Below are 43,760 nucleotides of genomic sequence, written 5' to 3'. Positions count from 1 at the left end.
CATCCTCATGGTCGCCGGCTGGTACGCCTGCCGCACCCGCATCCGCGAAATCGCCGAAACCCGCGACGGCTACACCGGAATGTCCCCGGTCATCGCCAACGCTCCGGCTGAGACCTTCAAGAAGTAACCGCCTGCAACGTCCGACGGCGGCGCCTGGGTTCTGGAACCTACCAGCCCAGGTGCCGCCGTCGGGGTTTAACGGTGGAGTTCTCCGGTCACTTGACCGGCTTGACCACCATCGCCGATCCGCCGCCGCGCCTGACGGGCTCAGCGGCTGCGAGCACGCGCCCGTCCTCCAGGAACTCGATCGCCGTGGCCGCGCCGATTTCCGACGCGGACGAGAACGAGTCGCCGGACGGGGTGAACTCATGCCCGAAGCGCGAGGTCAAGGCAGCGCCGTACTTGTCGATGAAGGCCGGTTCCGCGGTGACCTTCGCGGTGTTCCGCTGCGCGGCGCGGGGAGCGGCGATGGCGTCCGGGATGCTCATGCCCAGGTCGATGCGGTTCACCAGCGTCTGCAGCACGGTGGTGATGATGGTGGAACCGCCCGGAGAGCCCAGGGCCAGGAACGGCTTGCCGTCCTCCAGCAGGATGGTGGGCGACATGGACGACCGCGGGCGCTTGCCGGGCTCGATCCGGTTCGGGTCCGTGGCCTTGTACTCCGTGGAGAAGTCGGTCAGCTCGTTGTTCAGCAGGAACCCGCGGCCGGGCACAACAATGCCGGATCCACCGGTCTGTTCGATGGTGAGCGTGTATTCGACCACGTTGCCCCACTTGTCGGAGACCGTCATGTTGGTGGTGGAGATGTTCTCCGTGTCCTTCTCCTCCGGGAGGGCGGCGGGATCGACCGGGCAGGCGCCGTCATACGACTTCACGTTGCCGGCCGCGACCGGCTTGGTGGCCGCATGGTTGGGATCGAGTTCGCAGGCGCGCTCCTTGCCGAAGATGGGATCTGTCAGGGCCTTCGTGGGAACATCCACGAACGCGGGGTCGCCCACGTACGCTGCCCGGTCCGCGAAGGCCAGGGCGCTGGCCGCCAGGTAGTGGTGAAGGACGGCCGGCTTGTCCTTCTTCAGGGCCGGCAGGTTGAACACGTCCAGGATGTTCAGGGACTCACCCACGGTGGTGCCGCCGCTGCTGGAGGGCGCCATGCCGTAGACGTCGTAACCGCGGTAGTCCACGTGGGTGGGGGCCTGGTCCAGGGCCTTGTAGTTGGCGAGGTCCTTCGTGGTCATGGAACCCACGGGAACGGGCAGTGTGGTGTCCGGGGACTTGGGCGGTTGCTGGACGGTCTTGGCGATCTCTTCGGCGAGGGGGCCGGTGTAGAAAGCGTCCATGCCTTCCTTGGCCAGCAGCTCGTAGGTTTCGGCAAGGTCAGGGTTCTTGAAGACCGAGCCCACTTCCGGGAGTTGGCCGCCCGGAAGGTACAGGTCCTTGGTGGAGGTGAAGGCTGCGAACCGGACCTGGTTGTCCTTGGTCTGGCTGCGGAAGGTATCGTCCACCACGAACCCGCGTTCGGCAACCTCAATGGCAGGTTCCAGCGCCTTCTTCAGGCTGAACTTGCCCCACCGTTCCAATGCCCGCTCCCACGTGGCGGGCGTTCCCGGAACGCCTACCGAGACGCCGCTGGTGACCAGTTCCGGGGTGAAGTTGTACGGCTTGCCGGTGGCGGGATCGATGAAGGCGTCGTGCTTGATGCCGGCGGGCGCGGTCTCCCGGCCGTCGATGGTGCTGACCTTCCCGGACTTCGCGTCGTAGTACACAAAGTAGCCGCCGCCACCGATGCCCGCACTGTACGGCTCGGTCACCCCCAGGGTTGCTGCGGCGGCGACGGCGGCATCCACCGCGTTGCCACCGTGGCTCAGGACGTCGATGGCCGCCGCCGAGGCTTCCGGGTCCACTGTGCTGACCGCACCGCCGTACCCGGTGGCAGTGGGGTCCTTGTCGGTGTGTCGTTCATCAGCCTCATGCTGGTTTGTGGCAAAAGCCGGGCTGATGGCCCCGGTGGTCACGCTCACCGCCAGCGCGGCGGTTACAGCTGCGAGCCGGCGTCCGAAATGTGGCATGGTGGCTCCTAAATGGGGTTCGAGTGATGTGGGCCACGCTACCCTTCAGGTGGGGCACACTCAACGGCCAGCGGTACCCTCCGCGGGAAGGGGTAGACCATGCCAGGATCCAAGCTTGCAGTGGTGGGAGCGGGAAGCGTCGGCACCTCGTTGGCGTACGCCGCCCTGATCCGCGGTTCTGCCAGCAACATCGCCTTGTTCGACGTCAATGCGGCCAAGGCCGAGGCCGAAGCGCTGGACCTCGCCCACGGCAGCCAGTTCGCGGCAGCCTCGGCCTCGGTCACGGGCGGCGGGGACATCGCCGTGACGGAGGGGGCCGACGTCGTCGTCATCACGGCAGGTGCCAAGCAGAACCCCGGCCAAAGCCGCCTGGACCTGGCCGGGACCAACGTCCGCATCCTCGAACAGCTGATGCCGCAACTGCTCGAACGGGCCCCCGGCGCCGTCTACGTGCTGGTGACCAACCCCTGCGACGTCCTCACCGTGGCCGCGCAGCGCATCTCCGGGCTCCCCACCGAACGGATCTTCTCCTCCGGCACCGTCCTGGACACCTCCCGGCTGCGCTGGCTGCTGGCCCGCCGTGCGGGGGTGTCCGTGGCCAGTGTCCACGCCAGCATGGTGGGCGAGCACGGCGACACCGAGTTCCCGCTGTGGTCCGGCGCCACGATCGGCCCCATCCCGATCCGCGACTGGACCGCCGGCGGCGAACGGATCTTCACGCCCGGCTACCTCACGGACACGGCCCGGGAAGTCACCCAGGCCGCGTACAAGGTGATCGCGGGCAAGGGTGCCACCAACTACGCCATCGGCCTCTCCGGCGCCCGGATCGTGGAGGCGCTGCTCCGTGATGACAACGCCGTCCTGCCGGTTTCCACGGTGCTGTCCGGGCAGTACGGGATTTCCGGGGTGGCCCTGTCCCTGCCCAGCATCGTGGGCCGAGGCGGGGTGCACCGGGTCCTGGAGACGCCCATGGACGCCGGGGAACTCGCCGCCCTGCAGCATTCCGCCGACACCCTGCGGAACACGATGGGCACGCTGGGGCTGTAACCGGCCGCGTCATGCAACGCCCCTGCAACCCCTGCCGGGGGCCGGTTCACATATGCTCACCAACAGAAAGCTGTGCCGGCTCAACGAGGAACCAACAGGAGTAACGCATGACCACTTGGCGGATCAGGGACTTCCATTCAGCCGACCTGGACGGGATCCTGCACCTGTGGGAGACCCTCAAGGCGAACAACGTCGAACCCGTCTACGCCCTTTCCGAGGTGCTCGCCTCCTGCGAGAAGGACCACGCGGTGGTGGCGGTGCTGGGCGAGCAGGTGGTGGGTGCCGCCGTCGGCCGCGCTGCGCACGACCAGGGCTGGATCGTCTTCCTGGCCACCCTCCCCGAGTACCGGGGCCGCGGGATCGGCACGTCGCTGCTGGCCGCCGTCGAAAACCGCATGGCACCGCACGGGCTGAACAAGCTTTCGGCCCTGATGCCGGAGTCCGAAACACGGGTGGAGGCGTTCCTGGGCCGGGGGTTCGCACTGAAGAAGAACCTGCGGTACTTCGAGCGCACCATCCCCGTCCAGCGGCAGGAGCTCGGCGCGCTGGGCCAGCTGGGCGGCCGGGTCCTGGCCCGCGACCTGTGGGAGAACGTGGCCGGGATGCGCCGGGAAAAGGAACTGCTCGAACGCAGGCTGGTGCTTCCCCTCGCCGAGGCCGACCTTGCCGACGAGTTCGGCGTGGTGCCGCCGCGCGCCGTCGTGCTCTTCGGCCCGCCCGGGACCGGCAAGACCACCTTCGCCAAGGCGATCGCCTCCCGGCTTGAATGGCCGTTCGTTGAGGTGTTCCCGTCCCGCTTGGCCGCCGATCCCCAGGGCCTGGCCGGTGCGCTGCGCGAAACCTTCCTGGAGATCGCCGAACTGGAACACGCGGTGGTGTTCATCGACGAGGTGGAAGAGATCGCGGCCCAGCGCGCCGGGGATCCGCCGTCGCCGCTGCAGGGCGTCACCAACGAACTGCTGAAGATCATCCCGGCGTTCCGCGAACAGCCCGGCAGGCTGCTGGTGTGCGCCACGAACTTCATCCGCGCCTTGGATTCGGCGTTCCTGCGCCACGGCCGGTTCGACTACGTCATCCCGATCGGCCTGCCGGACCGGCAGGCGCGGGAGGCGATGTGGCAGCGCTTCATTCCGGCCGCGGTGGTGGATGAGGTGGATGTGGAGCTGCTGGTGGAACGCACGGAGGGCTTTTCGCCCGCGGACATTGAGTACGCCGCCCGCAGCGCCTCCCAGCGTGCGCTGGAGAAGGCAGTGTACGACGACGGCGGGCTGGCGTCAGGGGGCGAGGTGTCCGTCCGGGAGGCGGTGCGGAAGGGTCCTTCCACCCAGGATTACCTGGATGCGATCCGCGACACCCGGACCACCGTCAGCGCCGAAGTGCACCAGGACTTCCTCGAGGACATCGACGCCCTGGGCCGCGTCTGACCTTCCGCGGGCAGCACCGGCCCGGAACCGTTCGCGGCCTATTGTTTTCCGTACTTCCGATGGACGGCCTGCTTGCTGACTCCCAGACAGAGGGCGATGGCTTCCCACGACAGCCCGGCATGCCGGGCATTGCGGACCAGCGTGGCCTCGGCCCTGCTGACCTCCTTCTGCAGTTCCGCGACGGCGTACAGCGCTTCCGCCGGGCCCTTGCCGTCCATCGATCCAACCAGCGTCTTCATCCGGTCCACCTCCATGGCGTCAACATTAGTTGACGCCATGGACCACGTCAACGTTTGTTGACGCCCGGCGGATCCCAGATCCACGGTTGCCGCGGCAGCCGGGCCGGGTCGAATGCCGGCAGGGCGTCCGCCAGGGTTCCGGCGGGCAGCCCGAGGGACGCAAGCAGCCGGTCCCGGACCGCCTCCACCGGCACGCCCGCGCCTGCGAGGTCCGTGAGCGTGACCGCGCCGTCGCGCTTGGCCAGCCGCGCGCCGTCGTGGTTGACCACCAGGGGAACATGCGCATACTCCGGAACCGGAACATGCAGCAGGGATGCCAGGTAGGCCTGCCGCGGCGTGGACGGGAGGAGGTCATCGCCGCGGACCACCTGGTCTATGCCCTGTGCGGCATCATCGACCACCACGGCAAGGTTGTAGGCAGTGACGCCGTCGTTCCGCCGCAGCACGAAGTCGTCCACCACACCGGTGAACGGGCCGAGGAGGGCGTCGTGCACCGTAAACCCGTGGACGTCGGCGCGCAGGCGAAGGGCTGCCGGCCTCATGGAACGCTTGAATTCCAGTTCTGCAGGGTCAAGGTTGCGGCACGTTCCGGGGTAGGCGCCCTGGGGCGCATGCGGGGCCGACGCCGCCTCCTGGATCTCACGCCGGGTGCAGAAGCACTCGTAGGTGAGTCCGGCCTCTTCCAGCCGCGTGATCGCGGCCGCGTAGAGCCCGCCGCGGTCCGTCTGCCGGACCGGCCCGCCGTCCCAGGTCACGCCGATGGCCCGCAGGTCGCGAAGCTGCCCGGCTTCCGCCCCTTCGCGGGCGCGGTCCAGGTCCTCGACCCGGAGCAGGAAGGCCCGGCCGGTGGAGCGAGCGAAGAGCCACGCCAGCATGGCGGTGCGCAGGTTCCCGACGTGCAGCTCCCCGGAGGGACTGGGGGCGAAGCGGCCGGCAGGGGTCATTCCTCCACCTTAGGCGGAACAACACAAGGGCCCCTCAGCTACCGATGACTTCCGTCAAATTCCGACGTCGGTAGTTCAGGGGCCCTTGCCATGTGGTGTGGCATGACGATGCGTGAACAAGAGTCAACCAGCGGCGCCTCCTTGCGGGAGGGGGATGCAGCGTCCGGGTGGTGTACCGGAAGGCCTGTAGCCGGCGGGGAAGGCGGTGGCCCTTCCCGGTTGCCAACATTTGAGCAGGGTTACTACAGTTGGTGCAACCGGCCGGGCTTGGACTGGTCAGTTTGACTATTCCATGCCGCTTTCTTCGACGGGGACTGATCACTTTGCAGACACTGGACGCAACGGACAAGCGGATCCTCCGGGCCTTGGATGAGGACCCGCGGGTTCCCATCATGGTGCTGGCGCAGCGGCTGGGGCTGGCCCGCGGGACCGTCCAGTCACGGCTGGAACGGATGACGGCGGCCGGAGCGCTGCGGCCGAACAGCAGCAGGGTCCTTCCCGCGGCGCTGGGCCGCGGCGTGGCGGCCTCCGTGAGCGCGGAGCTGGACCAAAGCCACCTCAACGAGGCTATTGCCGCGCTCCGGGAAATCCCCGAAGTCCTGGAATGCCATGCGCCGGCCGGTGACACGGACCTGCTGATCCGGGTGGTGGCCACCAGCCCCGACAACCTCTACCGGGTTTCCGAAGAGATCCGGCTGTGCCCGGGGATCGTGCGGACGTCCACCAGCATGTTCCTGCGCGAGGTAATCCCCTACCGGACCACGGGGCTGCTCCGCGACCAGGCGGACTGACAGGGCTGGGCAGCTCTCCCCATCGCCGATGCCGGCCGCCCCCGCTAGGCTGGCACGGGAGATCCTAACGGGGGGAAGCACATGGCGGGGAATTTTTACGGCAGCGACGTGGCCCAGCTCCGGCAGCTCGCCAAGGAACTGGCCGGCAGCGCCAACCGGCTGAACGCCTTGGGACAGCAGCTCAGCAGCAGCATCAGTTCGGGGCTGTGGAAAGGGCGCGACGCCGACAGGTTCCGCAGCGAGTGGACCTCATCGCACGCCAAGCTGCTCAGGTCGGCCACGGCCGGACTGGAGACGGCGTCCAAGGCGCTGCTGGCGAACGCGGACGAGCAGGAGAAGGCCAGCACCGGAAGTGCCGGCGGCGGAACAGGCGGGCACGGCACGGGCGGACCGGATTCCAGTGGCTCCGGCGGCACGGCCCAGGACCTCACCGACACCCTGGCCGCCATGACCCCGGCTGAACGCCTCCAGTACCTGCAGAGCGACGCGTTCAAACAGTGGGCACTTGACCACCCCGACGCCGCCAAGGCCGCCATGGATGCAGCAGCCGACTCCGGCCTGATCGATAAGAAATCCCGGGTGTACGCGGATTTCCTGGGCTCCTACTGGAACAACCAGGCTATGCAGGAGATGGGCATCGACCTCTCGGACTGGGACACCGCCAAGGGCACCGAATACAACTGGGACACCATCCGCAGCGTGTACGACTTCTACGGCCAGGCCTACCTTGCCAACCCGGACCTGCAGTGGGCGGGCATGGCCAACATGATCGGTCCGTCGTTCGCCGGCGGCTTCAAGGACATGGCCATGCTCCGGGACCTGGCCCAGCAGATCGTGGACAACCCTGCCTCGGACATCCCCCTCCCGGCTTTGGACCAGCTGGAGCAGCTCGCCGGCATGACCGACCAGGAGATCCGCTACTACGAAACCCGCATGCTGGACATGAACAAGGAAATCTTCCTTGACCAGGCGCGCCAGCACCAGGCGTACCTGACCGGCGGCATCGACGAGATCAACCGGCTCCGCGACTCCGGCGCCATCGATCCGGACACCGCGCGGGCATGGGCCGACATCGACTCGGGAGACCCCGCCCGCGTCCAGGAGGGCAACACCGTACTGCTGTACCGGGAGCAGAACGACATCATCGCCGACGACTACGACGCCATGCGCAGCCACCCCGGCGGCGAAGCCGTCACCTACATGGTGACGCTCGCCGGCGAGCCCTCCATCCCCGGTGCAAAGAGCTACCCGGAGGTGTTCCCGTACAGCTTCAGCGTCGAAAGCCCGGGGCCGGAGAACATCCCCTTCACCTCCTGGGACAACCCGGCGCAGTTCCGCACCGATTTCACTACTGGATTCCCGGATGGCAACATCGCCAACGCGGACCAGCGCTGGGAACTGATCCGGCAGGATACGCTGCCGGCCTACCAGCACCTGCTGGCCACCGATCCGGACCGCGCCGCGCAGATCATCGGCTCGGACTTTGACGGCCGGGTGGACCAGTACCGGCCCACCAACAACATTCCGCAGATCATGGACCGGTTCCTCGACGGGTTCGACGCGGAGGTCCACCAGTGAGCGCACCACGCAGCACGGCCGCCATTGCCGTCCTGGCAGCGCTTGCCCTGGGCGCGTGCACGCCTGCCGCCCCCACGCCCGCCACCCCGACCCCAGCCACCCCACCTTCCGCAGGGAGCACCGTGAAAACTTCCGAATTTTCCACCCTTGACGCCGCCGGCGTGGACGCCATCCGGGACAGCATGGCCGCACGGCTGGACATGAGGTCCGGCACGCTGCAGAAGGCGGCCGTCAGGCTGACCGATGACAGTTTCGGCCCCGAAATCAACACGCGGGACGCCGGGAAGATCTCGTTGACCATCGCCGGCCCGTCCGGTGAGATCCATGGCGAAACGGACCGGATCCGGTTCAACACCACGCAGTCGCGTCCGGACTTCCGGGAGGTGACCTACTTCCTGACGGCCGGGTCGCTGGAGGAGTACGTCGGCCTCATCCGGGACGGCGTGGCAAAGTACGGCATCGACGCAGCGTCGGCCGAGGGATGGATCAGCAGCGTCCAGGGCGACCCCGGCACGAAGAGCGACTTCTCCATCACCTCCGGAACCAGCACGGGGCTTGAGGTGAACTACGACCTCCGGTACGACGGCAGCAAGGAAACCCAGGTGATCATTGTGCACGTCCACCCGCTGGCGTAACCGCCCTGCGGTGCCTGCGGCGCCCCTGCAGCGAACCTAGACCGGCGGCCCGGCGTTGGACTTCAGGTTCTTCATCACCAGCGTGGACGTCAACCGCTCCACCCCGGGCAGCGACGTCAGCTCGGTATCGTAAAACCGCTGGTACGCCGGCAGGTCGGCGGCAATGACCTTCAGGAGGTAGTCGGGCGAACCGAACAGCCGCTGCGCCTCGACGATGTTCGGGTTGCCCGCCACCCGGTCCTCGAAGATCTCCATCGTGGGTCGGTCCACCTGCCGGAGCGTGACGAAAACGATGGCTTCGAAGCCGAGGCCGATGGCGCCCGGATCGACGTCCGCCCGGTATCCCCGGATGACGCCCGACTGTTCCAGGTCACGCAGCCGGCGGTGGCATGGTGCCACGGTCAGGCCCACCTTGGCGGCCAGCGCGGTGGCAGTCATCCTGCCGTCCTCCTGCAGGTGCCGCAAAATACTTCTGTCAATTGCATCTATCACGCAATAAACATACTGCTCCGCCCGTGAGGCGGGCGAAAACTGGACAGCACTTTTGGCCGGATTCTCCCTATGGTTGCTCCTGTAACGGACGTAGACAGGAGAATCGCATGAATCCGGAGCTGTTCCTGGCCTTTATCGTGGTGGCTGCCGCCCTGGCCTGCACCCCCGGAGTCGACTGGGCCTACACCATTGCGGCCGGGCTCCGGCAGCGCAGCTTCGTGCCCGCCGTGGCCGGGCTCTGCGGCGGCTATGTCCTGCATACGGTGCTGCTGGTGGCGGGGCTGGCGGCCCTGCTGTCGGGGATGCCGGGCGTCCTGGCCTGGATCACGCTGGCCGGCGCGGGCTACCTGCTGTGGCTCGGCGTCGGTACGCTGCGGACCTGGCGCGAAGCCAGTTTCAGCGCGGCGGCGGCTGCCGGGGCGGGAACCCAGGTGCGGACCTTCCTGCAGGGCATGGGTACCAGCGGCATCAACCCCAAGGGGCTGCTCTTCTACGTGGCGCTCATTCCGCAGTTCGTCAGCGCCGATGCGGCCCTCCCCGTTCCCGTGCAGTCCGGCCTGCTGGGCCTGACCTTCGTGGCACTGGCCGGCCTGGTCTACACGGTGGTGGCGCTGCTCTCCCGGAGCCTGCTGCAGAGCCGGCCGGGCGCTGCCCGGGTGGTGACACTCGCCAGCGGCGTCATCATGGTGGCCCTGGGCGCGGTGCTGCTGGGTGAGCAGCTGGTGCCGCTGCTGGGCGCGCTGATCTAGCCGTCGCTGAGCTTCTTCCAGTCCTGCTCCCAGATCCGGCGCATCTCCTCGTCCTTGCGGATGGGCGACGGCGCTTCGAGCTCCCGCTGCGGTTCCGGGTCCTCCCGCCGGCGTCCCCAGTCACGCGGGTTCAGCGACCGGCGGCTGGACTCGAGCACCAGCAGCGCGCGGTCCGTCAGGGCGTCGTTGCGGAGGGCGAGGTGTGTCTTACGGCGGCGCAGCACCTCGGCGAGGGCCTGGTGCGCCGTGTCGAGCCGGCCTTCCCTGCGCAGGGCGCGGGCGCGGACCAGCAGCAGGGCGGCGGAAAGGTCATCGGCGTTCAGCAGCCCTTCCGTCCAGTCGATCACCGTCCTGCTGCGGCCCAAGGTGAGCGCCAGGGAACAGCGCGCCAGTGCCATGGGGAGCGACGGCGGCAACCCGCCCAGTGCCTCCAGCGCCGCTTCCGTGCGCCCGGTTTCGCGCAGCGAGTGGGCAAGTGCCAGGAACACGGATTCCTCACTGAAGAGCACCGGGATTTCCACCCGCTCCGCCAGCTCAATGCGCGTAACGATCCGGGTGAGGTAGGTGGAGGAGTAGCGGTTGGCGTCCTCGTCGTTCCGCGTGGTGAGCCCGCGCTGCAGGAGTTCAGAAGCGCGCAGGTAGCCCCCGTGCTTGTACACGAGCAGCCCGGCCATGAGGTAGCAGAGCCCGGCCCAGCCGGGATAGGCGCGCGCCAGGGTGATCAGCCGCTCGGGTTCGCGGCTGGTGAAGACGGCCTCGTGGACGGCTTTGGCCGGCTTGGGCAGGAGCCGCTTGAGCCGCGGCACTTCGCCGTCGATGGACAGCAGCGCCGGATTGCGGCCACCCAGCACCCCCGTCAGCAGGCCGCCCACTCCGCCGGCAAGGTCGTGGACCGGCGTGCGCAGCCGGGCCGGCCCGAACGGCGTGAGGTCCCGGCTGTCCCAAAAGATCGGTGCGGTGTCCCCGGGGGTCATCACTCCATGCTAGCGGGGACGCCGGCTCACTTCCGAGCCATGAACCATTCGGTGAAATTCCTTGCCCGGCCGGACGCATCGAAGCGGATGACCCACAGGTTGTCGTAGGTGGGCTGGCCGCCCGAATAGGTGGTGGTGCCCTGGACAAAGGCGGTGTCGCCGTCGGCCCCGAGCAGCTCCCAGCTGAAGGTCCAGTCGGCGGGCTCATCGCGGGCCGCCAGCCAGCCTGCGACTATTCCGTCCTGGCCCATCCACGGATCGGGGTCGTGCGGCCGCGTTTCGTAGAGCGCGTCCGCGGTGAACAGGGCGCGGATGTCGCCGGGGTCGTTGCTGGTCCAGGCCGCCTGGTATTTTTCCATCCACGCATCGACAAGGTCACGGGCTGCAGGCTGGGTCATACTGCGGTTTTACCCGCGCGGAACCGCCGGCGCAACGGGTTCAGCCGTTGGCTGCAGCTATCCACACGCCGATGACCCAGGTGCTCGCCGCCAGGCAGGCCAGCCCGAACTCGGCGAGCATGCCCACGCCGGTGGCTTTCAGGGCCGCCCAGCTGGACCGCGCCGGGGTCGAAAGATTCCTTGTGCGGAGGAATTCGCTGGCCAGCAGGCCGGCGGCAAAGCCGGCAAAGAGCCCCACCACCGGGATGACGAACATTCCCACCGCCCCTGCCGCGAGGGCCACCGCGATGCTGCGGCTGGGAATCGCGTGCTGCCTGAGTTTCCTGCCGGTGAGGACGGCACTGGCCGCCATGCCCGCGGCCACGAAGACCATGGCCACCGCGAAAACCACCCATCCTGCTGTCCCGGCCCCGCCCCAGATCGCCCACGCCAGCAGGCTGACACCGATCAGGACGCTTCCCGGCAGGACGGGAATGATGGTGCCCGCCACGCCCACCAGGATTGCCAGGCCGCACAGGATGGTCACCACGGTCTCGGAGCTCATGGCCCCAGTCTAGGGGCACGGTTTTGAGGCCCTGCCTTGGGGGGAACGCACGACGCCGGCGCCGCCTTTTCGAGAAAGGTGGCGCCGGCGTCGTGGTTGTGGACCGGTGGCAGCTACTGCGCTTCGACCGCCGCGGCAACCGCGGCGGTGACAGCCGGGGCAACCCGCGGATCCAGCGGGCTGGGCACGATGTAGTCGGCGGCAAGGTCCTCGGCTGCCAGGTCGGCGATGGCCTTGGCGGCGGCCAGCTTCATGGCCGGGGTGATCCGGCGGGCCCCGGCGTCGAGCGCCCCGCGGAAGATGCCGGGGAACGCCAGGACGTTGTTGATCTGGTTGGGGAAGTCGCTGCGGCCGGTGGCCACGACGGCGGCGTACTTAACGGCAACCTCGGGCAGGACTTCGGGGTCCGGGTTGGACAGGGCGAACACGATGGCGTCCTGGTTCATCAGGGCCAGGTGTGCCTCATCGAGCTTGGAGGAGGAGACGCCGATGAAGACGTCGGCTCCGGCCAGCGCCTCGGCAGGTCCGCCGGTGACGCCGCGCGGGTTGCTGCGGCCGGCGATGTCGGCCTTCTTGCTGGTGGCGTCGGCCGCGAGGTCGGGGCGGCCGCTGTTGATGACACCACGGGAATCGAGCAGGACGACGTCGCCGATGCCGGCGGCCAGCAGGATTTCGGCGACGGCGATGCCGGCGGCGCCTGCACCGGAAACGACGACCTTAAGGCCTTCGAGCCCGCGGCCGGTCACCTTGGCGGCGTTGGTCAGCGCGGCAAGGGCCACGACGGCGGTACCGTGCTGGTCGTCGTGCATGACGGGGCAGTCGAGCGCTTCGATCAGCTTTTCCTCAAGCTCGAAGCAGCGGGGGGCGGAGATGTCTTCGAGGTTGACGGCACCGAAGCTGGGGCGCAGCCGGACCAGGGTCTCCACGATCTCATCCACGTCCGTGGTGTTCAGGACCAGCGGGATGGAGTCGAGGTCGCCGAAGGTCTTGAAGAGCGCGGACTTGCCTTCCATGACGGGCAGCGAGGCGCTGGGTCCGATGTTGCCCAGGCCCAGGACGGCGGTGCCGTCGCTGACCACGACCACCAGGCGCTCGGCCCACGTCAGGGTGCGGGCGAGTTCGGGCTTGTTATGGATGGCGCGGCTGACTTCGGCAACACCCGGCGTGTAGGCGATGGACAGGTCGCGCTTGTTGGACAGCGGAACGGTGGTGCCAACGAAAAGCTTGCCGCCCTGGTGGGCGCCGAAGATCTCGTCTTCGGTCAGCGCGGTTGCGGCGGAATTGTCGGTGGTGATTGCGTCAATGGACACGTCGTTGTCTCCTGGTGCTCGCCGTGGGCGCACGGCTTCGTGGGGCCGGGACCCGGACGGGCCCGGCATGGGAACTGGTGCGACAGGAAACCCATGGGTGGCGGGTCCGTGGGAACGCCGGGGATGTTCACTCCCTGCTGCTCCGATGGGTCCATGCTAGGCAAGCCCGGGCGGCGCGCTTGACCGCAAACGACGCACAAGCACGGTGACAAAACGATTATCCAGCAAACATAGTGATGCAGGTCACGGCATTATGGCCGATTTAATAGCTGATTGGTCTAGGCCGGTTACGCGCTTTTGGTGAGTGTTAACCCGGATTCCGCCTCCGGGGAGAGCCGTGCGCACGCTTTTTTGAGGTCTTCCTCCGCCTCGAAGAGGGAAAGCCTGCGGTTCCGGACGGACTGGACCAGACCAGTGACCGTCAAAAGCAGCACGCGCGCCCCCACCTCATCGCCGCTGGCGCCGCAGACGAGTTTTTCGCTGAGCGCGTCGATTTCGCGCAGGAGATCCGTGGTGTCCCGGTCCGGAAGGTAGACGCCACGGCTCAGGCACTGTTCCACTGCCGGCTGCATCACCCGCATGTGGAAGATCTCCATCAGCAGGCCGGACAGGGCCCGGCCACGGAAACGCGCCGACGACCCCGGGGCGCCGCCCTGCAGTTCGTCGAGCTGGTGCCGGTACAGGGCGAGCATCAGGTGGGTGGGCGAGGGAAAGTAGCGGTACAGGGTGCCCAGCGGCACGTCCGCCTTTTCTGCGACAGCGGACAACTCCACCGAATCAAGCCCCTTGCGGGCGAAGCCCGCCGCAGTGTCGAGGATCCGCGCATACCGGAGGCGCTGGCGGGGAGCGGAAGGCCTGGCGGCCATGGGCGGATGATCTGAAAAAGTCTCGGGCATCAGCATTCCGGGGTTGTCTGGTAGGGGCCTGCTGCCTGGAGCGCCCCCATCCATACCGCCCTGCAGTCCGCCTCAACTATACGTCACCACCCGCGGCCGCATCAGTCAGCAGCCTTACCGTTCGAGGGCTGGGCGCGTCAGTCCACGCCCTTGATTTTGACGACGAAAACGGCTCCCAGCAGCCCGATGACGGCCGCGGTGGTGAACAGGGTTCCGTACCCGCCGAATTGCGTCACCGCGAGGAAAGCGAGGCCCGTCGCGAACACTTGCGGCAGCGAAGCGGCCACGTTAATGACCCCCATATCCTTGCCACGGTCCGCGGCCTGCGGGAGCACCTGCGTCAGCAGGGCGAAGTCAACGGCCTGGTACGCGCCGTAACCGACGCCCAGGATGCCGGCCCCAATCAGGGCGCCGGTCCACACGGGGAAAAGCGCCATGGTGAGGCCTGCCATGGCGATCATGGCGGAGGAGGCAATCACGAATGGCTTGCGCTTGCCCACCCGGTCGCTCCACGGCCCCGCGATCACCGCAGTAATCATCACCAACACCGCATAAATGCCGGTAAGGATCAGGACCCCCAGCGCCGGGTTCTCATGCTTGATGACGTCCGTGAGGAAGAAGATCAGGTACACAATGGTCAGCTGGTTGCAGACGTTGACCAGGAAGCGGGTGAGCCACGCCCACGCGAAGTCCGGATGGCGCGCCGGGCTGATCCAGAAGCCGCGGAGGAAACTGCCCCACGAGAACGGCGGGCGCAGCTCCCTGGGCAGCGGCGGGTCGTTCCGGTGGAACAGGTACGGCAGCACGGAGAACAGCAGGGCAGCCGCACACATGGTGTATCCCACCATGAAGTTCCCGGAAACCACCGCCCCGAAGACCGCGCCCAGAAGGATCCCAACCGTCTGGCCCAGGGCCGCCAGTCCCCCCACCCCGCCGCGCTGCAGCACCGGCACGCGGTCCGGAATGGCGGCGGTGATGGCCGCGTAGGCCGCGTTGGCGCCCAGCTGGACCAGGCACCAGAACAGCACCATCAGGGCAACAGCCGTGGCCCCGGACAATGCCAGCAACGCTGCCGTGGCCAGGATGGCACCCGTCAGGACCCAGGGGGAACGCCGGCCAAAACCCGAGGCGGTCCTGTCGGACAGCGCACCGAAGAGCGGATTGGCAACCAGGGATACGGCGGCCCCGCACCCAAGTACGAGGGAGGCAATGGCTTCCTTGTTGGCTTCGTCGATGCCGGTGGCCTGCTGGGCGATAAAGATGTTGATGGGCCCGAAGAACGCGGCATTGATGCCCACGTTGACCAGCACCAGCCCTGTGACCCAGCGCGCGGTGACCTTCTGCGCCGGTTCGGCGAGCGCCGCCGTCGTGGCCCGCGGAAGGTCCGGCGGGACCGGAGTGTTGGACAGGCTCATATCTTGTTCCCCCCGGCAGGTGCTGATGCTGGAAATCAGACTATCGTGGGCCTTGCCCGGCGTCTGTGCCGCATGCGGGCGGGATTTGCCGGTGCGGTACACCGAGGCTCGAAGGAGAACCACATGACTGCTGCTTCCACCCCTGCCGTGAACACCGCGGACCTGTACGACGAGCGCGGCGACGAGCTGGCCTCCGTGGCCCTGCAGTTCCAGTCCCTGGGCGGCCGGACGCACTTCAGCGGGCCGGTGCGGACCATCCGCTGCTTCCAGGACAACGCGCTGGTGAAGTCCACGCTGGCCACCCAGGGCCAGGGCAGCGTGCTGGTGGTGGACGGCGGCGGATCGCTGGGCACAGCCCTGATGGGGGACATGATTGCCGAAAGCGCCGTCGCCAACGGCTGGGCCGGCGTCGTCATCAACGGCGCCATCCGCGACCGCGAGGCCCTCGCGCGGCTGGACCTCGGCGTGAAAGCGCTGGGCAGCAACCCGAAGAAGAGCCTGAAGGCCGGCGCGGGCGAGGTTGACGTGGACGTCGTCATCGACGGCGTGACGTTCCGTCCCGGGGCCACCGTCTGGTGCGACCCGGACGGCATCCTGGTGGAGCCGTAGGAAAAAGTTTGCGGGGAGGGGAATAGAAAGAGCGGGTAAGATAGTTACTGAAAGCAACTATCGCTGCTTAAATCCTTTTCTTCCCCTTGGAGCACCCATGTCCACTGCCCCTGCCGCGCACGGTCCCGGAGAAGCCCTGACGCAACGCCAGATTGTCACCGTCATGGTGGGCCTGATGCTGGGCATGTTCCTGGCATCCCTCGACCAGACGATCGTCTCCACGTCCATCTACACCATCGCCAATGACCTGGACGGGCTATCACTCCAGGCCTGGGCCACCACCGCCTACCTGATTACCTCCACCGTCAGCACACCGCTCTACGGCAAGCTCAGCGACATCTTCGGCCGCCGCCCGCTGTACCTGACGGCCATCGCCATCTTCCTGGCGGGCTCCCTGTACGCCGGTTCGGTGCACTCGATGACTGAGCTGGCGGTGGCCCGCGGCGTGCAGGGCCTGGGCGCCGGCGGCCTGCTGGCCCTGGCGCTGACCATCATCGGCGACATAGTCTCGCTCAAGGACCGTGCCAAGTTCCAGGGCTATTTCATGTCTGTCTTCGGCATTTCCTCGGTGCTGGGCCCGGTGGTGGGCGGCGCCTTCGCCGGCTCGGAGAACATCCTGGGCTTTGACGGCTGGCGCTGGGTGTTCTTCATCAACCTTCCCATCGGCCTTGCAGCCCTGGTGGTGGTGTTCCTGTTCCTGCACCTGCCGGCCAAGCACCTGAAGCAGAAGATCGATTACTGGGGCGCCGCCGCCATCACCGTGGCCATCGTCCCGCTCCTGCTGGTGGCCGAGCAGGGCCGCGCCTGGGGCTGGACGTCCCCGAACTCCTTCCTCTGCTACGGCCTCGGCCTGGTGGGCATCGCCTGGTTCCTGCTCGCCGAGAAGCGCGCCGGCGACTACGCCCTGATCCCCCTGCGTCTCTTCCACAACATCACATTCGGGCTGTCCTCCCTGCTGAACTTCATCATCGGCATCGGCATGTTCGGCGCGATCGCCATGCTTCCCATGTACCTCCAGCTGGTGAAGGGCCTCACCCCCACCGAGGCCGGCCTGATGATGATCACCTTCACCGTGGGCATCCTGTCCGGCTCCATCACCGCGGGCCGCACCATCTCCGCATCCGGCACGTTCCGGATCTTCCCCATCATGGGCACCGGCATCCTCACCGCCGCCGCCGTGGTGATGGGCCTGTCCCTGCAGGTGGACACCGCCCTGTGGGTTCCCGGGCTCATCGCCGTCTTCTTCGGCGTCGGGCTGGGTTTCTGCATGCAGCCGCTCACCCTGGCCATGCAGACCTCGGTTCCGCCGCGCGACATGGGCGTTGGAACGTCCTCCGCCGCGTTCTTCCGTTCCATGGGCGGTGCAGTGGGTACGGCGGTGTTCATCTCCATGCTCTTCAGCCTTGCCGCCAACCGGATCGCGGACGGCATGAAGGCTGCAACGTCGGATCCGGCCTACCTCGCCGTCCTGAAGGATCCCGCCGTGGCGTCGGATCCGGCCAACGCCAAGCTGTACGACTTCTTCAGGAACGGGGCGTCCAACGATTCCCTGAACGACACCAGCTGGCTGCACACGGCCAACAGCACGCTGACCCGGCCCATCACCGAAGGGTTCGCCGGTGCCATCGACACCGTGATGCTCACCGCCGCGGTGCTGACCGGCCTGGCATTCCTCATCAGCTTTGCCCTGCCGCGCAAGAAGCTGACCGACCAGAAACCCTCGCCGGAGGCCGCAGCCGCGGCAGCCCACTAGGAACCCGCTTTCCTTACCGGACACAAACGGGAGGCAGCCTTATGGCTGCCTCCCGTTTCTGCGCCTGCACCCTCGGCGGCCGAGTACGCAAAGTGGAAGCTCGCGCCGTGACGTGCCACACTGTTTAGCGCGTGTGCGCCGGCCCTTCTTGCCGGTACCGCAGCCGACGACGTCCGCACCGCATCCATCAAACCCCCAGACCCAGGGAGAACCATGCCCACTGCACAGGAGCAGACAACCACCGGGATACCGCGGCGGGTGATCTGGCTGGCGCTCGCGGGAGCGGTGGGCGGGTTCCTCTTCGGATTCGATTCGTCCGTGGTCAACGGCGCGGTGGATGCCATGAAGGAGGAATTCGCGCTCTCGGAGGCGGTGACCGGCTTCGCCGTCGCCATCGCGCTGCTGGGCTGCGCGGCGGGCGCGTTCCTCGCCGGCAAGGTGGCTGACCGCCACGGCCGCATCCCCGCCATGAAGCTCGGTGCGCTGCTGTTCCTGCTCAGCGCCCTCGGCACCGGCTTCGCCTTCGGCGTCTGGGACCTCGTGTTCTGGCGCCTCGTGGGAGGTCTGGGCATCGGCCTGGCCTCGGTCATCGCCCCCGCGTACATCTCGGAGATCTCCCCGCGGCAGGTCCGCGGCCGGCTGGCCTCGCTGCAGCAACTGGCCATCACCACGGGTATCTTCGCCGCACTGCTGTCCGACGCGCTCCTGGCCACCTCCGCCGGCGGCGCGGACCAGGCCTTCTGGCTCGGCATTGAATCGTGGCGGTGGATGTTCCTGGCCGCGGCCCTGCCGGCGGTGGCCTACGGCTGGATCGCCTTCACGTTGCCCGAGTCGCCCCGGTTCCTCGTCTTCAAAGGCAAGGAGGAGGAGGCACGGAAGGTCTTCGCCTCCATTGCCCCAGCCGAGGACACCGACCGGCACATCCGCGACATCCAGGACGCCATCGAGGAAGACAAGCTGGCCGGCCAGAAGGGTTCCCTGCGCGGCAGGACTTTCGGGCTCCAGGCTGTGGTGTGGGTGGGCATCATCCTGTCCGTGCTGCAGCAGTTCGTGGGGATCAACGTGATCTTCTACTACTCCACCACCCTGTGGAAGGCCGTGGGGTTCCAGGAAAAGGATTCCCTGGCGATCTCGGTGGCAACCTCCGTCACCAACATCCTGGTCACCCTGGTGGCCATCGCCCTGGTGGACAGGGTAGGCCGCCGGCCCATCCTGCTGGCCGGCTCGGTGGGCATGGCCGTGTCCCTGGGCGCCATGGCCGTGGCGTTCTCCTCCGCCACCGGCTCCGGTGAAAACATCACCCTGCCCGGCGCCTGGGGCCCCGTGGCCCTGGTGGCCGCGAACGTCTTCGTGGTCAGCTTCGGCGCGTCCTGGGGGCCGCTGGTGTGGGTGCTGCTGGGCGAGATCTTCCCGTCCCGGATCCGCGCCCGCGCGTTGGGCCTGGCCGCCGCCGGCCAGTGGGTGGCAAACTTCGTGATCACCCTCAGCTTCCCGGTGATGGCTGCCGGCTCGCTGCCGCTGACGTATGCGATGTACGCCCTGTTCGCCGCCGCGTCCTTCTTCTTCGTGATGTTCAAGGTGCCGGAGACCAACGGCATGTCCCTGGAACAGGCCGAAACCCTGTTCGTCCCCAAGGGCTCCGCGAAGGCCTAGCAACGCCCGCCCCATCGGCTTTCGGGCTAAAACAGCAAACCCTCCCGCACCTGGTGTGCTGGAGGGTTTGCTGTTTCGGCCTGGAAGAAGCGCTACACCACGTGCGGCTCGTGCGCGGAGAGGTACGACCGGCCGCCGAAGGCGATCCCGATGGCGATCAGCATGGCCACGGCACCGGCGAAGAACGGCACCTGCGGTCCGAAGTGCTCGCCCAGCTGTGCGGCCGCGAACGGGGCCAGCGCGCCGCCCATCCAGCGAACGAAGTTGTAGCCGGAGGAGGCGACGGGACGCGGCGAATCCGAGACGCCCATGGCCAGTTCGGTGTAGATGGTGTTGTTGATGCCCAGCAGGGCGCCGGCAGCGATGACCAGGACGACGACGGCGGGCACCGAGTGCCCGGCCGCCAGTCCCAGCCCGGCCAGGTCCAGCAGGAGCAGGAACAGCGTGCCCGTCAGTACCTTGACGGCGCCGAAGCGGGTCTGCAGCGGCGGCGCCACGAAGACGGAGAACACGGCCACGGCCACGCCCCAGCCGAAGAAGACACCGCCGATGCCGTAGGCGTCCATGCCCAGGATGAAGGGGGTGAACGCCAGGATGGTGAAGAAGCCGTAGTTGTAGAACAAGCCGCTGGCCGCCGTCGTCCGCAGCCCCTTGTGCCCCAGCGCCAGGAGGGGATCGCGCAGGCGGACCTTTCGCTCAGGCAACGGGGTCTTCGGCAGCAGGGCGATCAGGGCGATGAAGGCGGCAGCCATCAGGACGGCGGTGCCAAAGAAGGGGGCGCGCCACTGCCAGCCACCCAGGAGGGCGCCCAGGAGCGGGCCCAGCGAGATGCCCAGGCCGAGGGCCGCCTCGTAGAGGATGATGGCGGTGCCGGCGCCGCCGCTGGCCACGCCGACGATCACGGCGAGGGCAGTGGCCACGAACAGGGCGTTGCCCAGTCCCCAGCCAGCCCGGAAGCCTACGAGTTCGCCCACGCTGCCGGACAGGCCGGACAGCGAGGAGAACACGACGATGATGGCCAGGCCGATCAGCAGGGTCCGCTTGCCGCCGATGCGCGACGACACAAACCCGGTGACCAGCATGGCCAGCGCGGTGACCAGGAAGTAGCTGGTGAACAGCAGTGACACCTCGCTGGGGCTGGCATCAAGGTTGGTGGCGATGGCGGGCAGGATGGGATCCACCAGTCCGATGCCCATGAAGGCGAAGACGGCGGCGAGGGCTGTGGCCCACACCGCCTTCGGCTGCTTCAGGAACGAGGCCTTTTCGGCTTGCAGGGTTGTTTCAGGTGCTTGCAGGGTGTCTGCGAGCTGGCCGTCCATGGAGGGTGCTCCTAGTTGTCGGGGAAATCAGTTCCGGGCTGCGTTGATGATCTTCTCGATGACCGGCAGGGCGGCCGCCAGGGCGGACCGGTCCCGGTCCGTGAGCGTACCGAGGAGGCCTGCCATCACTTCGTTGCGGCGCTGGTTCGCGGAGTCGACGGCGGCGCGGCCCTCAGGCGTCAGGACCACCCGGACGGCGCGGGAGTCGGCCGGGTCCGGCTCGCGGCGGGCCAGCCCGGCGCGTTCGAGCTTGATGATCTGTTCGGTGGCGCTGGGGACGCGGACGCCGAGGTTCCGGGCGATTTCGCCCACCCGCTGGCCGTCGCCCAGCAGCATCTTGAGGGTGCTGAGCTGGGCGGCGCTGAGCTCGCCGTCGGCGTCAAGGCGCCGGACGAGGTACACGCTCTGGCGGAGGGCTTCGCGGAACCCGCTGGCGAGCTCCTGCAGTTCTGCATCTTTCATCATTAGGTACCCTAACATTTAGGGGGCCTAACAGTCAATGGGCCGCGCCCGGGCCCGGGCGCACACAAAGGGCGACGCCGGCACTTGCGGAAAGTGCCGGCGTCGCCCTTTGCTGGTACGTCGTGCCTGTTTCGGTTGATGCTGCGCGCGGTCAGGCGGAGGTGCGCGCCAGTTCCGCCTGCCGTTCCTCCACGAGCGTGGCCACGGCGCTGAACAGCGGGTGCTCCGGCTCCAGGCCCGTGATCTTCGCGGTGGCGTCAGCCGGACTGCTGGAGCCCAGGATGGCCGCAAGTTCGGTGGCCTCGGCGTCGGCGGGGTCGTTGAAGCGCAGCGCGGCGGCGATGGCGCCCAGCAGCGCCTCCGGGACGACTCCGCGTTCAGCCAGCTCCGCGGCCGGTCCGATGAAGCGCTCGTGCCGGCCCAGCTTGCGCAGCGGCGCCCTGCCCACCCGGTTGACGGTGTCCGGCAGGTGCGGGTTGGAGAACCGGACCAGGATCTTCTGGACGTAGGCTTCCTGTTCGTCGTTGCTGAAGCCGTGCTTGGCAACGAGGAGCTGCTTGGTTTCCTCCAGCACCGCCCGGACGTCCTCGGCAACGTCCTGGTCCGCCATGGCGTCGGAGATCTTTTCCAGCCCCGCCTCGAACCCGAAGTAGGCGGCCGAGGCGTGGCCCGTGTTGACCGTGAAGAGCTTCCGCTCGATGTACGGGGAAAGGTCGTCCACGAAGGTGGCCCCCGGGATGGCCGGCGCGGCGCCCCCGAACGGTGTGCGGTCGATGACCCACTCGTAGAAGGTTTCCACCGTGACATCCAGGCCCTGGCCGGGCTCCTGGTTGGGCACGATCCGGTCAACGGCGGTGTTGGCGAACACCACCTTGCCGTCAAGGGCCCCGGCGGCGGCGCCCGGCTGGGCTGCCACCTCCTTGGCCAGGATGTCCGTGGCGTTGATGGCGTTCTCGCAGGCCATCACCTGCAGCGGCGCCAGCCCCGGCTCCCGCGCCACGATTCCCCTGGCAATGACGGGGGCCACGAACTTGAGGATGTGCGGCCCCACCGCGGTGGTGACGATGTCCGCCGTCGCGATCTCCGCAACCAGCTCCGCTTCCTGGGCGTTGGAGTTCAGTGCCCGGAAGTTGTCTACCGTCCGCACGGCGGGGTTCTCCCCCACCTCGTGTACGGCGTAGCTGTCCGCCTGGGCCAGCTGGGCGATGAGTCCTTCGGCGACGTCGGCGAACACCACCTCGTAGCCGGCATCATGCAGGAGCAGGCCCACGAAACCGCGGCCGATATTGCCGGCGCCGAAATGTACTGCCTTCACTATGCGTTGACCTTTCCGAAGAGTTCCAGGACTTCGTCCTCCGTGGTGGCAGCCTCCAGCCGGGCGACCTGTTCCTTGTTGGTGAAGACCTTGGCGATGGAGGACAGGATGTGCAGGTGTTCGTTGTTGATGCCCGCGACGCCCACCACGAACTTCACCTCCTTGCCGTTCCAGTCGATGCCCTCGGGGTAGCGGATCACGGACACCGCAGACTTGCGGATGTGGTCCTTGGCGGCGTTGGTGCCGTGCGGGATCGCCAGGAAGCTGCCCATGTACGTGGACACCGAGGCTTCGCGCTCGTGCATGGCGGCGATGTAGCCTTCGTCAACCGCGCCGCGCGCCAGCAGGAGCTGGCCGGCTTCGTCGATGGCGGCGTCCCGGGTGGCGGCCGAGCCGTTCAGGACCACGCTCTCCCGGGCCAGCACCTCACCGCCGGCCGGCGCGGGCGGCGCTGCTGCTGCGGGCGCTGCGTCTACCGGGGCGCCGGCGGCGTGCGCGCCCTGGCTGGTTCCGGCATCGGGCGCGCCTTCGGTGTTGCTTTCACGGACCAGCTCCACGATCTCGTCGTACCGCGGGCTGCTCATGAAGTTGTCCACCGAATAGTGCACCGCGCTGGAGGTGGCCGGCTTGGCGCGCTCGGTCAGGTCCTGGTGCGTGATCACCACGTCGTAGGTGTCGGTGAGGTTGGCGATGGAGGCGTTGGTGACCTTCACGTCCGGGAAGCCGGCCGCCTTGATCTTGTTCCGCAGCACGGAGGCGCCCATGGCGCTGGAGCCCATGCCGGCGTCGCACGCGAAGACGATGTTGCGCACGGGACCGGCCAGGACACCGACGCCGCCGCCCGTGGCGGCACCTGCCCCGCCGCCTGCTCCGGTGAGGGTGGAGGCAACGGAGCTCTTCTTGCCTTTCATCTGCTCCATCCGGGAGGTGGCGTCGCCGAGGTCCACTTCATCGCTGTGCTTGGTGGTGCGCAGGATAAGCGAGGAGACGAGGAAGGACACGGTGGCGGCCAGCACCACGGAGAGGATCACGCCGAAGTAGCTGTCGCGGGAGGTCTGGGCCAGGACGGCGAAGATGGATCCCGGGGCCGCCGGGGCCACCAGGCCGGAGTTGGTGATGGCCAGGGTGGCGATGCCGGTCATGCCGCCGGCGATCGCGCCCAGGATCAGCAGCGGACGCATCAGGACATACGGGAAGTAGATCTCGTGGATGCCGCCGAGGAACTGGATGATCGCGGCACCGGGGGCCGAGGCCTTGGCCGCGCCGCGTCCGAAGAACATGTAGGCGAGCAGGATGCCCAGGCCGGGGCCGGGGTTGGCTTCGAGCAGGAACAGGATGGACTTGCCCTGCTCGAGCGACTGCTGGACGCCCAGCGGGGTGAGCACGCCGTGGTTGATGGCGTTGTTCAGGAACAGGACCTTGGCCGGTTCGATGAAGATGCTGGTCAGCGGCAGGAGGCCGTTCTGGACCAGGAACTGGACAAAATTGCCGGCCGCGGTGCTGAAGGCCGTTACCAGCGGCGAGATTCCGTAGAAGCCGAGCAGGGCCAGCAACGCGCCCCAGATGCCCGCGGAGAAGTTGTTGACCAGCATCTCGAAGCCGGGGCGGATCTTGCCGTCCCAGATCGAGTCGATCTTCTTCATGGTCCAGCCGCCCAGCGGGCCCATGATCATGGCGCCGATGAACATGGGGATGCCGGCACCGACGATCACGCCCATGGTGCCGATGGCCCCCACCACGCCGCCGCGGACGTCGTAGACCATCTTGCCGCCGGTGTAGCCGATCAGCAGGGGCAGCAGGTAGGTGATCATGGGGCCGACGAGGCCGATGTTCGGCTTACCGCCGGTCTCGCCAAAACCACCCAGCTGCGGAACGGGCAGCCAGCCCTTCTCAATGAAGAGGGCGGTGATGATGCCCCAGGCGATGAAGGCGCCGATATTGGGCATGATCATTCCGGACAGGAAGGTCCCGAATTTTTGGACGTGGACCCTGGCGCTGGTGCGGGGCTTTGCAACTGTCTCTGTTGCCATGTGATTTCCTAACCGTCATTCCTGCTGCTCCGCAGGATGGTCCGATAGATACGACGACGTACTGCTGGGTGGAGCGGGTAGTGCTTGGGGTTGCGCCGGTTCAGCCGGGTCGGCCGGGTCAGCCGGCAGGGCTGGTGGAGATCCGGTGCAGCCATTCGAGGAAGAGTTTGAGTTCCGAGCTCGAGAGCTGGTCCGAGTGCGAGGCCTGAAGTGCGGCGTTCAGGGCGATCGCTGCCACCACTACCGAGGATTTCCCGGTGGCCCCGGGCGCCAGGCCGCCGGCCGGCTCGGCGGACACCGCGAAGATCATGGCGTCCCGGGTCATGGTGGACAGTTCAAGGTTCCGCTCGGAGGCGGGCTCCGCAATCAGCATCAGCGTCACGCCCACGTTGGCCGCCAGGATGGACCTGGCCGCTTCCCTGGGCTGGACGTTGAGCTGGCCCGCCGCCGCAGCCTTGTTCAGCATCTCCTCCATCAGTGCCTCGGCATCTGCCACGATGGCCGGCCGGCTTTCCGGACGGATGTTGCCGAACATCACCAGGTACAGTTCCGGCTGGTTCAGCCCGAACTGGACGTGGTTGTCCCACATTCTCCGGATGTCCTCAAGCGGCTGCCCGGAGGGGGCGAAATCCCTTTCGCCCGCGACATATTCTTCAAACCCTGCGGCGACGACGGCGTCGAACAGACCTTCCTTGTCACCGAAGTGGTGGTAGAGCGTGGGCGCCGAAACTCCTGCCAGCTGGGTGATCTGGCGGGTGGAGACGGGGGCTCCGGCGGAATTGGCCAACAATTCCGCGGCTGCACGGAGCAGTCGCATTTTGGCGGGAAGCTGGCCATCCAAACTCATAACCGCTACCCTAGCACCTATAGCATTGCTATATGAACTGAATCACATACAATTTTTTTCAGGCACGTTTCCCGCCCCCGGACGTAGCAGTCCGCCGGCGGTTCCGGCACGGCGCCGGCGATTGGCGGGCCTGGCAAACCGGCAGAGAATGAGGACCTTCAGTGCAGAACTTCCCAGGAGTAGGCGTCAGTCCAGGCCGCGTCATCGGCACCGTGCGGCAGATGCCCAAACCGATCAGCGAACCTGCTGCCGGTGAACAGCTGGCGGCGGGAACCACCGCCGAGGAAGCCACCGCAGCGCTGAAGGCGGCCTCCCAGGCCGTCCATGACGAACTGAAGGCACGCGCCGCTCACGCCACCGGCGACGGCAAGGCAGTCCTGGAGGCCACCGCCCTGATGGCCAAGGACACCATGCTGATCAAGGGTGCGGCCAAGCTCGTTGCCCGCGGGGTGTCCGCGGAACGCGCCATCTGGGAGTCCGGCTCCTCCGTCTCGGAGATGCTGCACAACCTGGGCGGCTACATGGCCGAGCGTGCCACGGACGTCCTGGACGTGCGCGCCCGGATCGTCGCCGAGCTGCGGGGCGTTCCCGCGCCGGGCATCCCGGCCTCGGCCACGCCGTTCATCCTCGTTGCCGACGACCTGGCCCCGGCCGACACTGCGACCCTGGACCCCAACAAGGTCCTGGCACTCGTCACCGCCGGCGGCGGCCCGCAGTCGCACACCGCCATCATCGCCCGCTCCCTGGGCCTGCCCGCCGTCGTCGCCGCCGTGGGCGTGGATGACATTCCGGACGGTACCGAGGTCTTCGTGGACGGCGCGGGCGGCACTGTCACCGCGGAACCGGATGAATCCCTGCGCGCGGCGGCGGAGGCGTGGGCGGCCACGGCCTCGCTGCTGTCCGAATTCACGGGCACGGGCGCGACGGCGGACGGCCACCAGGTGCCCCTGCTCGCCAACGTGGGCGGCGGCAAGGACGCCGAGGCGGCGGCCAAGCTCGGCGCCCAGGGTGTGGGCCTGTTCCGCACCGAGTTCTGCTTCCTGGAACGGGACACCGAGCCCTCCGTGGAAGAGCAGGCCGCAGCCTACAAGAGCGTCTTCGATGCCTTCCCCGGCAAGAAGGTGGTCCTGCGGACGCTGGATGCCGGCGCGGACAAGCCCCTGCCGTTCCTGACCGACTCCACCGAGCCGAACCCCGCGCTCGGCGTGCGCGGGTACCGCACCGATTTCACCACCCCCGGCGTCCTGGACCGGCAGCTGGAGGCCATCGCCCTGGCGGCGAACCAGTCGGAAGCGGACGTCTGGGTCATGGCGCCGATGATCTCCACCGCCGAGGAAGCTGCCCGGTTTGCCTCCATGTGCGCCGATGCCGGGATCAAGACGCCCGGCGTGATGGTGGAGGTCCCGTCCGCAGCGCTCACCGCCGAATCGATCCTGCGCGAGGTGGGCTTCGCCAGCCTGGGCACCAATGACCTGACGCAGTACGCCATGGCCGCCGACCGGCAGCTGGGCCCGCTCGCCAACCTCAACACCCCGTGGCAGCCGGCAGTCCTGCGCCTCGTCGGGCTCACCGTCGAAGGATCGCGCGCCGAAGGCCACAACAAGCCTGTGGGCGTTTGCGGCGAGGCGGCCGCCGATCCCGCCCTCGCCGTCGTCCTGACCGGCCTGGGTGTCACCACGCTGTCCATGACGGCACGCTCACTGGCCGCCGTGGCCGCGGTCCTCAAGACGGTCACGCTCTCCGAAGCCCAGGACCTGGCCAAGCTGGCCCTCTCCGCGCCCAGCGCCACCGAAGCACGCGCCTGGGTCCGGGAGAAGCTGCCGGTCCTGGAGGAGCTGGGCCTCTGACGCCTCGAAAGCCCCCGCGGGCAGGGCCGGCCGGGCCCGGGATAGGCTACGTCCATGGCACTGATAGCCCCCCGAGTCACGGCCGGCCTGCCCGCCGGTGACGCCAGCAGCCTCGCCCGCGCCCTCGCGGACAGCAACGACATCACCGTCTTCGTGGACGGCACGGTCCACCGCCTGCCCGCCCAGGCGAGGGACGCCGTCGTCGATCTCCTGGCCCGGCTCAGCCGCGGCGAGACGGTGACCGTCAGCAGCGTGGAGGAGATGCTCACCACCTCGCAGGCGGCGGAACTGGCCGGCATCTCGCACACGTACCTGAGGAACATGACGGACCGCGGCGAAATCCCGGTGGAATACCGCGGATCCCACCGGCGGATCCGGACGGCTGACATCATGGCATGGCTGGAGACACAGAAGCAGAAACGCGCGGCCGCGGGCCATGCAGACGCCGGCAGCGGCGCGGGGGAATAGTGCGGACGGGATGGACCGGGCGGACCCGGAAGCGGCCGCCGCTAAACTCAGCGGACCTGGAAGCCAACGGGCTGCAGGGAAAGATCCTCTGGACCGGCGGGACGCCAGCGCCGGGCAGCGGCAGTGAAACCGCCGCGCAACCGTCCTTCATCCTGATCCACGGCATCGGCGTTTCCCACCGCTACCTCCGGCGGCTTCACCTCGAGCTGGCCGCCGTGGCCCCCACCTATTCGCTGGACCTGCCCGGCTTCGCCGGGACGCCGCGTCCGGGCCGGCAGCTGTCCGTGGCCGACTACGGCGCGTTCATCGCCCAGGCGTTGAAGGCCAGCGGCATCCGCTCATACATCCTGGTAGGGCACTCCATGGGAGTGCAGTTCGCCATCGAGGCCGCCCTCTACGCTCCGGCCCGGGTGCGGAAACTGGTACTCATGGGGCCGGTGGTGGATGCGCGGCACAGGAGTGTCCGGCGGCAGGCGCTGGCCCTGTTCCTGGACGCCCTGCTCAGGGAGAGCGCAGGCTCCAACTGGATCGTGTTCTCGGACTACTTCCGCTGCGGGCCCCGCTGGTACTTCACGGAGCTGCAGGTCATGATGGACTACCCCACCGGGGAGCGGCTGGCCGGGGTCGACGTGCCCGTTCTGGTCCTCCGGGGAGACCGCGACCAGGTGGCGGGGCCGGACTGGTCGCAACAACTCTCCGACGCGGCTCCACAGGGGTCGTTCGTGGAGATTCCGGGCGCCGGACACGTGGTGCAGCACCTGCGCCCGCGGGAAGTCGCTGATGCCATCGGGGCTTTTGCCGCGGCACGCTCCGTGAAGGGCTGACCTCAGATCCTTGGCCTGCCGGCCCAGCGCCGCATCTTCAGCGCGGCATGGAGCTCCAGCCGGACCATGCCCTTCAGCGGATCCACCCCCAGCAGCTGGCGGATCCGGCCCAGCCTGTTATAGATGCTGCTGCGGTGCAGGTGGAGCTTGGTGGCCACGTTCTGGACTGCGCCGTCGTTGTCATACAGCAGTTCCAGGACGGGAATGAGCTCGTTGTTGCGGTCATGGTCCTCCAGCATCCGGAAGTACACCGAGCCGGAGTCCGCCCATGCCCCCACCCCGCCCCCGGCCGAGGCCAGCAACTGGTACACCCCAATGGAGCGGCAGTCCACCAGTTCACCAAGCTGCGGATCAACGGCGGCCGCCTGGGCCGCCACCCTCGACTGGCGGTAGGCCTCGGAGAGCTGCCGGGTTTTCGCGAACCCCTCGCTGATCCCCAGGATGATCCGGTGCACGGGGCGGCCGGAGCGCTTGGCCAGTTCCAGCTGGTAGTGGACCAGGAGCTGGGCGTGGTTGGCCCGGCCCGTGGAGTCGCGGAACAGCACCACCGAGTGGGTCTCGGTGCCGGCACTGAACAGGGCCGCGTCCATGCCCACCGTGGCCTGGAGGGCCGTGGACCGGTGAATCAGCGTGGACGCGATGGGGTCGGGGCCGCTGGCCCAGCCGTCGGCGTCGAGCACTGTGACCATCTGCCACGGGCCGCGGCCCTGGACTTCCTTCCAGCCGGCAACGGCGGCCACGGCGTTCGGTTCACCCGCGCACGCCGAGAGGAACTCACGCTCCCGGCCCCGCCGGAATTCAGACTCGGCCGTGTTTGAGTCCAGCAGGAGCCCCGAAAGCAGCTCGAGCTCATGGTTGACGGCAGGCAACTGGGTGAGGATCGCCGTCGGGCTTTCCTCCGCGGAGTCCTGCTGCACCCACAGGTAGCCGACGCGGAAGCCGCGCACCATCAGGGGAACGCAGACCCTGCCCAGCATGCCGAGGTCCGGGTTTGCCGGGACCACCACCGGCCGCACGGCCGTGGCGATGCCGTGCGAAAGCTGCCAGGCGCTCACGTCCGCGGGGACCTTCTTGCTCAACAGGAAGTTCACCCGTACGCGGTCGGCGTGGGACTGGTTGGAGCTGTAGGCCAGCAGCAGGCCGTCCAGGTCTTCCAGCGACAGGCCCCGGCCCAGCTTCTGCGCCACCTGTTCCACGAGCTCCTCGACACCCTGCTGCTGCATGCGCCCACCTTACTGCCTGGGACGGATGCTGGACGAACGGACAGCAGGCGACACTTGCCGCCCCAGGACTCGACGAATGTCGAGACTGGCGTCCTCAAATCCGCGGAATGGCGCGGTTTTCATTCCACACCGCACCATGAGGGCATGTTGGCTGGCTCACAGTCGGATCTATCGTTGAAACACGAAAATCCTTCCGTCTTTTCCGGCCATCCGGCCCAGAACCTGGAGCACACGATGATCATCGGCGTCCCCAAAGAAATCAAGAACAACGAATTCCGCGTGGCCATCACCGCCGCCGGCGTCCACGAGTTCCGCACCCACGGACACACCGTCCTGGTGGAGCGCGGCGCAGGCCTGGGTTCGGGCATCACCGATGAGGAATACGCCATCGCCGGTGCCGAGATCGTCAACGAGGCGGACGACGTCTGGGCCCGGGCGGACATGGTGATGAAGGTCAAGGAACCCATCAAGGCCGAGTACCACCGGTTCCGCAAGGGCCTGATCCTGTTCACCTACCTGCACCTGGCGGCCGAGCCCGAGCTCACCCGCGAACTGATCAACTCCGGCGTCACCGCCATCGCCTACGAGACGGTGCAGGAGGGCCGCAGCCTGCCGCTGCTCGCGCCCATGTCCGAAGTCGCCGGCCGGCTTTCCGTCCAGGTCGGCGCCGCGTCCCTGATGGCCCCCGCGGGCGGCAAGGGCGTCCTGCTCGGCGGTGTGCCCGGTGTCCGCCCGGCCAAGGTGGTTGTCCTGGGCGCCGGCGTGGCCGGCACCAACGCCGCGGCCATGGCCCTGGGCCTGGGTGCCGACGTCACCATCCTGGACATCAACATCAACCGCCTGCGCGACCTCGATGCCCAGTACCAGGGCCGGCTGAAGACTGTTGCGTCCAACAAGTACGAAATCGAAAAGTCAGTGGTGGACGCGGACCTGGTCATCGGCTCGGTCCTGATCCCCGGCGCCAAGGCCCCCAAGCTGGTCACCAACGACCTCGTGGCCCGGATGAAGCCGGGCTCGGTCCTGGTGGACATCGCCGTGGACCAGGGCGGCTGCTTTGAGGACACGCACCCCACCACGCACCAGGAACCCACGTACAAGGTGCACAACACCATCTTCTACTGCGTCGCCAACATGCCCGGGGCTGTCCCCAACACCTCCACGTACGCGCTGACCAACGTCACCCTGCGCTACGCCGTGGCACTGGCAAACCTGGGCGTCAAGGCCGCCTTCGACCGCGACCCCGCCCTCGCCGCCGGCCTCAACATCGCCGCCGGCCACGTGGCACACCACTCCGTGTCCGAGGCCCACAACCTGCCCCTGGTGTCCGACTGGCACGAACTGGTGTCCGCATAAGCCAGTCCGAGCGTTAGGCCAGCCCGCGCGCCTCTTCGATGATCCTCAGGACCTCGACGGCGTCCTCGGGGTCCACCGGGAGGGGCAGCGCGGAGGCGGCGCCGCCGTCGAGGATCTTGTCCGCCAGCAGGCGGTAGAACTCAGGGTAGGCGCCGCGCTCGGTGGGCAGGGCTGCCAGGTGCCCGTCGCGGCCCAGCAGCCCTGCCCACTCCCGCGCCTCCACCCCGTAGTCCGCGTCCAGCGGGCTCCCGCCCACAGCCATATAGGGCTCCTGCGGGTCCACGCCGTTCTTGGTGAAGCCGCCCACCGAACCCAGGACCCGGAACCGGGGCCCCTGCTGGGCGCACAGCATGTTCATGGTCAGGTGGCTGGTCACCCCGGACTCGTGCCGCAGGACCAGGAAAACGTCATCGTCCGCCCGCTCGTCGGACCGGCGTGCCCGCAGCTCGGCGTGGACCACGTGCGCGGGGCCAAAAAGCTGCAATGCCTGGTCGATCAGGTGGCTGCCCAGGTCGAAGAGCGCGCCGCCGCCGTCCGCGGCCGTCGCCCTGGCCTTCCAGGCTTTGGCGATTGTGGGCGACCAGCGTTCAAACCGCGACTCGAACCTGGTGACATTGCCCAGGGCATGGGCGGCCAGGAGCTTGCGCACGGTCAGGAAGTCGCCGTCCCACCGCCGGTTGTGGAACACCGTCAGCACCCGGCCAAGCCGCCGTGCCAGCCCGGCCAATTCCCCGCCCTGGCTGCTGGTGACGGCGAACGGTTTGTCCACCACTACGTCCAGTCCGGCCTCCAGCGCCGCCTTGGCAAGCGGGTAGTGCGTTGCCGGCGGCGTGCCCAGCACCACGAGGTCAAGGCCTGACGCGCGCCGGAGCACGGCATCGGCGTCGCGCACCACGTCCACGCCGGGGAGCCGCGCAAGGGCCGCTTTCTGCCGTTCGGGATCGGACGTGGCAACCGCCTTCAGCGCGTAGCTGTCATTCGCCGCGATCAGCGGCGCGTGGAAGACGCTGCCGGAGAGCCCGTACCCGACGACGGCGGTGCGGATGGTGCGAGGTGCAGGTTCAGTCCCGGTCATGCAACCACGCTACTCCCCGTGCGCTGCTCCGGTTCCGGCGCTTTTAAACCCAAAGGCCCTCCCACGTCCCGGCGATAATGCTCCGGGCGTGGGAGGGCGTTTGGCGGAGGTTACTTCTTTTCCCAGCCGATGGTGGTCCAGTCCGGGACCTGCGAGGTGCTCCGGAACAGGGACGGTCCATAGTTGGCCAGGCCGGTGCGGACAAAGGAGATCTGCGGTCCGTTGAAGACCACGCCCATGGAGTAGTACTTCGCCATGTGCTCCTTCTCAACGTCCATGGCTGCCTTGTTGCGGGCCGCGTCGTCCTCGATGGAGGCGAGGTCCGCGATCTTCTTGTCGAGTTCGGCGTCGCCCAGCTTGTTCTCGTTGACCTTGGAGTCGTAGTACTGCTTGACGGCGTCGGTGGCGTCCGGGCCAACGGTGTAGCCGGAGATGCTCAGGTCGAACTCACGGCTGCCCAGGACCTTGCCGAAGTCGGCGGAGGCGCGCTGGTCGATGCCGACATCCATGCCGCCGGCCTGCAGCTGCTTCTGCAGGGTCTGCGCAACGGCCAGGGTGGTGGGGTCGTCGCCGAAGTTGCTGATCTTGAAGGCTGCGGGCTTGCCGTCCTTCTCCATGATGCCGTTGGCGTTGGCCGTGTAGCCGGCGTCGGTGAGGATCTTCTTGGCTGCGTCGGGGCCGGTCTCCTTGACGGGGTAGTTGTCCTGGTAGTAGTCGGAGAACGGCAGCAGCATCATGGACCCGGAGCTGGGCTCCTCCCAGTTCAGCCCGTTGAAACGTACCTTGCGCAGGGCCTCGCGGTCGACGGCGGCGAAGATGGCCTTGCGGATGTTGACGTCGGTGATGCGCTGGGCGTTCAGGTTCAGGCCGCCGGCGAAGAGGCGCTGGCCGCGGCGGACCTCGGAGTCCTTGGTGCCGTCCAGCTGCTTGTAGAGGGAAATGGTGTTGGCGTTCATGGCATCGATTTCGCCGTTCTTGAACGCGGCGATCTGGGCGCTGGTTTCCAGCTGGCGGAAGACGACGTTGGACAGGACAGGCTTCTGGCCCCACCACTTGTCGTTCGGCACCAGGCTGACGGTCTTGGCCGCGGTGTCGTACTGGTCCAGCTTGAAGGGTCCTGCCATCCACTCGGGGTGCAGGTTGCCGTTGAAGCCTTCGTTGAAGATCTCGGGGGTGTTGACGGCGGGGTGGATGAGGCCGAAGAAGAGCGAATCCACCGGGAACACCGGACGGCTCGTCTTGACGATGACTTCCTTGTCGCTGCTGCCTGCTTCCACGGAGTCGACGAACTCGTAGGCGCCGGAGCTGACGATGTCGTAGCCGGCATCCGGGCTCTTGAGGATGTTCCAGGTGTTCTTGAAGGCCTTGACGTCGATCGGGGTGCCGTCGTTGTAGGTGGCCTTGGGGTTGACCTCGATGGTGATGGTCTGCTTGCCGTCCTTCACCTCGCTCTTCACCGACTCGCAGAAATCGGTGTTCGGGGTGACTTTGCCCTTGAAGTCCACCTTCCAGCAGCCGCCGATGCCGCCGCTGTTCATGGCCACCGGGTTCATGGGGATCTGCAGGGCGGAGTTGTCCGCGCTGTTTCCGTTGTTGGAAAACCCATTGAAGTCCGGGCCGATGTTGCCCAGCGGCAGGGTGACCTTGCCGCCCTGCTGGAGATCGGCTGCGGGCTTCTCATTGATGCTGATGAGCTTGGACAGGTCGCTGCCCGATTCCTGGCCCTTTGCTGTTTCGGGCCCGCTGGCACCGCCTCCGCCGCAGGCTGTCAGCGCCAGGGCGGCGGCAATGGCTGCAGCTCCGCCGATCCTGTTCAGTTTCCTCATGGTTTTCCCTTCATTGGTGCGAATGGTGCTGCTGGTGGGGCCGGAAAATCTAGGGTGCATGGCGGTCCGCCGGTTCGTGGACCACCAGCATGTCCTCGTCCAGTTCGCCGTCCGGGAAGAAACAGGCAAAACGCTGGTCGACGGCGGGTGCCGGGGCACCCTGCAGTGCCTGCGCGGCCGCTGACGGCCTGACTGATTCCAGGGGCGGTTCCAGGGTGAGGCATTTCTCCTGCTTCGCCGGCGGCAGTGCCGCGAAGACGGGGCAACGCGTGGCGAAGTTGCAGCCTTTGGGGGCCTGCAGCGGGGAGGGGAGGTCCCCTTGGAGGATGATCCGTTCCCGGGTCCGTTCCTGCCGCGGGTCGGGCACCGGGATGGCGGAGAGCAGCGCACGGGTATAGGGGTGCCGGGGGTTGTCGAAGACCCGGTCCACGTCACCGATTTCCACGATCTTTCCGAGGTACATCACTGCAACCCGGTTGGAGATGTGCCGCACCACGGAGAGGTCGTGTGCCACCAGCAGGTAGCTCAGTCCGAGTTCCGCCCGGAGGTGGTCCAGGAGGTTGATCACGCCGGCCTGCACGGACACGTCCAACGCCGAGACGGGCTCGTCCAGGACCACCAGTTTGGGGTTCACGGCCAGGGCCCGGGCTATCCCGATCCGTTGGCGCTGGCCGCCGGAGAACTGGTTGGGGAAGCGGTTGACGTGGTCGGGCTGCAGGCCCACGAGCTTCATCAGCTCCATGATCCGTTTCCTGGTGGCCGCCCGGTCCATGCCCGCGTTCTGCAGCGGTTCGGCGAGGACCTCGTACACGGTGAACCGGGGATCCAGCGCTCCCGTGGGGTCCTGGAACACCATCTGGAGTTCGCGGCGCATTGTGGCCTTGGTCTTCGCGTCGGCCGCCTGCTTGTTGCTCAGACCACCGATCACCACCTCGCCGTCCTGGTCCGGGTGGAACTCCATGATCTCCAGAAGCGTCGTCGTCTTTCCCGAGCCCGACTCACCGACGATCGAGAAACATTCGCCTTCGCGGATGTCGAAGCTCAGGCCGTCAACGGCTTTGACCGTGCCGATCCTCCGCTTCATCAGCGCGCCCCTGGTCAGCGGGAAGTGCTTGCGGACGTCCCTCAGCTGCAGGACCGTTGCCCGGTCCTCGCGGGGGATGGCGTCGAAACGCGATTCCGGTACCGGCGGCGCGGCGAAGATGTCGTGGACGTCCACGTCGCCGCCCAGCGCTTCGGCCTTGATGCACGCCGCGCGGTGCAGGTGCCCGCCGGCCACGGGCGCCAGGGCCGGCTCACCAGCCAGGCAGGCGTCGGAGGCCAGGGGGCAGCGGGGTGCGAAGGAGCATCCCGTGGGGGCCTGGAGCAGGTTGGGGGGCATGCCCTCGATGGGGACCAGCGAGGATTTTCCGGCCACGTCCACCCTCGGCACAGCGCCGAGCAGGCCCAGGGTGTAGGGCATCCGAGGGTTGTAGTAGATGTCATCCACGGCACCGGTCTCCACCGGTTTGCCCGCGTACATGACCATGATGTCGTCCGCCATCCCGGCAACCACGCCGAGGTCGTGGGTGATCATGACGACGGCGGCCCCCGTCTCCTCCTGCGCGGTATGCAGCACCTCAAGCACCTGGGCCTGGATGGTGACGTCCAGCGCCGTCGTCGGCTCGTCCGCGATGAGGACCCGCGGGTTGTTGGCGATGGCGATCGCGATCATCACGCGCTGGCGCATGCCGCCGGAGAATTCGTGCGGAAAGGCTTTGAGCCGGTCCTTGGGGCTCGGGATACCCACCATGGCCAGGAGTTCGACGGCGCGCGCCTCCTTGGCCTTCCTGCTCATGGCGGGGTTGTGGATGGTCAGCGCTTCGATGATTTGGGTGCCAACGGTAAAGACCGGGGTGAGGGAGGACAGCGGATCCTGGAAGACCATGGCGAGCTCATTGCCGCGGTATTCGCACATCGCCTTGTCGCTCAGTCCCAGCAGTTCCCGGCCGCGGAGCTGGATGGAACCGGAAACCTCGGCCGTGGGCGGGAGGAGGCCCATGATGGCCAGGGACGTGACCGACTTTCCCGACCCTGACTCGCCCACGATGCCCAGGGTCTTGCCGGGCATCAGGTCGAAGTCGACGCCGCGGACGGCGTGGACCACACCGTTTTCCGAGCTGAAGCGGACGTTCAGGTCCCTGACGGAGAGCACCGCGTCTGTGGTCGTGTGGAGGCCGGCCACGTGAAGGCGCTCCACGGCTGTCCGTGCGGGTTCGGTGGCTCCGGTGGCGGTTTCGCTGCTCATGGCCTCTTCTTCTCCGCGCGGATGGTCCGGGTTTTGGCTTGGCGCGCCTTGCCCGTGGAGCTTGAGCCGGGGTCGAAGGCGTCGCGCAGGCCGTCGTTCATCATGGCCAGGGAGCCGGTCAGCAGGAACATCACGGTCAGCGGCACCCAGAACATCCACGGAAAGGTTGAGACCTGGGAGGTGGCCTGGCCGATCAGCACGCCCAGGCTCACGTCCGGAACCTTGATCCCGATGCCGATGAAGGAGAAGGCCACCTCGGCCAGGATGGCGGCGGTGACGCCGCGGGTGATGTCCAGGATCAGGAGCGAACCGATATTGGGGACCAGGTGCCGCCACACGATCCGCCGCGGCGGGACGCCCATGTACTGGGCGGCCTTGACGAAGTCCCGCTGCATCAGCGACATGGACATGGAGCGGATCAGGCGGGCCGTTCCCATCCAGCTGAAGACCAGCAGGACGATGATCAGCAGCAGCCATGAGGGAAGGTCGCGCTTGAGGCCGGCCCCGCCGCCGCTGGTGGCAACGGCCACTACCAGGAGGGCCGGCATCATGATCAGCGCCTCCAGGACGAACAGCATCGCCTTGTCCACCTTGCCGCCGAAGTAGGCCATGGTGCAGCCGTAGACGGCGGCGACCAGGACCGAGGCCAGGCCCACCACCAGGCCGATCAGGATGGAGATCCGGGTGCCTTCCACCGTCATGGCATACAGGTCGATCCCGGCCTGGGACGTGCCGAGGAAGTGTTCGGCCGATGGCGGCATCCCGATGTTGAAGGGGTCGATGGTTTCCTTGTCCCAGGGGGTGAAGAAGCCGCCGATGAACGAGAAGAGGGTCAGCGCCAGGAAGATGGCCAGGCCGGCCACCGCTGTTTTGTTCCGCAGGAAACGGCGGAAGATGATGGTGGATTTTCCGATGACGACGTCGGCGCTGTCCAGGTGCGCGTCCTGCGCCACGGCTGCGGGGTCGACTGCGTTCAGGTTGGTCATGGCTACTGCACCCGCACCCTCGGGTCGACGAGCGTTGTGGCGAAGTCCGCCAGGATGGCACCGATGGCGAAGATCACGGAGCCGTACGCCAGTGTGGCCGTGGCGGCGTTGACGTCCTGCAGCGAGATGGCGTCGATGCTCCAGGAACCGACGCCGGGCCACGCGAAGATTTTTTCGGCGAAGAAACCGCCGGCGAAGATCGCCGGGATGGTGAACGCAATGCTCTGGGCCACCGGGATGAAGGAAACCCGCAGCGCGTGCCGGGCGATGGCCTGGTTGCGGCTCAGGCCCTTGGCGCGGGCGGTCCGGACAAAGTCGGCGTTGACGTTGTCCAGCAGGTACTGGCGCTGGGCGATCTGGTAGGCGCCCCAGCCGACCAGGGTGATGGCGACGGTGGGGACGGCGTAGTGGGCGAGCAGGTCCACGAACTGGGGCCACCCCGGCGCGGTTCCGGGGGTGGAGATGCCGGTGACGAAGAAGATCCGGTCGCCGACGGCCTCGTTGATGTTGATGGCGCCCAGCTGCACCAGGAAATAGGCGATGGGGGCCGGCACGATGTAGGCCAGGTAGCTGTAGGACGTGATGGCCCGGTCCTGGAATTTGTACTGCCGGGCGGCCGAGTAGACGCCGAGCGCAACGCCGATGACGAGGGTCAGGATGATGGATGCCAGGAAGAGCCGGGTGGAAATCCAGACCCGGTCGCCGAATTCGGCGTTGATGTAGGCGCCGTTGGGGCTCCTGCCCCAGTCCCACCGGGTCACGATGGCGGTGAGCCACTCGACGTACCGTTCCCAGGGGCTCAGGTCCGGGTCAAGCCCCTTCAGGCGCATGGAGTTGGCTACCTGCTCCGGGGTGGGCCGGGGAATGCGTTCCTGTTCCAGCAGCGCGGGCTTGAGTGAACTCACGGCCAGGAAGTATCCGGCCGACGTGGTCAGGAAGATCATGACCACGTACGTGATGCCGCGCTTGGCGAGGTACTTGAGCATAGATCCTTCCGTCCTCCCCCGACGGGCACCGGTTTTGCCGCTCCCACCTGGGTCCTCCACCAGCGGGTGGCTGGCTTCCCGCGGCCCGGTTGGGCGGCCCTGGTGGACTATGTCGCGGGTCACATTCCAGAGGAAACTATCACAAGCGTGAGCCGGAAAAGTGCGCGAAACCCGGGAAATCCGGGCCACCGTACCAGATCGTTATGAATAGTTCTGTGAAGTTCGTTTGACTGGACGCAAACGCCTGCAGGCGCGTAATCTACCCGCCGCCCACCACCCGTGTGACAAGGTCCTGCCATGAGGCGGCCAGCCGGGCGCTGGTGACGCCGTGCTCGCGGATGAGGTGCAGCAGCCGTTCCGGGTCCAGGGTGGCGGTGAGCGAGCCTGCCATGAGCCACGGCTCCGGGGACCTGACGCCGGCGTCCCGGAGCAGCATCCCGACATGCCGGTTCCACAGCGCGGCGGCGGGAACTTCGAAGCGGCCCCGGGAAGCTGCTTCGGCCGCAAGGACAAGGTCGCCGTATTCGACGACGTAGGCGATCCGCTCCGTGCCGAATGCCACCAGCCGGTCGAGGGCCGCGGCCCCGGGACCCAGGGGCGGCGGGCCAAACAGGAAGCGGGACTGGAAGGCTGCCTCTGAGTCGTTCAGCAGCGTCAGCATGAGCCCGGCCCGGCTCCCGAAGCGCCGGAACACCGTGCCCTTGCCGACTCCGGCCCGCTCCGCCAGCCGGTCCATGGTGAGCCCTTCCGTCCCGGCTTCGTCGATCAACTCCCGGGCAGCAACGAGCAGGCGCTCCCGGTTCCGGGCAGCGTCACGGCGTTCAGCGGCCGTTACCGGCGCGGCCCCCGGCCGCAGTGGGATCAAGCTCACAACATCAGTCTAGCGGCGGGGAATAGAACCGGACCATGGTCCGTTTAGTCTGGTGAAGGCTTTCCCGGCCTGAACTTTGACCTCCCGCGGTCCCCCGCCGCGGCCCTACCCAGGAGCTTCAATGACCAAGAGCACCGTACTTACCCTCGTCGGCAGTCTCCGCGCCGAATCCACCAACCAGAAGCTTGCGGAAGCGATCCAGCTCAACGCCCCCGAGCAGGTGGACGTCGTCATCCACGAAAGCCTCGGCAACATCCCGTTCTACAACGAAGACATCGACGTCGAGGGACAGGTCCCCGCAGCCGCTGCAGCCCTGCGCGCCGCAGCCAGCGAAGCCGACACCGTCCTGCTGGTCACCCCGGAACACAACGGCACCGTTCCTGCCGTCCTGAAGAACGCCATCGACTGGCTGTCCCGGCCCTTCGGCGCCGGCGCCCTGGCAGGCAAGCCCACCGCCGTCGTCGGCACCGCTTTTGGCCAGTACGGCGGCGTGTGGGCCCAGGACGAGGCCCGGAAGGCCGTGGGCATCGCCGGCGCGCAGGTCCTTGAGGACGTCAAGCTCGCCGTTCCGGGCTCCATGGTCCGCTTCGCCGAGATCCACCCGAAGGACGACGCCGAAATCGTCGAGCAGATCAAGGGCATCTTCGACTCCCTCGCGGCGTCCGGCCCCGCCGCCTGACAACCGCCGCCCATGCCCGGCACGCGCGCCCGCGTGCCGGGCATTGCCGCGTCCGGGAGGGTCCGTGACCAACTCTTGTCCCAACCGGTACCTGACAGACATCGGCCCGGGGCGAGGGCAGCCGTAGCGTTAATCCCCTCAACGTCCCGGAACGGATTGTGGTGGAGGATGGCAGACGGGTGGAACGCGCACAGGCGTGCCGCCGTGGTGCTTGCCGCGTCTGCCTGCCTGTCCCTGGCGCCATTGCTCGCCGGCTGTACGGGCCAGCCCGGGACCGGGCCTGACCTGCCCTCGCCGGCAGGAACCACCAGCCCGGGGCCCCCGCCTCCCGTGGCCGCGAATCTCGCGGCCCCGCAGACGTCATCCGCAGGCAGGCTGGTCGGCAGCGCCGCGGCCGGCCTGCCCACGACCACCTACTACGTGCTGCTGGACGACGGCGGGAACCACGGCGTGCGCTTTGGCTGCAACGACAGCCTGGTGGCCCTGGCCAGGACCGGACCGGCGGCCGGTGACGCGCTGGCCTCCTCGGTGGCCGCATTGCTGGGCAGCCCACAGCCGGCGCCGGGAACCGGCACAGCCCCGCCCGGCTTGTACAACGCACTGGCCTCCTCGCGCCTCACCTTCCTCTCCGGCAGCTTCGACGGCACCACCGTCACCGTCTACCTGGCAGGGACCCTGCATCCGGAGGATCCGTGCGACGCGCACCGCATCGAGGCGCAGCTGACCCAGACCGCCGTCGCCGCCGTCGGCGCCATCCGGGCGGACATCCACGTCAACGGGCAAAGCCTGGCGGATGCACTGGCGCCGAAGGGCGCTTCGCCATGACGGTGATCGGTCAACAACAGGTGTTGCTTTTTAGGCAACACATCGCTGTATCCTGTGGATGTGGGCCACGAAACACTTGACGCTGCCGCGGGGACGCTCCCGGCCGAAGCCATTGATGCCATCGAACGCGCGGCCACGTCGGCCCACCGCCACGAGGATCTGTTCTCCGACCGCGCGGCAAACATCCGGCAGTCCGCCGTCCGGGACGTCTTCGACATCTCATTGCGCCCCGGCTTGGTGTCCCTTGCCGGCGGCAGCCCCTACCTGCAGTCCCTGCCCATGGACCGGCTCGCCGCGACAGCAGCGAAAATCATCTCCGACGACGGGCTGACGGCCCTGCAGTACGGCCCCGGGCAGGGGACCGGGGAACTGCGCACCCAGATCTGCGAGGTGATGGCCGCGGAGGGCATCAGGGACGCCTTACCCCGCAACGTGGTGGTCACCGCCGGCTCACAGTCCGCGCAGGACGTCGCCACCAAGCTCTTCTGCAATCCCGGCGACGTGGTCCTGGTGGAGGACCCCACGTACGTAGGGGCGCTGAATACCTTCGAGTCGTACCAGGTCCAGGTGGAAACCGTTGAAATGGACCAGCACGGGCTGGTGCCGGAACTGCTTGAGGCCCGGATAGCCGCACTCCAGCTCGCCGGCAGGAACATCAAGTTCCTCTACACCATCCCCAACTTCAACAACCCCTCCGGGATCACCCTGGCCCGGGAGCGCCGCCAGCAGGTGGTGGACATATGCCGCCGGGCGAATATTTTAGTTCTGGAGGACAACCCCTACGGCCTCCTCCGCTATGACGGCGAAGCGCTGGCACCGCTGCGCGCGAACAACCCGGACGATGTCATCTACCTCGGATCCTTTTCCAAGATCTTCGCGCCCGGTTTGCGGATTGGCTGGGCCCTCGTGCCGGAGCACCTCCAGCGGCGCTACTACCTCGCCGCCGAGTCGGTGACGCTCTGCCCGCCGCCGCTGAACCAGATGCTGGTGTCCGCCTACCTGCGCGACTACGACTGGAAAGGCCAGATCGAAACCTACCGTGGCCTCTACACCGAACGCTGCCACGCCATGCTCGCCGCCCTCGCGGAGCACATGCCCGCCGGGAGCACCTGGACCAGCCCGGAGGGCGGTTTCTTCGTCTGGGTGACGCTGCCGGAAGGCATAGACACCTACCCTCTGCTGCACAAGGCGATTGACGCCGGAGTGGTGTTCATCCCCGGCGCCGCCTTCACGCCGTCGGACGAGCCGTCCAACAAACTCCGGCTCGCCTTCAGCGCCGTGCCTCCCGAAGCCATCGCCGAAGGAGTGCGCCGGCTGGCGCCGGTGCTGCAGGAAGCCATGGACGCCCTGTAGCGTAAGCCTCACGAGTGCCGTAAACCGAGCGAAGGAGCATGCATATGGCCGGAATCATCGTTGTGGGCGTTGACGGCAGCCAGACCGCGAAGAAGGCGGCCGAGTCCGCGCGGGACCTGGCCGCTGCGCTTGGCGCTTCGCTGCACGTGGTGTCGGCCTTCGACAGCGACCGGACCGAGGTGTTCGGCAGCGGCTCCGACCAGTGGATCGTGTCGGACGCCGACGCCGCCGAACAGGTCGCGAGGACGGTCGCTGAGTCACTTGGCCGGGATGTCGCGGTGACCTACACGGCCGCGCGTGGCCGGCCGGCGGATGCCCTTATCAAGGAAGCCCTGCGCGTGGACGCCCGGATCATCGTGGTGGGGAACCGGCGGATGCAGGGCATCGGCCGGGTGCTGGGCAGCGTGGCCAACAGCGTGGCGCACAATGCGCCGTGCGACGTCTACATCGCCAACACGTACGACGCCGACTGACAGTTACGCCGGACACTCCCCATGGTGGTGCGAATCGCGGTGGGGGGTGTCCGTTCTCACGCCTATATCACCAGTTAAGCTGCAGGCGCAACGATAAAATTGATCAAGGCCCCCAAAGGCGTGGACATCCATCTCCGACCTCCACCAAAGGGGCTTTCCTTGATCACCCTCCAGCGCCGCCAGCTCGTAGGCCACGACATCCTCCTTGCCCGCCACGGCAACCACATCAGCTCCATGCGGGTGGACCGCAGCAACGACCGGGTGGTCGCCCTGCTCGACGACGGCAGCCTGGACAGTGCGCCGAACCTCATCACCCCGGACCTCCAGCTTCCCCACACCGTCCGCAGCGTCCTGCGCGAGGACTGGAAGCTCCTCACGGCCTGGGCCGGAATGGCCGGCGCCATGGGTGTCCTGATGACGGCCGCCGCCGTGGTCCTGGGAACCACCGCCGATCCGGCCGTCCTGGAAGCGTTCGCCGCCTACTCCACGTTCTAGGACTCCGGCCTTCCGGGGGCCTGCCGGACCGGGCGTCAGCCCACCAGCCAGCCCTCCAGCAGCCACCAGATCCCGGCCATCACCACTCCGCCGAAGAGGGACCCGGCCACCACCTGCGCCACCGAATGTGCGCGGAGGACCACCCGGGACCAGCCGACCGCCGGGATCAGCAGCAGCAGCGGCGCCCACGCGGCCCCGAGCATCAGCACCGCGACCACCGCCGAGCAGGAGATCGCGGCGGCATGGCCGCTCATCTTCCAGAACGGGCTGACCGCCGCCAGCACCGCCACTCCCCCGACGACCGCCAGCACCATGGCGATCACGCTCTGCGGCGCCCCCACGGCGGACAGCAACAGCAGTCCGACCACAATGCAGCCCAGGGCCATCAAAAGTACCGGCGCACGCTGTTTCCTGTCACTGACGTGGTGGTCCGTGACCTTGCCCTGCCGCACGAGAACAAGCAGCAGGAGCAGGGGAAGCACGCACACGAACAGGGCCGCCAGCGCGCCGTATCCCACGGTGCCCGGGAACCCCGGTTCCGCCAGCGGGCTGATCAGCAGTTGGATGCTGACCACCACCGGCGGCTGGAAAACCTCCGTCAGCCACCTGGCCGTGAGGTTCCTGGTGCGGACTGATCCGCCGATTGCCACCGCCTAGTCCAGGAGGAGCGCGGGCTCTTCCAGGATGGCTGCGACATCC

42 protein-coding genes (1 of these 42 cut by a window edge) are annotated in these 43,760 nt (G+C 67.6%); 18 read left to right on the top strand and 24 right to left on the bottom strand.

Going from position 1 to position 43,760, the window contains the following annotated elements; all coding sequences use genetic code 11:
- Positions 1 to 215: 215 nt before the first annotated feature.
- Entirely contained in the window at positions 216 to 2,066 is a 1,851-nt protein-coding gene (gene ggt / locus ACYSM9_RS04775) for a gamma-glutamyltransferase (protein ID WP_461855853.1), read from the bottom strand.
- A 99-nt stretch (positions 2,067 to 2,165) separates the two neighbouring features.
- Here ggt and ACYSM9_RS04770 point away from each other — a divergent pair, with 99 nt between their 5' ends.
- Together ACYSM9_RS04770 and ACYSM9_RS04765 are read left to right on the top strand one after the other, a co-directional pair.
- Complete coding sequence (locus tag ACYSM9_RS04770; RefSeq protein WP_461855852.1) at positions 2,166 to 3,113, top strand: L-lactate dehydrogenase; 948 nt, start codon at positions 2,166 to 2,168, stop codon at positions 3,111 to 3,113.
- A 107-nt stretch (positions 3,114 to 3,220) separates the two neighbouring features.
- On the top strand, positions 3,221 to 4,537 hold the full coding sequence (locus tag ACYSM9_RS04765) for an ATP-binding protein (protein WP_461855851.1): 1,317 nt from the start codon (positions 3,221 to 3,223) through the stop codon (positions 4,535 to 4,537).
- Positions 4,538 to 4,575: 38 nt separating this feature from the next.
- Here ACYSM9_RS04765 and ACYSM9_RS04760 read toward each other — a convergent pair whose 3' ends face one another.
- Positions 4,576 to 4,791, bottom strand: coding sequence for an AsnC family protein (locus ACYSM9_RS04760; RefSeq protein WP_461855861.1), 216 nt, complete (start codon positions 4,789 to 4,791; stop codon positions 4,576 to 4,578).
- A gap of 32 nt (positions 4,792 to 4,823) precedes the next feature.
- A complete protein-coding gene (gluQRS, locus tag ACYSM9_RS04755) occupies positions 4,824 to 5,720 on the bottom strand; it encodes a tRNA glutamyl-Q(34) synthetase GluQRS (protein ID WP_461855850.1) in 897 nt (298 codons plus the stop codon).
- A gap of 323 nt (positions 5,721 to 6,043) precedes the next feature.
- Between gluQRS and ACYSM9_RS04750 the strand changes: the two genes are divergently transcribed.
- The 3 genes from ACYSM9_RS04750 (at position 6,044) to ACYSM9_RS04740 (ending at position 8,724) form a co-directional block, all read left to right on the top strand.
- The gene (locus ACYSM9_RS04750) at positions 6,044 to 6,511 is read left to right on the top strand and encodes an Lrp/AsnC family transcriptional regulator (RefSeq protein ID WP_461855849.1); all 468 of its coding nucleotides are present in this window, start codon (positions 6,044 to 6,046) and stop codon (positions 6,509 to 6,511) included.
- An 81-nt stretch (positions 6,512 to 6,592) separates the two neighbouring features.
- Entirely contained in the window at positions 6,593 to 8,089 is a 1,497-nt protein-coding gene (locus ACYSM9_RS04745) for a WXG100 family type VII secretion target (RefSeq protein ID WP_461855848.1), read from the top strand.
- Positions 8,086 to 8,724 carry a hypothetical protein gene (locus ACYSM9_RS04740; protein WP_461855847.1) on the top strand — a complete coding sequence of 213 codons (639 nt, stop codon included), beginning with the start codon at positions 8,086 to 8,088 and terminating at the stop codon, positions 8,722 to 8,724. Before ACYSM9_RS04745 ends, ACYSM9_RS04740 begins: the two co-directional genes overlap by 4 nt.
- Positions 8,725 to 8,760: 36 nt before the next feature.
- Here the strand turns inward: ACYSM9_RS04740 and ACYSM9_RS04735 are convergent, their stop codons facing one another.
- The gene (locus ACYSM9_RS04735) at positions 8,761 to 9,216 is read right to left on the bottom strand and encodes an Lrp/AsnC family transcriptional regulator (protein ID WP_461855846.1); all 456 of its coding nucleotides are present in this window, start codon (positions 9,214 to 9,216) and stop codon (positions 8,761 to 8,763) included.
- 107 nt (positions 9,217 to 9,323) lie between these two features.
- On the opposite strand from ACYSM9_RS04735, the gene ACYSM9_RS04730 reads away from it, so the two are divergent.
- The gene (locus ACYSM9_RS04730) at positions 9,324 to 9,965 is read left to right on the top strand and encodes a LysE family translocator (RefSeq protein ID WP_461855845.1); all 642 of its coding nucleotides are present in this window, start codon (positions 9,324 to 9,326) and stop codon (positions 9,963 to 9,965) included.
- Here the strand turns inward: ACYSM9_RS04730 and ACYSM9_RS04725 are convergent.
- From ACYSM9_RS04725 to ACYSM9_RS04700, 6 genes are all read right to left on the bottom strand, one after another.
- The gene (locus tag ACYSM9_RS04725; RefSeq protein WP_461855844.1) at positions 9,962 to 10,939 is read right to left on the bottom strand and encodes a hypothetical protein; all 978 of its coding nucleotides are present in this window, start codon (positions 10,937 to 10,939) and stop codon (positions 9,962 to 9,964) included. The genes ACYSM9_RS04730 and ACYSM9_RS04725 overlap by 4 nt on opposite strands.
- A 26-nt stretch (positions 10,940 to 10,965) precedes the next feature.
- Complete coding sequence (locus tag ACYSM9_RS04720; RefSeq protein ID WP_461855843.1) at positions 10,966 to 11,337, bottom strand: nuclear transport factor 2 family protein; 372 nt, start codon at positions 11,335 to 11,337, stop codon at positions 10,966 to 10,968.
- A 40-nt stretch (positions 11,338 to 11,377) separates the two neighbouring features.
- Positions 11,378 to 11,881: a DUF456 domain-containing protein gene (locus tag ACYSM9_RS04715; protein ID WP_461855842.1), complete on the bottom strand. Its 504-nt coding sequence runs from the start codon at positions 11,879 to 11,881 to the stop codon at positions 11,378 to 11,380.
- Between the two features lie 113 nt (positions 11,882 to 11,994).
- A complete protein-coding gene (locus ACYSM9_RS04710; RefSeq protein ID WP_461855841.1) occupies positions 11,995 to 13,191 on the bottom strand; it encodes an NAD(P)-dependent malic enzyme in 1,197 nt (398 codons plus the stop codon).
- A 287-nt stretch (positions 13,192 to 13,478) separates the two neighbouring features.
- A complete protein-coding gene (locus tag ACYSM9_RS04705) occupies positions 13,479 to 14,087 on the bottom strand; it encodes a TetR/AcrR family transcriptional regulator (protein WP_461855840.1) in 609 nt (202 codons plus the stop codon).
- Positions 14,088 to 14,224: 137 nt separating this feature from the next.
- A complete protein-coding gene (locus ACYSM9_RS04700) occupies positions 14,225 to 15,502 on the bottom strand; it encodes an MFS transporter (RefSeq protein ID WP_461855839.1) in 1,278 nt (425 codons plus the stop codon).
- Positions 15,503 to 15,625: 123 nt separating this feature from the next.
- Between ACYSM9_RS04700 and rraA the strand changes: the two genes are divergently transcribed.
- From rraA to ACYSM9_RS04685, 3 genes are all read left to right on the top strand, one after another.
- Complete coding sequence (gene rraA, locus ACYSM9_RS04695) at positions 15,626 to 16,111, top strand: ribonuclease E activity regulator RraA (protein WP_461855838.1); 486 nt, start codon at positions 15,626 to 15,628, stop codon at positions 16,109 to 16,111.
- A gap of 97 nt (positions 16,112 to 16,208) precedes the next feature.
- A complete protein-coding gene (locus ACYSM9_RS04690; protein WP_461855837.1) occupies positions 16,209 to 17,864 on the top strand; it encodes an MDR family MFS transporter in 1,656 nt (551 codons plus the stop codon).
- Positions 17,865 to 18,077: 213 nt separating this feature from the next.
- A complete protein-coding gene (locus ACYSM9_RS04685; RefSeq protein ID WP_461855836.1) occupies positions 18,078 to 19,517 on the top strand; it encodes a sugar porter family MFS transporter in 1,440 nt (479 codons plus the stop codon).
- Between the two features lie 92 nt (positions 19,518 to 19,609).
- On the opposite strand, the gene ACYSM9_RS04680 is transcribed toward ACYSM9_RS04685, so the two are convergent.
- The 5 genes from ACYSM9_RS04680 to ACYSM9_RS04660 all read right to left on the bottom strand — a co-directional run bounded on the left by ACYSM9_RS04680 (position 19,610) and on the right by ACYSM9_RS04660 (position 25,490).
- On the bottom strand, positions 19,610 to 20,836 hold the full coding sequence (locus ACYSM9_RS04680; RefSeq protein ID WP_461855835.1) for an MFS transporter: 1,227 nt from the start codon (positions 20,834 to 20,836) through the stop codon (positions 19,610 to 19,612).
- Between the two features lie 27 nt (positions 20,837 to 20,863).
- Positions 20,864 to 21,301: a MarR family winged helix-turn-helix transcriptional regulator gene (locus ACYSM9_RS04675; protein WP_461855834.1), complete on the bottom strand. Its 438-nt coding sequence runs from the start codon at positions 21,299 to 21,301 to the stop codon at positions 20,864 to 20,866.
- A gap of 148 nt (positions 21,302 to 21,449) precedes the next feature.
- Complete coding sequence (locus ACYSM9_RS04670) at positions 21,450 to 22,613, bottom strand: mannitol-1-phosphate 5-dehydrogenase (protein ID WP_461855833.1); 1,164 nt, start codon at positions 22,611 to 22,613, stop codon at positions 21,450 to 21,452.
- Positions 22,613 to 24,643: a PTS mannitol transporter subunit IICBA gene (locus tag ACYSM9_RS04665; protein WP_461855832.1), complete on the bottom strand. Its 2,031-nt coding sequence runs from the start codon at positions 24,641 to 24,643 to the stop codon at positions 22,613 to 22,615. The genes ACYSM9_RS04670 and ACYSM9_RS04665 overlap by 1 nt, the downstream gene beginning before the upstream one ends.
- Before the next feature lie 118 nt (positions 24,644 to 24,761).
- Complete coding sequence (locus tag ACYSM9_RS04660; RefSeq protein WP_461855831.1) at positions 24,762 to 25,490, bottom strand: TetR/AcrR family transcriptional regulator; 729 nt, start codon at positions 25,488 to 25,490, stop codon at positions 24,762 to 24,764.
- A gap of 161 nt (positions 25,491 to 25,651) precedes the next feature.
- On the opposite strand from ACYSM9_RS04660, the gene ptsP reads away from it, so the two are divergent.
- Genes ptsP through ACYSM9_RS04645 form a run of 3 tightly spaced genes read left to right on the top strand, consistent with a single transcriptional unit; the run spans position 25,652 to position 28,629 of the window.
- Complete coding sequence (gene ptsP, locus ACYSM9_RS04655; RefSeq protein WP_461855830.1) at positions 25,652 to 27,337, top strand: phosphoenolpyruvate--protein phosphotransferase; 1,686 nt, start codon at positions 25,652 to 25,654, stop codon at positions 27,335 to 27,337.
- Between the two features lie 54 nt (positions 27,338 to 27,391).
- Positions 27,392 to 27,805, top strand: a complete 414-nt coding sequence (locus ACYSM9_RS04650) for a helix-turn-helix domain-containing protein (protein WP_461855829.1) — start codon at positions 27,392 to 27,394, stop codon at positions 27,803 to 27,805.
- Positions 27,805 to 28,629, top strand: a complete 825-nt coding sequence (locus ACYSM9_RS04645; RefSeq protein WP_461855828.1) for an alpha/beta fold hydrolase — start codon at positions 27,805 to 27,807, stop codon at positions 28,627 to 28,629. Before ACYSM9_RS04650 ends, ACYSM9_RS04645 begins: the two co-directional genes overlap by 1 nt.
- Before the next feature lie 2 nt (positions 28,630 to 28,631).
- On the opposite strand, the gene ACYSM9_RS04640 is transcribed toward ACYSM9_RS04645, so the two are convergent.
- The gene (locus tag ACYSM9_RS04640; protein ID WP_461855827.1) at positions 28,632 to 29,852 is read right to left on the bottom strand and encodes a PucR family transcriptional regulator; all 1,221 of its coding nucleotides are present in this window, start codon (positions 29,850 to 29,852) and stop codon (positions 28,632 to 28,634) included.
- A gap of 234 nt (positions 29,853 to 30,086) precedes the next feature.
- Between ACYSM9_RS04640 and ald the strand changes: the two genes are divergently transcribed.
- On the top strand, positions 30,087 to 31,205 hold the full coding sequence (gene ald, locus ACYSM9_RS04635; protein WP_461855860.1) for an alanine dehydrogenase: 1,119 nt from the start codon (positions 30,087 to 30,089) through the stop codon (positions 31,203 to 31,205).
- A 13-nt stretch (positions 31,206 to 31,218) separates the two neighbouring features.
- Here ald and ACYSM9_RS04630 read toward each other — a convergent pair whose 3' ends face one another.
- The 6 genes from ACYSM9_RS04630 to ACYSM9_RS04605 form a co-directional block, all read right to left on the bottom strand.
- On the bottom strand, positions 31,219 to 32,280 hold the full coding sequence (locus ACYSM9_RS04630; protein ID WP_461855826.1) for a Gfo/Idh/MocA family protein: 1,062 nt from the start codon (positions 32,278 to 32,280) through the stop codon (positions 31,219 to 31,221).
- A 110-nt stretch (positions 32,281 to 32,390) separates the two neighbouring features.
- Positions 32,391 to 34,106, bottom strand: a complete 1,716-nt coding sequence (locus tag ACYSM9_RS04625; RefSeq protein WP_461855825.1) for an ABC transporter family substrate-binding protein — start codon at positions 34,104 to 34,106, stop codon at positions 32,391 to 32,393.
- Between the two features lie 49 nt (positions 34,107 to 34,155).
- Positions 34,156 to 36,393, bottom strand: a complete 2,238-nt coding sequence (locus ACYSM9_RS04620; RefSeq protein ID WP_461855824.1) for an ABC transporter ATP-binding protein — start codon at positions 36,391 to 36,393, stop codon at positions 34,156 to 34,158.
- Complete coding sequence (locus tag ACYSM9_RS04615) at positions 36,390 to 37,379, bottom strand: ABC transporter permease (protein WP_461855823.1); 990 nt, start codon at positions 37,377 to 37,379, stop codon at positions 36,390 to 36,392. The genes ACYSM9_RS04620 and ACYSM9_RS04615 overlap by 4 nt, the downstream gene beginning before the upstream one ends.
- A gap of 2 nt (positions 37,380 to 37,381) precedes the next feature.
- Positions 37,382 to 38,365, bottom strand: a complete 984-nt coding sequence (locus ACYSM9_RS04610; protein ID WP_461855822.1) for an ABC transporter permease — start codon at positions 38,363 to 38,365, stop codon at positions 37,382 to 37,384.
- Between the two features lie 259 nt (positions 38,366 to 38,624).
- Positions 38,625 to 39,236 (bottom strand): TetR/AcrR family transcriptional regulator, encoded by a 612-nt coding sequence (locus ACYSM9_RS04605; protein ID WP_461855821.1) that lies wholly within the window; start codon positions 39,234 to 39,236, stop codon positions 38,625 to 38,627.
- A gap of 121 nt (positions 39,237 to 39,357) precedes the next feature.
- Here ACYSM9_RS04605 and ACYSM9_RS04600 point away from each other — a divergent pair, with 121 nt between their 5' ends.
- The 5 genes from ACYSM9_RS04600 (at position 39,358) to ACYSM9_RS04580 (ending at position 43,061) form a co-directional block, all read left to right on the top strand.
- Positions 39,358 to 39,915 (top strand): NAD(P)H-dependent oxidoreductase, encoded by a 558-nt coding sequence (locus tag ACYSM9_RS04600; RefSeq protein ID WP_461855820.1) that lies wholly within the window; start codon positions 39,358 to 39,360, stop codon positions 39,913 to 39,915.
- A 168-nt stretch (positions 39,916 to 40,083) separates the two neighbouring features.
- Complete coding sequence (locus tag ACYSM9_RS04595; RefSeq protein WP_461855819.1) at positions 40,084 to 40,740, top strand: hypothetical protein; 657 nt, start codon at positions 40,084 to 40,086, stop codon at positions 40,738 to 40,740.
- Positions 40,741 to 40,800: 60 nt separating this feature from the next.
- Positions 40,801 to 42,093: an aminotransferase-like domain-containing protein gene (locus ACYSM9_RS04590; protein ID WP_461855818.1), complete on the top strand. Its 1,293-nt coding sequence runs from the start codon at positions 40,801 to 40,803 to the stop codon at positions 42,091 to 42,093.
- A 44-nt stretch (positions 42,094 to 42,137) separates the two neighbouring features.
- Complete coding sequence (locus tag ACYSM9_RS04585; RefSeq protein ID WP_461855817.1) at positions 42,138 to 42,566, top strand: universal stress protein; 429 nt, start codon at positions 42,138 to 42,140, stop codon at positions 42,564 to 42,566.
- A gap of 159 nt (positions 42,567 to 42,725) precedes the next feature.
- A complete protein-coding gene (locus ACYSM9_RS04580) occupies positions 42,726 to 43,061 on the top strand; it encodes a hypothetical protein (protein WP_461855816.1) in 336 nt (111 codons plus the stop codon).
- Between the two features lie 35 nt (positions 43,062 to 43,096).
- Here the strand turns inward: ACYSM9_RS04580 and ACYSM9_RS04575 are convergent, their stop codons facing one another.
- Together ACYSM9_RS04575 and ACYSM9_RS04570 are read right to left on the bottom strand one after the other, a co-directional pair.
- Positions 43,097 to 43,711, bottom strand: coding sequence for a phosphatase PAP2 family protein (locus tag ACYSM9_RS04575; RefSeq protein ID WP_461855815.1), 615 nt, complete (start codon positions 43,709 to 43,711; stop codon positions 43,097 to 43,099).
- 3 nt (positions 43,712 to 43,714) lie between these two features.
- Positions 43,715 to 43,760, bottom strand: the end of a protein-coding gene (locus tag ACYSM9_RS04570; RefSeq protein WP_461855814.1) for a dihydrolipoamide acetyltransferase family protein. The gene runs 1,445 nt beyond the window's last position; the window shows 46 of its 1,491 coding nt (coding positions 1,446-1,491); the start codon falls outside the window, past its right edge — the gene reads right to left on this strand; it ends in the stop codon at positions 43,715 to 43,717.

The organism is Arthrobacter sp. C152, assembly GCF_054890965.1.
The sequence above is the reverse complement of the archived record's forward strand: the minus strand, read 5'-3'. Positions and strand labels throughout refer to the sequence as shown.

Bases quoted from the DNA above. Each gene is read 5' to 3' on its own strand.
- ggt (WP_461855853.1), bottom strand. From the start codon at position 2,066: ATGCCACATTTCGGACGCCGGCTCGCAGCTGTAACCGCCGCGCTGGCG.
- ACYSM9_RS04770 (WP_461855852.1), top strand. From the start codon at position 2,166: ATGCCAGGATCCAAGCTTGCAGTGGTGGGAGCGGGAAGCGTCGGCACC.
- ACYSM9_RS04765 (WP_461855851.1), top strand. From the start codon at position 3,221: ATGACCACTTGGCGGATCAGGGACTTCCATTCAGCCGACCTGGACGGG.
- ACYSM9_RS04760 (WP_461855861.1), bottom strand. From the start codon at position 4,791: ATGGAGGTGGACCGGATGAAGACGCTGGTTGGATCGATGGACGGCAAG.
- gluQRS (WP_461855850.1), bottom strand. From the start codon at position 5,720: ATGACCCCTGCCGGCCGCTTCGCCCCCAGTCCCTCCGGGGAGCTGCAC.
- ACYSM9_RS04745 (WP_461855848.1), top strand. From the start codon at position 6,593: ATGGCGGGGAATTTTTACGGCAGCGACGTGGCCCAGCTCCGGCAGCTC.
- ACYSM9_RS04730 (WP_461855845.1), top strand. From the start codon at position 9,324: ATGAATCCGGAGCTGTTCCTGGCCTTTATCGTGGTGGCTGCCGCCCTG.
- ACYSM9_RS04725 (WP_461855844.1), bottom strand. From the start codon at position 10,939: ATGACCCCCGGGGACACCGCACCGATCTTTTGGGACAGCCGGGACCTC.
- ACYSM9_RS04720 (WP_461855843.1), bottom strand. From the start codon at position 11,337: ATGACCCAGCCTGCAGCCCGTGACCTTGTCGATGCGTGGATGGAAAAA.
- ACYSM9_RS04715 (WP_461855842.1), bottom strand. From the start codon at position 11,881: ATGAGCTCCGAGACCGTGGTGACCATCCTGTGCGGCCTGGCAATCCTG.
- ACYSM9_RS04705 (WP_461855840.1), bottom strand. From the start codon at position 14,087: ATGCCCGAGACTTTTTCAGATCATCCGCCCATGGCCGCCAGGCCTTCC.
- ACYSM9_RS04700 (WP_461855839.1), bottom strand. From the start codon at position 15,502: ATGAGCCTGTCCAACACTCCGGTCCCGCCGGACCTTCCGCGGGCCACG.
- rraA (WP_461855838.1), top strand. From the start codon at position 15,626: ATGACTGCTGCTTCCACCCCTGCCGTGAACACCGCGGACCTGTACGAC.
- ACYSM9_RS04690 (WP_461855837.1), top strand. From the start codon at position 16,209: ATGTCCACTGCCCCTGCCGCGCACGGTCCCGGAGAAGCCCTGACGCAA.
- ACYSM9_RS04685 (WP_461855836.1), top strand. From the start codon at position 18,078: ATGCCCACTGCACAGGAGCAGACAACCACCGGGATACCGCGGCGGGTG.
- ACYSM9_RS04680 (WP_461855835.1), bottom strand. From the start codon at position 20,836: ATGGACGGCCAGCTCGCAGACACCCTGCAAGCACCTGAAACAACCCTG.
- ACYSM9_RS04675 (WP_461855834.1), bottom strand. From the start codon at position 21,301: ATGATGAAAGATGCAGAACTGCAGGAGCTCGCCAGCGGGTTCCGCGAA.
- ACYSM9_RS04665 (WP_461855832.1), bottom strand. From the start codon at position 24,643: ATGGCAACAGAGACAGTTGCAAAGCCCCGCACCAGCGCCAGGGTCCAC.
- ACYSM9_RS04660 (WP_461855831.1), bottom strand. From the start codon at position 25,490: ATGAGTTTGGATGGCCAGCTTCCCGCCAAAATGCGACTGCTCCGTGCA.
- ACYSM9_RS04650 (WP_461855829.1), top strand. From the start codon at position 27,392: ATGGCACTGATAGCCCCCCGAGTCACGGCCGGCCTGCCCGCCGGTGAC.
- ACYSM9_RS04640 (WP_461855827.1), bottom strand. From the start codon at position 29,852: ATGCAGCAGCAGGGTGTCGAGGAGCTCGTGGAACAGGTGGCGCAGAAG.
- ald (WP_461855860.1), top strand. From the start codon at position 30,087: ATGATCATCGGCGTCCCCAAAGAAATCAAGAACAACGAATTCCGCGTG.
- ACYSM9_RS04630 (WP_461855826.1), bottom strand. From the start codon at position 32,280: ATGACCGGGACTGAACCTGCACCTCGCACCATCCGCACCGCCGTCGTC.
- ACYSM9_RS04625 (WP_461855825.1), bottom strand. From the start codon at position 34,106: ATGAGGAAACTGAACAGGATCGGCGGAGCTGCAGCCATTGCCGCCGCC.
- ACYSM9_RS04620 (WP_461855824.1), bottom strand. From the start codon at position 36,393: ATGAGCAGCGAAACCGCCACCGGAGCCACCGAACCCGCACGGACAGCC.
- ACYSM9_RS04615 (WP_461855823.1), bottom strand. From the start codon at position 37,379: ATGACCAACCTGAACGCAGTCGACCCCGCAGCCGTGGCGCAGGACGCG.
- ACYSM9_RS04610 (WP_461855822.1), bottom strand. From the start codon at position 38,365: ATGCTCAAGTACCTCGCCAAGCGCGGCATCACGTACGTGGTCATGATC.
- ACYSM9_RS04600 (WP_461855820.1), top strand. From the start codon at position 39,358: ATGACCAAGAGCACCGTACTTACCCTCGTCGGCAGTCTCCGCGCCGAA.
- ACYSM9_RS04595 (WP_461855819.1), top strand. From the start codon at position 40,084: ATGGCAGACGGGTGGAACGCGCACAGGCGTGCCGCCGTGGTGCTTGCC.
- ACYSM9_RS04585 (WP_461855817.1), top strand. From the start codon at position 42,138: ATGGCCGGAATCATCGTTGTGGGCGTTGACGGCAGCCAGACCGCGAAG.